Annotated in this window: 50 protein-coding genes, 1 pseudogene and 1 riboswitch (1 of these 52 running past the window's edge); of the genes and pseudogenes, 20 read left to right on the top strand and 31 right to left on the bottom strand. The window is 62.4% G+C overall.

The window, feature by feature from the left end; all coding sequences use genetic code 11:
* Both VIE67_RS14105 and VIE67_RS14100 read right to left on the bottom strand, forming a co-directional pair.
* Positions 1-253 carry the start of a response regulator gene (locus VIE67_RS14105; RefSeq protein WP_332027085.1) on the bottom strand. Its footprint begins 389 nt before the window's first position, so 253 of the gene's 642 nt are visible here — the first part of the coding sequence; its start codon is at positions 251-253; its stop codon lies beyond the left edge, outside the window.
* On the bottom strand, positions 250-1,680 hold the full coding sequence (locus VIE67_RS14100; protein WP_332027084.1) for an ATP-binding protein: 1,431 nt from the start codon (positions 1,678-1,680) through the stop codon (positions 250-252). Before VIE67_RS14100 ends, VIE67_RS14105 begins: the two co-directional genes overlap by 4 nt.
* Before the next feature lie 208 nt (positions 1,681-1,888).
* On the opposite strand from VIE67_RS14100, the gene VIE67_RS14095 reads away from it, so the two are divergent.
* The 6 genes from VIE67_RS14095 to VIE67_RS14070 all read left to right on the top strand — a co-directional run bounded on the left by VIE67_RS14095 (position 1,889) and on the right by VIE67_RS14070 (position 12,386).
* Entirely contained in the window at positions 1,889-2,872 is a 984-nt protein-coding gene (locus tag VIE67_RS14095; protein WP_332027083.1) for a beta-propeller fold lactonase family protein, read from the top strand.
* A gap of 505 nt (positions 2,873-3,377) precedes the next feature.
* Complete coding sequence (locus VIE67_RS14090) at positions 3,378-5,264, top strand: PQQ-dependent dehydrogenase, methanol/ethanol family (RefSeq protein WP_332027082.1); 1,887 nt, start codon at positions 3,378-3,380, stop codon at positions 5,262-5,264.
* A 192-nt stretch (positions 5,265-5,456) separates the two neighbouring features.
* Positions 5,457-7,118 (top strand): quinoprotein dehydrogenase-associated putative ABC transporter substrate-binding protein, encoded by a 1,662-nt coding sequence (locus tag VIE67_RS14085; RefSeq protein ID WP_332027081.1) that lies wholly within the window; start codon positions 5,457-5,459, stop codon positions 7,116-7,118.
* 177 nt (positions 7,119-7,295) lie between these two features.
* Entirely contained in the window at positions 7,296-7,826 is a 531-nt protein-coding gene (locus tag VIE67_RS14080) for a c-type cytochrome (RefSeq protein WP_332027080.1), read from the top strand.
* Between the two features lie 238 nt (positions 7,827-8,064).
* The gene (locus tag VIE67_RS14075) at positions 8,065-10,056 is read left to right on the top strand and encodes a sigma-54-dependent Fis family transcriptional regulator (protein WP_332027079.1); all 1,992 of its coding nucleotides are present in this window, start codon (positions 8,065-8,067) and stop codon (positions 10,054-10,056) included.
* A 200-nt stretch (positions 10,057-10,256) separates the two neighbouring features.
* Positions 10,257-12,386, top strand: coding sequence for a TonB-dependent receptor family protein (locus tag VIE67_RS14070; protein ID WP_414707376.1), 2,130 nt, complete (start codon positions 10,257-10,259; stop codon positions 12,384-12,386).
* 119 nt (positions 12,387-12,505) lie between these two features.
* Here VIE67_RS14070 and gfa read toward each other — a convergent pair whose 3' ends face one another.
* The 9 genes from gfa to rfbB form a co-directional block, all read right to left on the bottom strand.
* The gene (gene gfa, locus VIE67_RS14065; protein ID WP_332027077.1) at positions 12,506-13,078 is read right to left on the bottom strand and encodes an S-(hydroxymethyl)glutathione synthase; all 573 of its coding nucleotides are present in this window, start codon (positions 13,076-13,078) and stop codon (positions 12,506-12,508) included.
* 68 nt (positions 13,079-13,146) lie between these two features.
* Positions 13,147-14,256 (bottom strand): S-(hydroxymethyl)glutathione dehydrogenase/class III alcohol dehydrogenase, encoded by a 1,110-nt coding sequence (locus VIE67_RS14060; protein ID WP_332027075.1) that lies wholly within the window; start codon positions 14,254-14,256, stop codon positions 13,147-13,149.
* 222 nt (positions 14,257-14,478) lie between these two features.
* On the bottom strand, positions 14,479-15,324 hold the full coding sequence (gene fghA, locus VIE67_RS14055; protein ID WP_332027074.1) for an S-formylglutathione hydrolase: 846 nt from the start codon (positions 15,322-15,324) through the stop codon (positions 14,479-14,481).
* A gap of 165 nt (positions 15,325-15,489) precedes the next feature.
* Positions 15,490-17,556, bottom strand: a complete 2,067-nt coding sequence (locus VIE67_RS14050) for a S9 family peptidase (RefSeq protein ID WP_332027073.1) — start codon at positions 17,554-17,556, stop codon at positions 15,490-15,492.
* Between the two features lie 127 nt (positions 17,557-17,683).
* Positions 17,684-19,198 carry a mannose-1-phosphate guanylyltransferase/mannose-6-phosphate isomerase gene (locus VIE67_RS14045; protein WP_332027072.1) on the bottom strand — a complete coding sequence of 505 codons (1,515 nt, stop codon included), beginning with the start codon at positions 19,196-19,198 and terminating at the stop codon, positions 17,684-17,686.
* Complete coding sequence (gene rfbD / locus VIE67_RS14040) at positions 19,192-20,181, bottom strand: dTDP-4-dehydrorhamnose reductase (RefSeq protein ID WP_332027071.1); 990 nt, start codon at positions 20,179-20,181, stop codon at positions 19,192-19,194. Before rfbD ends, VIE67_RS14045 begins: the two co-directional genes overlap by 7 nt.
* A 6-nt stretch (positions 20,182-20,187) precedes the next feature.
* Complete coding sequence (gene rfbC, locus VIE67_RS14035; protein ID WP_332027069.1) at positions 20,188-20,742, bottom strand: dTDP-4-dehydrorhamnose 3,5-epimerase; 555 nt, start codon at positions 20,740-20,742, stop codon at positions 20,188-20,190.
* The gene (rfbA, locus tag VIE67_RS14030) at positions 20,729-21,625 is read right to left on the bottom strand and encodes a glucose-1-phosphate thymidylyltransferase RfbA (protein WP_332027068.1); all 897 of its coding nucleotides are present in this window, start codon (positions 21,623-21,625) and stop codon (positions 20,729-20,731) included. The genes rfbC and rfbA overlap by 14 nt, the downstream gene beginning before the upstream one ends.
* 14 nt (positions 21,626-21,639) lie before the next feature.
* Positions 21,640-22,698, bottom strand: coding sequence for a dTDP-glucose 4,6-dehydratase (gene rfbB, locus VIE67_RS14025; protein ID WP_332027067.1), 1,059 nt, complete (start codon positions 22,696-22,698; stop codon positions 21,640-21,642).
* A gap of 211 nt (positions 22,699-22,909) precedes the next feature.
* On the opposite strand from rfbB, the gene VIE67_RS14020 reads away from it, so the two are divergent.
* Entirely contained in the window at positions 22,910-24,247 is a 1,338-nt protein-coding gene (locus tag VIE67_RS14020) for a hemolysin family protein (protein WP_332027065.1), read from the top strand.
* 159 nt (positions 24,248-24,406) lie between these two features.
* Here VIE67_RS14020 and VIE67_RS14015 read toward each other — a convergent pair whose 3' ends face one another.
* The gene (locus VIE67_RS14015) at positions 24,407-25,186 is read right to left on the bottom strand and encodes an RNA methyltransferase (RefSeq protein ID WP_332027064.1); all 780 of its coding nucleotides are present in this window, start codon (positions 25,184-25,186) and stop codon (positions 24,407-24,409) included.
* Positions 25,187-25,351: 165 nt separating this feature from the next.
* Here VIE67_RS14015 and VIE67_RS14010 point away from each other — a divergent pair, with 165 nt between their 5' ends.
* Positions 25,352-26,155: an inositol monophosphatase family protein gene (locus VIE67_RS14010; protein WP_332027063.1), complete on the top strand. Its 804-nt coding sequence runs from the start codon at positions 25,352-25,354 to the stop codon at positions 26,153-26,155.
* 92 nt (positions 26,156-26,247) lie between these two features.
* Here VIE67_RS14010 and metB read toward each other — a convergent pair whose 3' ends face one another.
* The 5 genes from metB to VIE67_RS13985 form a co-directional block, all read right to left on the bottom strand.
* Positions 26,248-27,450, bottom strand: coding sequence for a cystathionine gamma-synthase (metB, locus tag VIE67_RS14005; protein ID WP_332027062.1), 1,203 nt, complete (start codon positions 27,448-27,450; stop codon positions 26,248-26,250).
* Positions 27,447-28,622, bottom strand: coding sequence for an alpha/beta fold hydrolase (locus VIE67_RS14000; RefSeq protein WP_332027061.1), 1,176 nt, complete (start codon positions 28,620-28,622; stop codon positions 27,447-27,449). Before VIE67_RS14000 ends, metB begins: the two co-directional genes overlap by 4 nt.
* Positions 28,623-28,661: 39 nt before the next feature.
* Positions 28,662-28,806, bottom strand: a riboswitch (SAM riboswitch).
* A gap of 95 nt (positions 28,807-28,901) precedes the next feature.
* Positions 28,902-29,801: a DMT family transporter gene (locus VIE67_RS13995; protein ID WP_332027087.1), complete on the bottom strand. Its 900-nt coding sequence runs from the start codon at positions 29,799-29,801 to the stop codon at positions 28,902-28,904.
* Positions 29,798-30,457, bottom strand: a complete 660-nt coding sequence (locus VIE67_RS13990; protein ID WP_414707374.1) for a glutathione S-transferase family protein — start codon at positions 30,455-30,457, stop codon at positions 29,798-29,800. Before VIE67_RS13990 ends, VIE67_RS13995 begins: the two co-directional genes overlap by 4 nt.
* A gap of 53 nt (positions 30,458-30,510) precedes the next feature.
* A complete protein-coding gene (locus VIE67_RS13985; RefSeq protein ID WP_332027060.1) occupies positions 30,511-30,792 on the bottom strand; it encodes a putative signal transducing protein in 282 nt (93 codons plus the stop codon).
* A gap of 147 nt (positions 30,793-30,939) precedes the next feature.
* On the opposite strand from VIE67_RS13985, the gene VIE67_RS13980 reads away from it, so the two are divergent.
* From VIE67_RS13980 to VIE67_RS13960, 5 genes are all read left to right on the top strand, one after another.
* A complete protein-coding gene (locus VIE67_RS13980; protein ID WP_332027059.1) occupies positions 30,940-32,667 on the top strand; it encodes a glutamine--tRNA ligase/YqeY domain fusion protein in 1,728 nt (575 codons plus the stop codon).
* 139 nt (positions 32,668-32,806) lie between these two features.
* Positions 32,807-33,373, top strand: a complete 567-nt coding sequence (locus VIE67_RS13975; protein WP_332027058.1) for a nucleoside deaminase — start codon at positions 32,807-32,809, stop codon at positions 33,371-33,373.
* 28 nt (positions 33,374-33,401) lie between these two features.
* The gene (gene rlmM / locus VIE67_RS13970) at positions 33,402-34,526 is read left to right on the top strand and encodes a 23S rRNA (cytidine(2498)-2'-O)-methyltransferase RlmM (protein ID WP_332027057.1); all 1,125 of its coding nucleotides are present in this window, start codon (positions 33,402-33,404) and stop codon (positions 34,524-34,526) included.
* 316 nt (positions 34,527-34,842) lie between these two features.
* Entirely contained in the window at positions 34,843-35,541 is a 699-nt protein-coding gene (locus VIE67_RS13965) for a TVP38/TMEM64 family protein (RefSeq protein ID WP_332027056.1), read from the top strand.
* Positions 35,542-35,659: 118 nt separating this feature from the next.
* Positions 35,660-38,305 (top strand): glycosyltransferase, encoded by a 2,646-nt coding sequence (locus VIE67_RS13960; protein WP_332027055.1) that lies wholly within the window; start codon positions 35,660-35,662, stop codon positions 38,303-38,305.
* A 3-nt stretch (positions 38,306-38,308) separates the two neighbouring features.
* Here the strand turns inward: VIE67_RS13960 and tgt are convergent, their stop codons facing one another.
* The 7 genes from tgt to VIE67_RS13925 all read right to left on the bottom strand — a co-directional run bounded on the left by tgt (position 38,309) and on the right by VIE67_RS13925 (position 44,468).
* On the bottom strand, positions 38,309-39,454 hold the full coding sequence (gene tgt / locus VIE67_RS13955) for a tRNA guanosine(34) transglycosylase Tgt (RefSeq protein WP_332027054.1): 1,146 nt from the start codon (positions 39,452-39,454) through the stop codon (positions 38,309-38,311).
* Complete coding sequence (gene queA / locus VIE67_RS13950) at positions 39,451-40,491, bottom strand: tRNA preQ1(34) S-adenosylmethionine ribosyltransferase-isomerase QueA (RefSeq protein ID WP_332027053.1); 1,041 nt, start codon at positions 40,489-40,491, stop codon at positions 39,451-39,453. Before queA ends, tgt begins: the two co-directional genes overlap by 4 nt.
* A 223-nt stretch (positions 40,492-40,714) precedes the next feature.
* A complete protein-coding gene (locus VIE67_RS13945; RefSeq protein ID WP_332027052.1) occupies positions 40,715-41,332 on the bottom strand; it encodes a response regulator transcription factor in 618 nt (205 codons plus the stop codon).
* 104 nt (positions 41,333-41,436) lie between these two features.
* Entirely contained in the window at positions 41,437-42,615 is a 1,179-nt protein-coding gene (locus VIE67_RS13940; protein ID WP_332027051.1) for a sensor histidine kinase, read from the bottom strand.
* Between the two features lie 15 nt (positions 42,616-42,630).
* Positions 42,631-42,765, bottom strand: a complete 135-nt coding sequence (locus VIE67_RS13935) for a hypothetical protein (protein ID WP_332027050.1) — start codon at positions 42,763-42,765, stop codon at positions 42,631-42,633.
* 15 nt (positions 42,766-42,780) lie between these two features.
* Positions 42,781-43,572: an ABC transporter permease gene (locus tag VIE67_RS13930; RefSeq protein WP_332027049.1), complete on the bottom strand. Its 792-nt coding sequence runs from the start codon at positions 43,570-43,572 to the stop codon at positions 42,781-42,783.
* A complete protein-coding gene (locus VIE67_RS13925; protein WP_332027048.1) occupies positions 43,572-44,468 on the bottom strand; it encodes an ABC transporter ATP-binding protein in 897 nt (298 codons plus the stop codon). The genes VIE67_RS13930 and VIE67_RS13925 overlap by 1 nt, the downstream gene beginning before the upstream one ends.
* A gap of 234 nt (positions 44,469-44,702) precedes the next feature.
* On the opposite strand from VIE67_RS13925, the gene VIE67_RS13920 reads away from it, so the two are divergent.
* Positions 44,703-46,214: an aminotransferase class III-fold pyridoxal phosphate-dependent enzyme gene (locus tag VIE67_RS13920; protein WP_332027047.1), complete on the top strand. Its 1,512-nt coding sequence runs from the start codon at positions 44,703-44,705 to the stop codon at positions 46,212-46,214.
* Between the two features lie 198 nt (positions 46,215-46,412).
* Positions 46,413-46,790: a PsiF family protein gene (locus tag VIE67_RS13915; protein WP_332027046.1), complete on the top strand. Its 378-nt coding sequence runs from the start codon at positions 46,413-46,415 to the stop codon at positions 46,788-46,790.
* Positions 46,791-46,851: 61 nt separating this feature from the next.
* On the opposite strand, the gene pip is transcribed toward VIE67_RS13915, so the two are convergent.
* Both pip and VIE67_RS13905 read right to left on the bottom strand, forming a co-directional pair.
* Positions 46,852-47,811 carry a prolyl aminopeptidase gene (pip, locus tag VIE67_RS13910; protein ID WP_332027045.1) on the bottom strand — a complete coding sequence of 320 codons (960 nt, stop codon included), beginning with the start codon at positions 47,809-47,811 and terminating at the stop codon, positions 46,852-46,854.
* 45 nt (positions 47,812-47,856) lie between these two features.
* Positions 47,857-50,136 carry a GH92 family glycosyl hydrolase gene (locus VIE67_RS13905; protein WP_332027044.1) on the bottom strand — a complete coding sequence of 760 codons (2,280 nt, stop codon included), beginning with the start codon at positions 50,134-50,136 and terminating at the stop codon, positions 47,857-47,859.
* Between the two features lie 228 nt (positions 50,137-50,364).
* On the opposite strand from VIE67_RS13905, the gene VIE67_RS13900 reads away from it, so the two are divergent.
* Positions 50,365-51,369, top strand: a complete 1,005-nt coding sequence (locus tag VIE67_RS13900; RefSeq protein ID WP_332027043.1) for a cupin-like domain-containing protein — start codon at positions 50,365-50,367, stop codon at positions 51,367-51,369.
* Positions 51,370-51,445: 76 nt separating this feature from the next.
* Entirely contained in the window at positions 51,446-51,940 is a 495-nt protein-coding gene (locus VIE67_RS13895) for a hypothetical protein (RefSeq protein ID WP_332027042.1), read from the top strand.
* A 21-nt stretch (positions 51,941-51,961) separates the two neighbouring features.
* Here the strand turns inward: VIE67_RS13895 and VIE67_RS13890 are convergent, their stop codons facing one another.
* From VIE67_RS13890 to VIE67_RS13875, 4 genes are read right to left on the bottom strand one after another with little or no spacing between them, the layout of a single operon-like run.
* Positions 51,962-53,347 (bottom strand): D-2-hydroxyglutarate dehydrogenase, encoded by a 1,386-nt coding sequence (locus VIE67_RS13890; RefSeq protein WP_332027041.1) that lies wholly within the window; start codon positions 53,345-53,347, stop codon positions 51,962-51,964.
* Positions 53,348-53,365: 18 nt separating this feature from the next.
* Entirely contained in the window at positions 53,366-53,698 is a 333-nt protein-coding gene (locus VIE67_RS13885) for a hypothetical protein (RefSeq protein WP_332027040.1), read from the bottom strand.
* A complete protein-coding gene (locus VIE67_RS13880) occupies positions 53,685-53,978 on the bottom strand; it encodes a BrnT family toxin (RefSeq protein ID WP_332027039.1) in 294 nt (97 codons plus the stop codon). The genes VIE67_RS13885 and VIE67_RS13880 overlap by 14 nt, the downstream gene beginning before the upstream one ends.
* A 54-nt stretch (positions 53,979-54,032) precedes the next feature.
* Positions 54,033-54,515, bottom strand: a complete 483-nt coding sequence (locus VIE67_RS13875; RefSeq protein WP_332027038.1) for a DUF2306 domain-containing protein — start codon at positions 54,513-54,515, stop codon at positions 54,033-54,035.
* A gap of 132 nt (positions 54,516-54,647) precedes the next feature.
* On the opposite strand from VIE67_RS13875, the gene serA reads away from it, so the two are divergent.
* From serA to VIE67_RS13860, 3 genes and pseudogenes are all read left to right on the top strand, one after another.
* Entirely contained in the window at positions 54,648-55,883 is a 1,236-nt protein-coding gene (serA, locus tag VIE67_RS13870) for a phosphoglycerate dehydrogenase (RefSeq protein WP_332027037.1), read from the top strand.
* A 71-nt stretch (positions 55,884-55,954) separates the two neighbouring features.
* Positions 55,955-56,524, top strand: coding sequence for a hypothetical protein (locus VIE67_RS13865; protein ID WP_332027036.1), 570 nt, complete (start codon positions 55,955-55,957; stop codon positions 56,522-56,524).
* Positions 56,525-56,558: 34 nt separating this feature from the next.
* Positions 56,559-56,881: pseudogene (locus tag VIE67_RS13860) on the top strand (phosphoglycerate dehydrogenase); the annotation flags it as partial.
* 34 nt (positions 56,882-56,915) lie between these two features.
* Here the strand turns inward: VIE67_RS13860 and VIE67_RS13855 are convergent.
* A partial coding sequence (locus VIE67_RS13855) for a DUF2971 domain-containing protein (RefSeq protein WP_332027035.1) occupies positions 56,916-57,671 on the bottom strand: 756 nt, incomplete at its 5' end.

The raw sequence follows: 57,671 nt of genomic DNA, 5'->3' as shown, positions 1-57,671 counted from the left end.
ACACGATCACCTTGGCCGCCGCTTCGCGCGCGAGCAGCCGGCGCAGGATTTCCAGCCCGCCGGTGTCCGGCATCGACAGGTCGAGCACGGTCACATCGGGCGCGTGCTCGACGAAGCGGCGATAGGCCCCCTCGCCCGTATCCGCCTCGGCAACGATCTCGATCGTCGGATAACGTTCGAGCAGGCGGCGAAATCCCGAGCGCACGATCGCGTGATCGTCGACCAGCATCACGCGCAGACGTGCGCTAGTCATTCTCTTTCTGCCCCATCTGCGCGGAACGGCAGCTTTGCGACGATGCGCGTGCCCGCGCCGGGTCGGCTGTCGATGCGCAGTTCACCGCCGAGCGCCTGCACGCGCTCGCGCATGCCGAGCAGGCCAAAACCCGAGGTTTGCACCCCAGAATCGAAACCAGCGCCATCGTCCGTAAGCGTAACCCTGAGCGCTTGCGCAGTATCCACTTTTCCACTTTGTGTCATAGCGGCCGCGCGCACATCGATGCCAACGTTTTTCGCCCGCGCATGACGGGTGATATTGGTCAGACCTTCCTGGATAAGGCGATAGACCGTTTTGGCAACATCGCCGTCGAGGCCTTCGACCTCGCTGCCGATATGAAACTGACAGGCGGCATCGGCGTTACGCTGGCGAAAGCTGCCAACGAGTTCGGTCAAGGCCGCGCCGAGGCCCAGTTCGCCCAGCGCCGCGGGACGCAAGCGCTGCAGCATGCTGCGCAGCAGGTTCTTGATCTGCGTGGCCGCCTCGACGATCGCAGCCGCACTCTCTCGCGCGGCATCGGGACCAACGTCGTTCCTGTCGGCGACCGCATCGGATCCGGGAGCAGCGCGCTGGATCGCCGCCGCATCGGCGTGGATCGCCGTGATGCACTGGCCAATTTCATCGTGCAACTCGTGCGCGATGCGCGCGCGTTCGTCTTCCTGGGTCTGGATCAGGCGCTGGTTGAGGCGCAGGTTTTCCGCCGTGCTGTGTTCGAGTCTGTCGGCCATGCGATTGAATTCATTGCTCACGCCGGCCAGCTCGGGCAGATCAAACGGCGGCAGACGCATATGCAGATTGCCGCTGCCGAGCTGCTGCAGCGCGTCGCGCACGCGCTCGATCGGACGCATCGCGCGCACGACGGCCCACCAGATCAGCGCATTGGCAAGCACGAAGAACACCAGCAGCAGGCCGAGCAGGCCGCGCGTGACGTTCCAGATTTCGTCCATCTCGTAGGTCGGGTCGGGATGGATGACGATGTCACCGATGCGCACGCCGTCGAACGCAACCGCCTGCGTCGAATCGGGAATCGGCACGAAGGAACGCTGCACCAGCCAGGCGAACCAGCGCGGTGCGCGCAGCTTCTTCGCGCGCGGATCGACGCTGGTTTCCGCCAAGGCACCGGCGTTCGTATAAAAAGATACCTGGACATGATGTACATCGCGCAGTTGCGCCAGCTCGAGCCGCGGCAGGAGATCGTTGTTCTGCCGCCACGCCACTTCGGACACGGCCAGTTGCGCGCCCAGATAGCGCTCGATCAGGTCCGTAGCCGAGTGCATTTCACCGCGGATATCGTTCTGCGCACGGGCGACGATATATACGCCGCCGGCCACGCAGAGCAGCGCCATCAGGACGGTGATCAGCAGCAACAGGCGCTGCTTCAGGCTCAGGCGCCAGCGCCGCATCATCGCCCGAGCCTGCGCTGCAGGGTGCGCGGGCGCATGCACGCAATAGCCGGATCGCGGCGCGATGGCTGCGCCGCCAATGCGATATTTCGGGAAATTCTCCCGCCAGGAGCGCAAGCACTCGATGAAGTGATTGAGGACAGGAAGCCAAGCATGTTAGAACTTTCGCGACTCGCAACGATCCCATACACGTACCCAACAGGATATTCGCATGCCGATGCCCGCAACACACTCCCCCGCCCGCCGGCAAAGTGCCGCAACCGCAGTTCTGGCGCTGCTGGTCGGCATGCCCGCATTCGCCGCCGAGTTCGCCTATGTGCCGAATCAGGCCAGCGGCACGATTTCGGTCATCGACACGGCACGCGACGAGGTCGTGCGCACGCTGCATGGCGAGGGCAAGCTCGGCACGCGCGTGCGCGGCGTGGTCGTGGATCGCGGCGACAAGAACCTGTTCGTCATCGACGCCGAAGGCGGCAAGGTCAATGTGATCGATCCTGCTACGGACAAATTGAAGAAGCAGATCGCGGTCGGCCACGGACCCGAAGGCATCGGCATCTCGCCGTCCGGCGATCAGGTCGCCGCCTGCGTCGAGGACGACAATTGGGTCACCCTCATCGACACCAGATCGCTGGAAGTGGTCAAGCACATTCCGGTCAAGGGCAAGAACCCCGAGCACTGCGTGTTCAGCCCCGACGGCCGCTGGCTGCTCGCGAGCAACGAAAATTCCAACGACGTCGACGTGATTGATCTCAAGGCCGGCGCCTCGCTCGGCACGGTGAAAAGCAGCGGCCATCCGCGCGGCATGGCCTTCCTGCCCGGAACGACCACGGCTTATGTCGCCGCCGAAACGGCGAACGCGGCCGATGTGCTCGATGTGATCGCGCGCAAAATGGTGCACAGCATCCCGACCGCACTGCGTGCCGCCGGCGCCACGGCAAGCCCCGACGGCAAATTTGTATACATCGCCAACGGCGGGGCGGGCAGCGTGTCGGTGATCGACGTCGCGACGAACAAATCGGTCGCGGAAATTCCGGTCGGCAAGCGACCGTGGAACATGGCCGTGACCCACGATGGCAAGAAGCTCTATGTCGCCAACGGGCGCTCGAACAGCGTCAGCGTGATCGACACGGCGACAAGAAAAGTCGTCAAGGAAATTCCGGTCGGCGAATTGCCTTGGGGCGTCGACATCCCGTAATCGCGCCGTTCGCGCCGGCGGTTCCACCCGAATCGGGCGTCGCGGATTGCGCATGCGCGCCATGCTCACGGCAATGGCGCGACGCACGCGCTGCACAGATGGCGCAATCGCCTTCATGCGACTGTAACGGACAGGGCACACTTTCTGTCGCGTCGCAGCATTATTTTTCCGTGCCTTGCTCCGCAAGCATATGATTTACAAACGTATTTACGTACAGAAACAATTCTTCAGCCCTCCCTCTCACATGGCATAGCCATTGCTTTCAATAGCGCCGTGATGCAAGGCGGATGAACTCTCGCTACGTTTGCATTCCATTGTCCGGCCCGGGCTGCGGGTTTGCGCACGCGGCTACGCCACAATACACGTCACGAAGGAGGGTGGTTCATCGGAGTGAACACAAAAGATCATCACGCGTTTTGCATGGCACCCAGGGTAACGACTGTGTGCCCATTGTTCCCCGCAATCGCGGGGCGTAACACAGATCCCTGGTGGGAGGAGACCTAAGATGAGATGGTTCACATTGAAACAGCAATTGAAATTGTCAGTTGCCGTCACCGCGATGATTGCGGTCAGCGGTTTAGCAACAGCCAATTCGGACAGCGAGCAGTTCGCACGTTTCAAGGATGCCAATCAATGGGGCGCGCCCGCGGGTAATCTGAATCAGACCCGCTTCAGCGAGCTCAAAGGCATCAACACCAACAACGTGAAGGATTTGCAGTACGTCTGGTCGCAATCCAGCGGCACGCTGCGCGGCCATGAAGGTCAACCGCTGGTGATCAGCGATGTCGGCGGCAAGCCGATGATGTTCATCGAAAGCGGCTGGCCGAATATCGTGCAGGCGCTCGATGTTTCCGATCCGGATCACCCGGTGCAGGTGTGGAACTACACCAAGACCAGCGGTCGCGACGAATCCGCCGTACCGCGCGCCTGCTGCGACACGGTGAATCGCGGCATGTCGTATGCCGAAGGCAAACTCGTGTTCGGCACACTCGACGGCTACGTCATCGCGCTCGATGCGGCGACCGGCAAGGAAGTGTGGGTGGTCAAGCACGCGCATCCGGACAAGGGCGAGACGATTACGCCCGCGCCGATCATCGCCAACGACAAGGTGTTCATCGGCTTCGGCGGCGACGAATTCGCCGCGCGCGGTCGTGTCACCGCCTATGCATTGGCCGATGGCAAAAAAGTGTGGGAGTTCTACAGCAACGGTACCGACAAGGACATCGGCATGACCGCGGCAACCAACAAGGCGCATCCCGAGTACGGCACTGCCGGCAAGGAACTGGGCACCAAGACCTATCCCGGTGACGAGTGGCAACGTGGCGGCGGCGCGGCTTGGGGCTGGTATGCCTACGATCCGGAACTGCACAACATCTACTATGGAACCGGCAACCCCGGCCTGTGGAGCCCATCCTTCCGCTGCGGTGCCAAGCCGCAGTCGCAGGCAGCCTGCAACGACGGCTCGTGGGACAACAAGTGGTCGATGTCGATCTTCGCACGCAATGTCGATACCGGCGAAGTCCAGTGGGTCTACCAGAAAACGCCGTTCGACCAATGGGACTATGACGGCATCAACGAAGTCATCCTCGTGGATATTCCGATCGACGGCAAGACGCGCAAGTCGCTCGTCGAATTCGACCGCAACGGCTTTGCCTATGTGCTCGATCGCGTCGATGGCACGCTGCTGCGCGCGCATAAGTACGTGACCACGAACTGGGCCGAAAAGGTCGACATGAAGACCGGTCGCCCGATCAAGGTCGCCGAGCACTCGCCGCTGGAGCCACAGAAGAATGTCCAGGCCTGCCCGTCCGCGATGGGCGGCAAGGATCAGCAACCCGCTTCGGTCGATCCGAGCGATCCGGCCAACTTCTACGTGCCGACCAACAACTGGTGCATGGAGTTGAATCCGCAGGAACGCTCGCACACCCAGCAGGGCACGGTATACGTGTTCGCCAACGTCTACATGTACCCGGAAAAACAGGGCGTGACCGGCAAGCTGAAGAAGTTCAACGTCGTCACCGGCAAGACCGAGTGGGAAATCCCCGACCCGTATCCGAATTGGGGCGGCACGCTGACCACGGCAGGCGGCCTTGTGTTCTACGGCAGCCTCGGCGGCGACTTCCGCGCGGTCGATCGCAATACCGGCAAGGTGCTGTGGTCGCGCAAACTCGGCTCGGGCATCATCGGCAATCCGATCGCATGGTCCGTCGGCGGCAAGGAATACATCTCGGTATGGTCAGGTATCGGCGGCTGGATCGGCCTGCCGGTCACCGCGGGTCTGGATCTCGGCGACAAGTTCGGCGCGATCGGTGCAACTGCAATGGCCAAGGCTGCGGGCCTGAATCACATCCCGCAAGGCGGCACGTTGTATACCTTCCGCATCGGCGGCTGAGTATCCACTGCTGTACGTAAGTCTCAAGCGCCCGACGCGAATCGCGCCGGGCGCTTTCCGGCAACAAGCCACCGCAACATGCAACCCAGAGGACTCGTGTTTCGCTTTCCTGGTCAACTGCTCTACCCTCGCGGGGCCGGATTTTTGGCGTACGTCGCCCGCTGTACAAGTTACACCCCCGGAGGAAGCAAGATGAATTACCGCATCAACAAGCAACTGCTGGGCATCGCGCTGTTCGCTGCCGCGTTTGCCAGCCCGCCCGCAGCACTCGCAACCGAAGCTGCGCAGCAAACCCTCAAGTCGCTCACGATATGCGCCGACCCCGGCAACATGCCGCTGTCGAACCAGAAGGGCGAAGGGTTTGAAAACAAGATTGCGCAGGTGCTCGGACAGGAACTCGGCATCGGCGTGCACTACTACTGGCGGCCGTCGATCGAGCGCGGCTTGATGCGCACGACGCTCGCCGAAGGCAATTGCGATGTCTGGATGGACATGGCCTCCGATACCGAAGGCGCGATCACCACCGCGCCGCTTTATCGCTCGACCTTCGTCTTCGCCTATCGCAAGGACAAGGGCTACGGCAGCTTCAAGACGCTTAACGATCCGCGTCTGCAGAAACTGCGCATCGGCGTGTTTCAGGTTTCCGCGATCCGTCAGGCGCTTGCCGCACACGGCGTGATGGCGAATACCGTCATTCATTATTTGAGTCACAACGGCGATCTCGTCGAACAGAACCAGCCCTCCTGGCAGGTTCAGCAGGTGATCGACGGCCAGCTCGATATCGCTGCGGCCTGGGGGCCGATGGCCGGCTACTACAAGTCGATGAAACATGCGCCCCTGGTCATCCAGCCGGTCAATTTGATCGACGATACCGTGCCGCTGGAATTCGACATGTCGCTCGCGGTGCCGCGCGGCCGGCCCGAGATCAAGGCTGCTGTCGAACGCGCCCTAGGCGCGCGCAAAGCCGAGATCCACAAAATACTCGACGACTTCGGCGTCCCGCTGGTGCGCTGCGCTGAGTGCATCATTTCCGGCGACCTGCCTTCGCACGGAGAATACAAACCGCAGTTGCCGGCGCAGCAGGTGGCGGACAGCGGCAAGTCGAGCTCGGGCGCAACCCTCGCCCAGCTCAAGGAGTGGCTCGCAAACGGCGCCAATCCCGACGACGAACTGGGCAATGCGATAGTCGCCGCCGATCTGCAACGGGTGAGCTATCTGCTCGATCACGGCGCCAACCCGAACGTGCGCTTCGGCGACGGCTATACAGCACTCGGCAACGCGACGCGCTTCGGCTTCGACGATATCGCAGCCTATCTCGTCGAGCACAAGGCCGACCCGAATCTGGCCGACCTGAGCCATTGGACGCCCTTGATGTACGCAGCGTGGGCCGACGACCCCGCCGAAGTGCGCATGCTGGTCGCGCACGGTGCGAAACATGCGGCGTCCGCGGACCAGGACCTGACGCCGCTCGCCGTCGCCACGGAGAATCACAAGTTCAAGGCAGCCGCCGCGCTGATCGAAAACGGCGCCGACGTGAACCTGCCGATCGGCAAGGGTGGCTACACGCCGCTCATGCTCGCGTCGATGTCCGGCTCGCTGGAGACCGTCGACCTGCTGCTCAAGCGCGGCGCCCAGGTGAATGCGAAAAATCCAGGCGGCGTGACCGCATTGATGATCGTTGCTGCGAACAACCAGTCGAAAATCGGCGCGCGTCTCATCGACGCCGGCGCCGACTTGAACGCACGCAGCGAGGATGGCCGCACTGCGCTGACCATCGCGCAGTCGAACAACAGCGATGCCGTGCTCAAGCTGCTGAAGGAAGCCGCCGGACATGGCAGCGCCAAGTCCGGCTGATGCTGCGTCGCAATGCGTCGCTGTCATCGTCGATTCAGATGCAAGCGGCGATGATGCAGGCAGCGATTCTGCGCACGACTGGAATATAGAAATTTAAATGTATACACGCTGCCGCATGGCGTCGCAAAAGTCTTCATCAAGACCGCAATCGTTATCGCAATGAGGAGGAATTGGATCGTGATCAAGAAAGCTCTGGGTGGAATGGCATTCGCGCTCGCCGTTGCCGCGGCCGGCTACACACTGGACACGGCGATCGCCGCTGATGCTGCCAAGCCGGTCGATTACACGACGATCAAACCCCCCGATCTCGTGGCGAGTACCCCCAAGGGCAAGCTGCAGAACCCGTACAAGGACACCCAAGCCGATGTCGTCGCACAGGGCGAGCACCTGTTCCTCAGCTACGGCTGCAATGGTTGCCACGGCGGCGGTGGCGGCGGTGGCATGTGTCCTCCGCTGACCAACGACACCTGGGTCTACGGCGGCGACGACGACACGATTTTCCGCTTGGTCACGCTTGGCAGCGACGAACTGCAGAAGGCCGGTTATACGCGCAAGGGGCGTGAAAACGTGGTTGGCCCGATGCCGCCGTTTGGCGGCATCGTCAAGAGTGCCGACGATCTGTGGAAGATGTTCGCCTTCGTGCGCTCCAAGTACTCGAGCAGCGCCGATCCGCTCTACAAATACGGCGCACCTCCCGACCAACAGTGAGTTGAAACATCGTCTGCAAAAGCGGCGCCATTGATGCCTGGCAGCTGGCCCGCGGCGTTGTACTGTCCCGGAATCGGCACAATTTCCCCGTAATTGTTGCAGTGCAGTTTGCGCCAGCCTTGGATTGGGGCGAGGCTTGCTCCCTCCCTGCATGGACGCCTGCGCACCAGGGGCAAGGCGCAATGCCTTGTCGTGCGGCGATCAGCGCAGGATCCGTTCCCAGCCTTCAGGCGGTCGCATGAGCAACCTCAATATCGCATCGAGCCACGCTTCGCGCATCATCCACGTGGTGCAGAGCGGGCTCAAACCGGCCGGCATCGAACCGCATGTCACGCGTTCCTGGTACCGCTGCGTGAAGGAATACGGCATCGAACCGACCGCTGCGCGCCAGGTCGCCGTGCTCGATCCGCTGTCGGTGAAGGAATTGCAGCAGCGCATGGGCGAACTGCTGCGCGTCGCGCGTGCCGAGATGGAGAGTCTGTACGAGCAGATCGCCGGCTCCGGCTTTGCAGTGATTCTGTCCGACTCGCAGGGCGCGGTGCTCAATACGATTACCGATCCGACCTTGCAGCGCGAATTCCGCCAGGCCGGTTTGTGGCTCGGCGCACTTTGGGACGAACGCCACGAAGGCACCAATGGCATTGGCACCTGTCTGGCCGAGTGCGGACCGGTGACCGTGCATCGCGAAGAGCACTTCCGTGGTTACAACATGAGCCTGTCCTGCTCCGGCGCGCCGATTCTCGATCCGCACGGCGAGCTGATGGCCGTGCTCGACGCCTCGACGGTGAACTCGAACGACAGCCGCCTGATCCAACGACACACGATGGCGCTGGTGAACATGTCGGCGAACTTGATCTCGCGCTGGAATTTCCTGCGCGAATATGCCCACGCCTGGGTGCTGCGTTTCCATAGCCGTCCCGAGTTCGTCGGTCTGCTGCACGAAGCGCTGGTCGCAGTGGATGCGAACGGCATGATCGTCGCGATCAACGAAAGCGCGTTGCTGCAACTGGGTTGTTCCAATCGCAAGGTGCTGATCGGCAAGCCGGTGTCCAATTTCTTCCAGTTCGATTTCGAAACGCTCGAACAGCGCGCGCGCAGTGAGCCGAGTACGATCTGGCCCGTGCGCGATGTCGGACTCGGGCGGCGCTTCTTCGCCCTGGTGCGAGCGCCCTCGAACCAAGGCACACGCTTGCCGGCAGTCAACGCCATATCCATCGCGCAAGCGCGCGCGAGCGACGCCGCCAAACCCGCCGAGCGGGGCCAGAAACACGTCAGCGACGATTCGCAGATGCGCAAGAACCTCGCCTGCGGCCGCCAGTTGTTCGCCAAGCAGGTGCCGATTCTGTTGCAGGGCGCAACTGGTACCGGCAAGGAGGCATTCGCCAAGGCGCTGCATCGTGACGGCCTCTGGTTCGACAAGCCGTTCGTCACAGTCAATTGCGCGGCGATTCCGGAGAGCCTGATCGAAAGCGAGCTGTTCGGCTATGCGCGCGGCGCATTCACCGGCGCGTCCAAGGACGGCCGTCAGGGCAAGATCCTGCAATCCAGCGGCGGCACTTTGTTCCTCGACGAAATCGGCGACATGCCGCTACTCCTGCAAACCCGGCTGTTGCGCGTGATCGAGGAACGCGAAGTCGTTCCGCTCGGCAGCGAGCAGGCGATTCCGGTCGATCTGCACGTGATCAGCGCGACCCACCACGACATCCGCCAGATGATCGCCAACGGCGAATTCCGCGAGGACTTGTACTATCGCCTCAACGGCATTTCCCTGCATCTGCCGCTGCTGCGCGAGCGCAGCGACAAGGCCGAATTGATTCAGACCCTGCTGCACGACGAAGCGCCCGATGCGTCGATCGAGATCGCACGCGACGCATTCCAGCGCCTGCTCGATTACGCTTGGCCTGGCAATGTCCGCCAGTTGCGCAACGTGTTGCGCACGGCCTCGGTGCTTTGCCGCGACGGCGTCATCCGCCTGTCGAATCTGCCACAGGAAATCCTCGATACGGAAATCGCACCGCTGACGCCGAGTGGCGTGGCGCACATCGAACAACCATCAACCGCAGCCGGCGACGTGCCTTCGACCGCTCTGCGCGAGGCCGAGCGCGGAGCACTGCTGCGCGAACTCGAACGCATGCGCTGGAACGTGAGTCGCACCGCCCACGCGCTCAATATCAGCCGCAATACGCTGTATCGGAAGATGCACAAGCACGGCATCGTGCTGTCGCAGTAACTCTCGTTCTTCGCCTGATGCGTCGCGCCGTACATCGGTGCGGCGCGCGTTGTCGTGCGCCGTATTTTCCGCCGCGTCGAATCGCCGCACGAGATTCATGAATTTCGTGAGGTGCACGCGTGCATCCATCGCTAGCATGGGTCAAGGCTGCAGGTGCGGTATCCGGTCGGATGCCGGGCAGCAGCGACATAGCCGGGGAAATGGTGCGTAAAAATACAGGTTTTCCGTACTGCCTGGCCTGCTTGCCGTTCCTGCTGCCCGTCTGTGCCGGTGCGGCAGATCCGGCGGCCGGACAGACCTTGCCGCCGATCGTCGTCACCGCGACGCGCAGCGAGCAATCGTCGTTCGACGTGCCAGGCTCGATCGACGCGGTCGGTGTCGACGCGAGCGATACGCTCGGCATCAACCCTTCCGAATATCTCCAGGGCGTTCCCGGTCTGCTCACACGCGATCGCCAGAACTACGCGCAGGACGAACAGATTTCGATCCGTGGCTTCGGCGCGCGCTCCACGTTCGGCGTGCGCGGCGTGCGTCTGTACACCGATGGCATCCCGGCGACGATGCCCGACGGCCAGGGCCAGGTGTCGAACTTCGGCCTCGGCTCGGCCGACCGCATCGAGGTGCTGCGCGGGCCGTTCTCGGCGCTGTACGGCAACTCCTCGGGCGGAGTCATTCAGATCTTCACCGCCGACGGCAAGGATCCGCCCGAACTGCGTTTCGGTCTCGATGGCGGCAGCTACGGCACATACCGCATCGACGCGAACGCGCGCGGACGCGCAGGTATACTCGGATACAATGTGGATTTGTCGCAATTCTATACCGATGGCTACCGCGGTCACAGTCGCGCCGAGCGCGAAAACGGCAACGCCAAGTTCAACCTCGATCTCGGCGACGGACGCAGGCTCACCCTGATCGCAAATACTGTTGCCTTGCCGAATGCGGACGACCCGCTCGGCCAGACGCGCGCGCAATTCGAAACCGACCCGCGCCTGCCGACGCCGGTCGCGCTGCAGTTCGACACGCGCAAGAGCGTGCATCAACAACAGGGCGGCGCAATCTACGAGCAAAGCCTGAGCGACAGTCAGGGCATCCGCGTCCTCGGCTACTACGGCCAGCGCGATGTGCAGCAATTCCAGTCGATTCCGGTGGCGACCCAGCTGAAGGCGTCTAGCCCCGGCGGTGTGATCGATCTCGACGGCGGCTACGGCGGCACAGACGCACGCTGGACCTATCGCGGCGCGCTGGCCGACAAGCCCTTCGATCTCGCTGCCGGAGTCAGCTACGACCGCCAGGATCAGCACCGGCTCGGCTACAACAATTTCGTCGGCAGCGTGGTCGGTGTGCAGGGCGCGCTGCGCCGCGACGAGCAGGACGACGAATACAACTTCGACGAATACGTGCAGGCAACCTGGAGTTTCGCGGAGCGCTGGCTGCTCAGTGCCGGTGCACGTCACAGCGACGTCAAGTTCTCCGCTGACGACAACTATATCGTGCTTGGCAATCCAGACGACAGCGGCCGGGTCGACTATTCCGCTACGACGCCCGTCGCTGGCCTCATGTATCGCGCCAGCGAACGCTGGCATCTGTACGCGTCTTATGGCAACGGCTTCGAGACGCCGACGTTCAACGAACTCGGCTACCGCCCCGACGGCAGCGCCGGCATCAATTTCGGCCTGGTGCCCGCGCGCAGCCGCAACGGCGAGATCGGTTCGAAGCTGTTGATCGGCGACGGCGGCGAATTCAACGTCGCCTTGTTCCAGGCCAACACGCGTCACGAGCTTGCGGTCGACAATTCGAGCGGTGGACGCACGACCTATCAGAACGTCGATCGTGCGCAGCGGCGCGGCGCCGAAATGAAATTCGATTATCCGATCGCGCAACATTGGCGCGCGCAGCTCGCATACACATTTTTGGACGCGAGATTTCTCTCTTCATTTCTCACCTGCCCGGCCGCGTCGGCCTGCACGGCGCCGAATACGCGGGTCGCGGCGGGCGCGCGCATTCCGGGCGTGCCGCGCTCGGATTTCTACGCCGCGCTGCGCTACGGCGAAAAGCTCGGCTGGAACGCTGCCGTCGAAGCGACTGCGGCAAGCAATGTGGCGACCAACGACCTCAATACGCAATACGCACCTGGCTATGGCGTGATCAATCTGAGCGGCGGCTACGCGTTCAAGCTGCATGATGCGAAAATTTCCACATTTCTGCGTTTGAACAATGTCTTCGACAAGAGCTACATCGGCTCGGTCATCGTCAACGATAGCAACGGCCGCTATTACGAACCCGCACCGGGGCGCACGATTTTCGGCGGCGTGCAGATCGCCTTGAAGTAAGTGATAGCGGTTTGCGAACACAAAAAAAGGCCGGCAAAGAAAGGCCGGCCTTGTGAAGTCGCCAACCCTGGGGGAGATCGGGTCGGCTTACGGGATTTTTTTAGGTCTATTACGCAGCCTCAGGATTTCAACACGCCCGAAAGTTTCGCGGCGTGGGTCGCCAGAGCATCCATCAGCGGCGGATTGAGGCAGTCGTAGGGTTCGAGTCCGATTTCCTTGAGCCGGCTGCGCACCGCGCCCATATTCGCCGGATCGGCGCCCGCCTCGATGATCGAGGAGACGAACGCGGCAAAGCCCGGTGCCGCCCAGCCCGACTGCGACGACAGCTCGGTGTGGACGAAGTCGAGTCCGTAGAAAGCATGCTTGGTGTTCTCGATGCGGCCGTACAGATGCACGCCACAACCCTTGCACGCATGGCGCTGGATAGTCTTGGACGGATCAACGACGGCGAGCTTGTCGCCGTTTTCAACGACGGTTACCTTGTCCTTCGACACAACCGCGACCTGCGAAAACAGGATCCCTTTGGGCCGCCAGCACTGGGTGCAGCCGCAGATATGGTTATGCGCGGTCTGCGCATCGATCTTGACCTTGACCGGTCTGTCGCTGCAATGGCAAACCAAGGTGCCGCCCGCGAAACCAGCTGCTGCCGGTTTGATGCCGTTATCGACGGCCGGATGAATTGCTACTGTCATGACTTTCCTCCCGATGATTTTTCTAACCGCCGTTCAATACGGCACGACTCGCACTTCGACTCTTACACTCAGTACTTGATGACCGAGCGAACCACCTTGCCCTCGTGCATCAGATCGAACGCATGGTTGATCTGATCCAGCGGCAGGGTTTCTGTTACAAACTCGTCGACCTTCAACTCGCCGGCGAGATAGCGATCGACGTAACCCGGCAATTGCGAGCGACCCTTGACGCCGCCGAACGCCGAACCACGCCAGACGCGTCCGGTAACCAGCTGGAACGGGCGCGTGGAAATCTCCTGGCCCGCACCGGCGACGCCGATGATGATGGACTCGCCCCAGCCCTTATGACAGCACTCAAGCGCCGAGCGCATCACATTGACATTGCCGATGCATTCGAACGAAAAATCCACGCCACCGTTGGTCAGATCGACGATCACCTGCTGGATCGGTTTGTCGTAGTCCTTGGGATTGACGAAATCGGTCGCACCCATCGCCTTGGCCATTTCCCACTTCGACGGATTCAAGTCCACCGCGAGGATGCGCGCAGCTTTCGCCATCACCGCTCCCTGCACTACCGCAAGACCGATGCCGCCGAGGCCGAACACCGCCACGGTCGCACCCGGCCAGACCTTCGCCGTGTTGAGCACAGCGCCAATACCCGTGGTGATGCCGCAACCGAGCAGACAGACCTTGTCGAGCGGCGCCTTCGGATTGATCTTCGCCAGCGAAATTTCCGGCAACACGGTGTGCTCGGAAAACGTACTGGTGCCCATGTAGTGCAGCACCGGCTTGCCCTTGAACGAAAAACGCGAGGTGCCGTCCGGCATCAGACCTTTGCCCTGCGTTATGCGAATTTTCTGGCACAGGTTGGTGCGACCGGACTTGCAGTATTCGCACTCGCCGCATTCGGGTGTGTACAACGGAATCACATGATCGCCGGGCTTGACCGAGGTCACGCCGGAGCCGATTTCTTCGACGATGCCGCCGCCTTCATGACCGAGGATGACCGGAAAGAGTCCCTCCGGATCGGCGCCCGACAGCGTGAACGCATCGGTGTGGCATACGCCGGTGGCGACGATGCGCACCAGCACTTCGCCGGCCTTGGGTCCGGCCAGGTCGACTTCCTCAATGCTCAACGGTTTACCGGCTTCCCAGGCGACTGCAGCTCTGGTTTTCATAGTCGTCGTGCTCCTATCCAACGTTGGCTTGATGGTTGCGCGGCATACCTGTTCCCATAGCTTGCAAGCAGTATGCATGCCAGTGCAGTCGACGCGATCTATATGCATCTATATCAATGACTTGTGTGCTCCCGACGCCGTCGCGCCCAGGCCGCGCAAGAGCGTTGTGCCTGTTCCGCAACACTTGCTGCGACAAAAGCGAAGCAGGACGTGCACGCGTTCTCATAGCCGCAACGCCGCCGCGTGGTGGCGCAGATGATCTTCCATGAACGTGCTGATGAAATAGTAACTGTGATCGTAGCCGGGCTGCAGGCGCAGGCTCAGCGGCTGGCCGACCTTCTTGCACGCATCGGCGAAGATATCCGGACGCAAGGTGTCGTTGAGAAACTGATCGGCATCGCCCTGGTCGATCAGGATAGTGCCCGGGAAACGCTGGCGCTGGACCAGCTCGGTCGCGTCGTACTGCTTCCAGGTTTCGCGGTCGTTGCCGAGGAAGCGCGGAAACGCGGTCTCACCCCAGCGCACCTGCATCGGCGCTGCGATTGGCGCAAACGCCGATACCGAGCGATAACGGTCGCTGTGCTTGAGTGCGATCGTCAATGCACCGTGACCACCCATCGAGTGGCCGAAGATGCTCTGCCGCCGCGCATCAATCGGGAAGTGTTCGGCGATCAGCGCCGGCAATTCGGCGCTGCAATAAGTATACATATTGAAGAATTTCGACCATGGCGCTTCGGTGGCATCGAGATAGAAGCCGGCGCCGGCGCCGAACTGCCAATCGTCCGCCTCACCCGGAATGCCGGTGTTGCGCGGGCTGGTGTCCGGCGCAACCACAATCAATCCCAGATCGGACGCGATGCGCTGCGCGCCACCCTTGATCGTGAAATTTTCCTCGGTGCAGGTCAGGCCCGAAAGGTAGTAGACGACGGGTGTCTTGCCGAGCTTCGCCTGCGGCGGCTGGTAAACCGAAAAACGCATCGGCCCATTGCAGGCCGTCGACGCGTGCCGATAGAAACCCTGCACGCCACCGAAACTGCACTGTTCGGAAATTTTCTCGATCGTCGCCATCGCCGGTTCCCTGCAATCCGTACAGGTCTCGCCGCGCGACCACAGTCGTCACGACGATTCCTTGCTGGATTGTAGGTCAGCCGGCGTTACGCGAAAGCGCTTTTCTGCGCGCCGAAGGCTTTCCGCACAGACTGTCACGGAACCGGGACAGTGAGCGGAATCCGCTCATGGCGACGTCCATTTCTTCAGCCACGCATTGACCGTGTCATGCCACAACACGCTGTTCTGCGGCTTGAGCACCCAGTGGTTTTCGTCGGGAAAGGTCAGGAACTCGCTCGGAATCCCGCGGCGCTGCAGCGCGGTGAACGCGGCGATGCCCTGCTCAACCGGAATGCGGAAGTCCTTCTCGCTGTGCACGACCAGCATTGGCACGGTCCATTTCGCGACGTAGTTCACCGGATTGAATTTTTCGTACGCTTCAGGCTTTTCCCACTGCGTGCCGTGATGCTCCCATTCGTCGAACCACAGCTCTTCGGTCGAGTAGGCCATCATGCGCGAGTCGAACACGCCGTCGTGATCGACCAGGCATTTCCACGGCTGCGGCCAGTTGCCCGCGATCCAGTAGATCATGTAGCCGCCATAGCTCGCACCGAGTGCGCAGGCGCGGTTGCCGTCGAGAAAATCGTACTTCTGCAGCGCCGCGGCCCAGCCCTTTTGCAGATCATCGAGCGGCGCGCCGCCCCAGTCGCCGGAAATCGCGTCGGTGAATTTCTGCCCATAGCCGGTGGAGCCGTGGAAATTGACGGTCACCACGGCGAAGCCCTGGCCCGCGTAGGTCTGCGGGTTCCAGCGGTAATGAAATTCGTTAGTCCACGCACCTTGCGGACCGCCATGAATGATGAAGGCGACCGGATACTTCTTGCCCTTCTCGAAATTCGCCGGCTTGACGACGTAACCCTGCACCGTCTCGTCTCCGGCGCCCTTGAAGGTGTAGAACTCGTAGTCGCCCATCGCCACGCCGGCAAGACGCGTGGTGTTCAAATGGGTGAGCGGCGCCAGAGCGGCGTCCTTCGCGTTCAGGCGGAACAGATCCGCCGGCGTCTTCAGCGTGCTGCGCGCGATCACAATGGAATTGCCGGCCACGCTGAAACCCTCGACTTGTCCTGCGCCACTCAATTTCGTCGCCTTGCCGGTCTTGGTGTCGACCGCGAACAGTGGGTGATCGCCGTTGTCGTCCACCGTCGTATACAGGGTCTTGCCGTCCTTCGACAATTGCAGGCCGCCGGGCGAGCGATCCCATTGCGGATCGATTTCGTGCGTCTGCCCCGAGGCAAGGTCGAGCGCCATGATGCCGAATCGGTCGGCCTCGAAGGTCGGGCGTTTCATCGCCAGGTAATACAGAGTCTTGCCGTCTGCGCCAGGCAGCGGATATGCGTCCCAAGCCGCATTCGCCGCGGTCAGATTCTTCGGCGCCGACGAACCATCGGCCGGCACGGAATAGATATCGAAGTTGGTCGACCAGGGCTCGCTGCGACCGGCGATGCGCACGTCGAAGTAAACCGTACGGCCATTCGGCGAAAACGCGAACTCGCTGTCGTCGCCAAATGGCTTGGACGGCACATCGCCGTCGATGCCCTGCGACAACAGTTTCGGCACACCAGCGATTTTTCCATCGGTGCCAATTGCTGCAATGTATAATTGTGAACGACGGCCGTCGGCCCAGGTATCCCAGTGGCGGATGAACAGCTTGTCGAACAGCTTGCCCGTGGCCTTGTTCGCCGCCGTGTCGTCGAGATGTTTTTTCGTGCAGGCGAAGGCATCCGCTTCTTTCGCGCACTCGGCAAATGTGTCGATCGACAGCAAAACCTGCCTGCCATCCGGCGACAGTTTGTAGTTGTTGACGTCGAGCGAAAGCCCGGTTACCTGCACGGCGGCATTCTTGCCGTCCGCCTTGCGGCTCCACACCTGCATCGCGTCACCACCCTTGGCCTGGAAATAGACCGTGGCGCCATCCGGCGACCAGCGTGGACTCGTGGCGTTCACGCCATCGTCGGTGAGCCGCAGCGGCTTGGCGTTGCGCTCCTTCAGATCGAGCACCCAGATGCTGTTCTTGCCCTTGTTCGCGGCGTAGTCCGTCTCGCGCAACTGGTAGGCGACGCGGGTGGCGTCCGCCGAAAGCTGCGGGTCGCTGACGCGGTCGAGCATGACCAGGTCGTGCACGTCGAACGCATGCGGCGCGGCCGCGGCACTGGCACACCACAGCACCGCACTCACGGCAAGAAACGTCTTCATTGGCTTTCCCTTGGACACGAAAACGGCAATGTTACGCGTAGCGGGATCGCGGCGGAAGCAGGTCACGTATCGCGGCGGACCGAAGATCGGCTTTCTCGCGAATCAGCGAGCCAATTGACCGTGCCGCTCAAGGAGTTTTGGCAGGCACCCGCCCGTAACGGTCTTCCAGGCGCACGATATCGTCCTCGCCGAAATAATCGCCGCATTGCACTTCGATCAGATGAATATCAGTCGTCGTGGGATTTTCCAGCCGATGCAGGGTTTCGGCCGGAATATAGGTCGCTTCGTTGCGCTGAAGCAGGAACTCGCGATCGCCGACCCTGACCTTGGCCGTACCCTGCACCACCGTCCAATGCTCGCTGCGGCGGTGATGCAGTTGCAGGCTCAACACCTGGCCGGGCTTCACCGTGAGCCGCTTGACCTTGCAGTCTGCCGCGTCCTCAAGCACGGTGTAGCTGCCCCACGGACGTTGCACGGTCTGGTGGAAGCGCACGCTGTCGTCGTTGTCTGCGCGCAGACGCTCGACGACCTGCTTGACCTGCTGGGTGTGATCGCGATCGGACACCAGCACCGCATCGCCGGTATCGACGATGACCAGATCCTTGACCCCGACCGCCGCGACTATGCGCTTGTCGCTCTGGATATAACAATTCTCGCTCTCGATGACGACGGCTTTGCCGTGCACGCGGTTGCCGGCCGCATCAGGCTGGGCGCCGGATTGGATCTCGCTGACCGCTTTCCACGAACCGATGTCGCTCCAGTCGAAACCGGCCGCAATCACCGCGCGCCGATGCGCGCGCTCCATGATCGCGTAGTCGATCGAAATATCGGGCATCGCCAGAAACGTATCCCTGGCAAACTCGATCGGGCTTTCGTGGCCGATCGCTGTGGCATGGCAGGCCTGCGCCGCGGCGAGCACATCCGGGCAGGCCTCCTGCGCCGCGGCCAGCAACGCGTCGACGCGGAAGCAGAACATGCCGGAATTCCACAGGTAATCGCCGCTGGCGAGATAGGCGCGTGCCGTGTCGAGATCGGGTTTCTCCACGAATGCCGCAATTTCGGCTCCTATCGAATGAACCTCGGCCGCAGGCCGGCCCGACGCCCCTTCCCCTGCTTGCGGGGGAAGGATGGGATGAGGGCCGAGGATCGCATTGCCCCGACGGATATAGCCGAAGCTGGTATCGGGTTGCGTCGGCGCAATACCGAAGGTGACCAGCCAGCCATCCTGCGCCAGTGCCTCGGCCCTGCCGACGTCGGCAGCGAACGCATCAATGTCCTGGATCAGGTGATCCGCCGCGAGGACCAGCAAGGTCGCATCCGCACCGAACTGTTCGCGCGCATGCAGCGCAGCGAGCACGATCGCCGGCGCGGTATTGCGCCCGGCCGGTTCGAGCAGGAAATCCAGCTTGTCCAGATCGGCGCCCGAATGACGCGCATATTCGTCGCGATTGAGAAAATAGTGATCGCGCCCGGTGACCGTGAGCACGTTGCCGCCGCTGGCGACGCGCAGCGCGCGCGTCAGGGTCTTGTACAACAGCGATTCGCCGTCGCGCATGCGCATGAAAGGCTTGGGATAAGCGCTGCGCGAAACCGGCCACAAGCGAGTACCGGCGCCGCCGGAAAGGATTACGGGTATCAACATGGAGTCATGGCGTCTTGCACACCCTCTTTTCCTCTCTCGGCCAGCTCGCCGATCGTGGCGTCCAATCCTTCCTGCCAAGGCGGCATGATCAGACCGAAACGTTCGCGCAACTTGGTCGTATCGAGTACGGAATAGGCCGGCCGCTGCGCCTTGGTCGGAAAGTCAGCGGAGCGTATCGCCGCGACCTCGGGCACGCGCTCAAGAATACCCGCTTGCCCGGCACGTTCGACGATCGCGCGAGCAAAACCGCACCATGTCGTTTCACCCGCGGCGGCGAGGTGATAGATGCCATTGTAACCCGCGCGCTGCGCGCTATCACCGGCCATCCAGCGCATCAGAACGGCGCTGGTGGTCGCCGCGATCAGCCTGCTTGAGGTCGGCGCGCCGTGCTGGCCATCGACCACGGTCAACCGGTCGCGCGCGCGCGCGATACGCAGCATCGTGCGCAGAAAATTGCCGCCGCGCGCGCCGTAAACCCACGCGCTGCGCAGGATCAGGCAGTCGCAACCGGATTCGTACAGCGCGATTTCACCGGCCAGTTTGCTGCGACCATAAGCGCTGAGGGGCGCTGTCTCGTCGTTCTCGCGATACGGCCGCCGACCCGACCCGTCGAACACGTAGTCGGTCGAGTAGTGCAACACCAGGGAGTTTCGGCGCGCCGCCCACTCGCCGATCTGCGCCAATGCCGCGCTGTTGATGCGTGCGGCCAGATCAGGTTCGTCTTCGGCCCTGTCAACCGCGGTATACGCTGCTGCATTTACCACAATGTCGCATTGTGCGGAATCGAGCGCTCGCGCGAGCGAGTCCGCATCGGCAAGATCGGCGCGCAGACAGCCGATACCGCCCGGCAATTTGCCGCTGCGCGTCGCAACGATCAATTCGCCGAGCGGTGCCAGTGAGCGCTGCAACTCGAAGCCGACCTGGCCGTTCGCGCCGAGCAGCAGGACTCTCACGCCAAGCCCGCAGCTTTCGCAATCGCGCATAGCCGATCAGACATATTCCGGCAGCCTGTCGTGTGGCACATCGCGCAGAAACGGCGTGCGCTGATCCTTCTCGGAGAGCAGCGGCGCGCTGATCGGCCAGTCCACGGCGATATCCGCGTCGTTCCAGCGCACGCCCGCATCGGCGGCGTGATCGTAGAGTGCGGTGCACTGGTAGACGAAGGTGGCGTGGTCCGAAAGCACGGCAAAGCCGTGGGCGAAGCCTTCCGGTATCCAGAAATGGCGCTTGTTGTCGGCGGACAGCACGGCCGCGGTCCAACGCGCGAACGTTGGCGAACCGCGGCGGATATCCACTGCAACGTCGTAGACCTCGCCTTCGAGCACGCTGACCAGCTTGCCCTGCGGATTCGGCCATTGGTAGTGCAGGCCGCGCAGCACGCCGCGCGCCGAGCGCGAGACATTGGTTTGCACAAAGCGCAGATCGAGCCCGGCCTTTTTATACTTTTCCGCGTGGTAGCTTTCGTAAAAAAACCCGCGCGCATCGCCGATCGTCTGCGGTTCGATGACAAGGCAACCGGGCAGATCGGTTTCAATCAGCTTCATGCGCGCGTCCCTGCTTCACCAGCTGCTGCAGATACTGGCCATAGGCGTTCCTGGCCAGCGGCGCGGCCAAGCGCTGCACCTGCTCGGCATCGATCCAGCCGCTGAGATAGGCGATCTCCTCGGGACAGCAGACTTTCAGACCCTGGCGGTTTTCGATCGTCTCGATGTAATTCGACGCTTCAGTCAGCGACTCATGCGTGCCGGTATCGAGCCAGGCGAAACCGCGACCGAGTTTTTCCAGCATCAGGGACGCATCGTCGAGGTAGCAGCGGTTCAGATCGGTGATTTCGAGCTCACCGCGCGGCGAAGGCTTGAGCCCCGCAGCGAAATCGCAGGCGCGGCGATCATAGAAATACAGGCCGGTCACTGCATAGTTCGACTTCGGTTGTCGTGGCTTTTCTTCGAGGCCGGAAACTTTGCCGCCGCTGTCGAATTCGGCGACGCCATAACGCTCCGGATCGCGTACCCAGTAGCCGAAGACCGTGGCGCCCTGCGTGCGCGCTGCGGCGCGGCGCAATACCTCGGTCAGCCCGTGGCCGTAAAAAATATTGTCGCCAAGAATCAGGCAGCTTGGATCGCCGCCAACGAACTCGCGCCCAATAACGAACGCTTGCGCCAGTCCGTCCGGCGACGGCTGCGCCGCGTAGCGGATATCGATTCCCCACTGCGAACCGTCGCCGAGCAGTTTCTGGAACAGGGCCTGTTCGTGCGGCGTATTGATGATCAGCACCTCGCGGATGCCGGCCAGCATCAGCGTCGACAGCGGGTAATAGATCATCGGTTTGTCGTAGACCGGCAGCAACTGCTTGCTGATCACCTGGGTCAGCGGATACAGCCGCGTACCGGAACCGCCGGCGAGAATGATGCCTTTTTGTGTGCTCATTTACGCATCTCGCCTCAAATCCCGCCTTGCCCCAAACGCTCGCCGCGATAGCTGCCGTCGAGCACGCGTGCGCTCCAGCTCTCGTTCGCAAGATACCAGTCCACGGTCTTCGCGATTCCCGATTCGAAACTCTCGCTCTGACTCCAGCCCAGCTCGCGCTTGAGCTTGCCCGCGTCGATCGCATAGCGCCGGTCGTGACCGGGACGATCCTTGACGAAGGCGATCAGGGCCTCGCGCGTGGCGCCATTGGCCAGCGGCCGACGCTCGTCGAGCAGCGCGCAGATCGTCTTCACGACATGGATATTCTCGCGCTCGGCATCGCCACCAACATTGTAGACTTCGCCCGGTTTGCCGGCCTCGAGCACGCAGCGGATCGCGCTGCAATGATCGCCGACGAACAGCCAGTCGCGCACATTGCGGCCGTCGCCGTAGACCGGCAGCTTCTCGCCGATCAGCGCCTTGTGGATCATCAGCGGAATCAATTTCTCCGGAAACTGGTATGGCCCATAGTTGTTGGAACAATTGGTGGTCAAGGTCGGCAGGCCGTAGGTGTGGTGGAAAGCGCGCACCAGATGATCGGACGAGGCCTTGGATGCCGAATACGGCGAATTGGGTGCGTACGCTGTCTGTTCAGTGAACTTGCCACTCTCGCCGAGCGAGCCATAGACCTCGTCGGTCGACACATGCAGAAAACGGAAGTTCGTTTGTTCGCTCGGCGGCAGCGCGCGCCAGTGCGCAACCGCGCTTTCGAGCAGGCCCAGGGTGCCGACGACATTCGTGTGCACGAACTCGGCCGGCCCGTCGATCGAGCGATCCACATGCGATTCGGCAGCGAAGTTGACGATCGCATCGATGCGCTGCTCGACCAGCAGTTTGCCGACCAGCGCACGGTCGCCGATATCGCCCTGCACGAACACATGCCCCGGATTGCCGCGCAAGGTCGCGAGCGTATCGAGATTGCCGGCGTAGGTGAGCTTGTCGAGATTGACAACGCGATGGCCCTGCGCAACCGCGGACAGCACGAAGTTACCGCCAATAAAGCCGGCGCCACCGGTAACCAGAAGATTCTTCATCAGCACAAGGTTTTCATCAAAGTAGGATTTCCAAGGCCTCAAAGCGCCCGGTCGGACCCGGGGCACCGCAAGGCCGCGCATTTTAGCGCAGATGGACCGCATGCCCGGAAAATCGGCCGGTTTCAAGCCAAATCCATCGTCGATTCACGACGAAAAACAGGCTGCGCAAGGCCCTGCTACACTCCACGCCAGACCGCTTTCACCCGACAGGATGATCAAAGAAGTCGCACTGGTTGTTTTTCTCGCCCTGCTCAACGGGTTTTTCGCGCTCAGCGAAATGGCGCTGATGACCTCGCGCAAGCTGCGTCTCAAGCGGCTCGCGCAGACCAGCCGGCGTGCGCAGATCGCACTGGATCTGGCGCAACGGCCCGAGCAGTTTCTTTCGACGGTCCAGGTTTTCATCACCCTGCTCAGCATCGGTACCGGCACCGCACTCGGCGCGCGCATTGGCAACGAAATCGCACATCTGCTCGACGATCTGCACCTGCCCTGGATCGCCGAATACGCCGCGCCTATCGGTATCGCGCTGAGCGTTTCCGGCATCACCTTCGCCAATATGCTGCTCGGCGAGTTGCTGCCGAAGCGGCTGGCCTTGGTGCACCCGGAAAAGTTTGCCGTCGCCACCGCGATTCCGATGCGCGTGATGACCTGGATCGCGCTGCCGTTCGCCATCGTGCTGATCTGGATCACCCGCTTCCTGCTGCGCCTGTTCAAGTTCGACCAGGTCAGCGACGAGCGCGTCAGTGAGGAGGAAATCCGCCTGCTCGTTTCCGAAGGTGCCGAACAGGGCGTCATCGATTCGGACGAACGCAATATGGTCAATCGCGTGCTGCGCCTCGGCGACCGCAGCGTCGACAGCCTGATGACGCCGCGTCCGCGCATCGCCTGGCTCGATATTTCCGCGCCACTCAGCGAAAACCTGGCCACGATGCGCGAATCGTCGCACTCGCGCTATCCGGTCTATCGCGGCAGCGACAAGGACGTAGTCGGCGTGCTGCAGGTCAAAAACCTGATCGATGTCCTCGAAAATCCAAAAACTGAACTGTTCCGCACCTTGGCCAAACCAGTCTATGTACCCGGCACCGCGCGCGCACTCGATCTGCTCGAGGAGTTGCGCGAAGCAGAAACGCCGCTGGCTCTGGTCGTCGACGAGTACGGCGACATCGACGGTCTGGTCACCCTCAACGATCTGCTCGGCGCCGTCGTCGGCAAGGCCGCGACACCCGCGATCGAAACGGGTCTGGCCGGATCGGGCGATGCGCCGATCGTGCGTCGCGAGGACGGCAGCTGGCTGATCGATGGCGCGCTCGGCGTCGACGACCTGCGCGAACTCACCGGCTTCGCGCAGCTGCCGCACGAAGCGGAGGACGACTACCGCACCGCGGCCGGCATGGTGATCGCGCAATTCGGCCGCATTCCGCAAGTCGGCGAACACTTCGACTGGAGCGGCTATCGCTTCGAAGTCGTCGATCTCGACGGCGCGCGCATCGACAAGATTTTGATCGTCAGGACCGGTGAGACGACTGCTGTCGAGGACGATAGTGGCTGAGTCGGGAGTCGGGAGTCGGGAGTCGGGAGTCGGGAAAAGAATAAAAGTCTCGTCATTCCGGCGAAAGCCGGAATCCAGTGTCTTTGCTCCTCGATTTAAATGTTCGAAAAGCGAAGTCGCTGGATTCCGGCTTCCGCCGGGATGACGAGCAAGAAGCCCTCAGCCCTCAGCCCTGCCCTTCGCCAACCTCGCCATACGCTGCGCATCATCGAAAATACCACGCAGGATGCGCAACTCGCGCTGATCCAGACCCGCTTTGTTGAATAACCGGTGCAGTCGGCGCTCGATCGTGACCGGCGATCGCCCTTTGTGGAAATCTATATCTTTGAGCATTTGCGACAAATGCGTAAAGAAGTACTCCATCTGCTCGGCGGTCGCCGGTGGATCGGATTTTGCCGCAGCTTGCGTTCCGGATAGCGCATTTAGCTGAGTCAGGCGCAGTTCGTAGGCCAGCACCTGCACGGCCTGGGCGAGATTGAGCGAGGAATAGGTCGGATCGCTCGGGATATGCACGGCAACCTGGCAGCGCATCAACTCGTCGTTCTCCAGGCCGGTGCGCTCGTTGCCAAATACCACAGCCACTTCACCGCCCGCAGCAGCGGCCTGCATTGCCTGCGTGGCAGCTTCGCGTGGTGCGAGTTCCGGCAGCGGCACGCCGCGCCGGCGCGCACTGCAACCGAGCGCGAAGGTGCAATCGGCAATCGCCTCAACCAGAGTCGGCACGACGACGATGCGCTCGAGCACATCGTCGGCCCCGGCGGCCATCGCCGTCGCATCCGCATGCGGATACTTGTGCGGCGCGACCAGCACCAGGCGCGCGAATCCCATCGTGCGGATCGCGCGCGCCGCGGCGCCGATATTGCCCGGATGCGAGGGGCGCACGAGGACGAAGCGCAAGGATTGAGGGCTGAGGGCTGAGGGCTGAGGGCTGTCAGACATGAGGTGATTGTTGTCTTCTCCGGGCCCAATTATGCGCAATCCAACGTCTCGTCGCGCTTTTCGGCCCTCAGACCTCAGCCCTCAGCCCTGCCTTTATGCTAACCTGCGCGCCCGCCGGCCAGCCCGGACGGCGTTCTTTATCAAGCGATCGATTCGGAGTCATTCATGGCACGTCCCGCCATCAACGTCGCGGTGAAAGCCGCGCGCGCCGCCGGCAATATCATCCTGCGCTATCTGAGTCGCGTGGAGCATCTGGCCGTCGAGGAGAAGGCGCGCCACGACTATGTGAGCGAGGTCGATCGCCTGGCCGAAGCCGAAATCATCCGCGAACTGCGCCGCGCCTACCCCAATCACGCCGTGCTCGGCGAGGAATCCGGCTTGACCGGCAAGTCCAGCAAGGTGTGGATCATCGATCCACTCGATGGCACGCACAACTATCTGCGCGGCTTTCCGCATTTCTCGGTATCGATCGGCTTCCGCGATCACGGCGATCTGATCTACGGCGTGGTCTACGATCCGCTGCGCGACGAAATCTTCACCGCGAGCAAGGGCGACGGCGCGTTTCTCAACGACCGCCGCATCCGCGTGGCCAAGCGTGAAAACCTGCAGGGCGCCCTGCTCGGCACCGGCTTCCCGTTTCGTCAGCGCGAACACCTGAATGCACAGCTCGACATGACCCGCGCCTTGCTCGGCGAAGCCGAGGATATCCGCCGCACCGGTTCGGCCGCACTCGATCTGGCCTATGTCGCCGCCGGACGTCTGGACGGCTTTTTCGAAATCGGCCTGAACCCTTGGGACATGGCCGCAGGCGTGCTGCTCGTGCGCGAGGCCGCCGGTCACACCTGCGATTTCGCCGGCCGCAACGGCATGCCGGACAGCGGCAATATCATCGCCGGCAATCACTTCGTGGCAGCTGCCATGGCCAAGGTGATTTCAGCGCATTCGCCGCCGGCGTTGTTGAAAGCGTAAAAAAAGCAAATTGGCCGCAAAGAGCGCGAAGGGCGCAAAGTAAAAATTTTGTCTCTTTGCGTCTTTTGCGCTCTTTGCGGCTAAACCATTCTCTATCGCACGCTGGCGACGCGGCGATCGACGAAGGCGGCGGCGCGATCCAGCGCCGCATCAAGATCCACACTCAAATCCTCGATCGCTTCGATACCCACGGACAGGCGCAGCAGGCCGTCGCCGATACCGGCGACGCGGCGCGCCTCGGCATCCATCGCCGCATGCGTCATCGTGGCCGGATGCGCGACCAGGCTTTCGACGCCGCCAAGCGATTCGGCCAACGTGAAATTCTGCAGACCATCGACAAAGGCTTCGACCGCCGCGATGCCGCCGGCGAGGTCGAAGCTGAGCATGCCGCCGAAGCCGCGCTGCTGGCGCGCGGCTAGCGCATGGCCCGGATGCGTCGCCAGACCGGGGAAATATACTTTTTCCACGCTTGGATGCGCCGCGAGTTGATCCGCGAGCGCGGTGGCGTTTTCCTGATGCGCGCGCAGCCGCGGCTGCAGGGTGCGCAGGCCGCGCAGGGTCAGATAACTGTCGAACGGCGCGCCGGAGAGACCCAGGCAGTTGCACCACCAGGCGAGTTGCTCGCCGACTGCCGCATCCTTCCACACCACCGCGCCGCCGACCACGTCGGAATGGCCGTTGAGGTACTTCGTCGTCGAATGCACGACGATATCCGCGCCGAGCGCGATTGGCTGCTGCAGAGCCGGTGACAGGAACGTGTTGTCGACCACGACCAGCGCATCGACCGCATGCGCGAGCCGCGTCACCGCGGCGATATCGACGATGCGCAGCAGCGGATTGCTCGGCGTTTCGATCCACACCAGTTTCGGTTTGCGCGCGAGCGTCGCTGCCAGCGACGCCTTGTCGGAGAAATCCACTATTTCAATTTTATACAGCTCGCGCGCTGCCTGCGCCTTGAACAAGCGATAGCTGCCGCCGTAGCAGTCGTGCGGCACGACCAGTAGATCGTCCGGGCCGAACTGCGCGGTAATCAGGGTGATCGCGGACATGCCGGACGAGGTGACCACGCCGCCGACGCCACCTTCGAGTTCGGCCAAGGCACCGGCGAGCACGTCGCGCGTGGGATTGCCCGAGCGCGTGTAGTCGTAAGCGCGTTTCTTGGCGAAGCCGGCGAAGCTGAAATTCGTGGACAGGCAAATCGGCGGCATTACCGCGCCATGCGCGGCATCGCAATCGACACCCGCACGCGCGGCGATCGTGGCGGACTGGCGCGCCTTCGGCGTGGACAAGCTCATGGCGTGGTCTCCAGCGCTCTGGCGAACAGGGCACCGACCACGGCCTCCTCCTTGAGGAAGGCATCGTGGCCGTAGTTGGAGGAAATCTCGACGAGTTCGCAGCGCTCGCCGGCGCGCTGCGCGTATTCGTGCAGCAGCGACAGCGACACGGTCAGATCCTCGCGCACGGCGAACAGTGTGGTCGGCACGCGCACGCTGGCTGGATCGATTTCATGCGTATCCAGCGAACGTCCGAGGCAGCGGTAAGCGTCGGCATCGAAACGCTGGACGAACTTCTTGCCGTGATGATCGATCCAGCCGGTCACGCTGTCGGCAGGATCGTCCTGCTGCGTCGAGTCGGTGTTGAAGCGCTGTTCGACGCCTTCGGCCGTGCGGTAGCCAAGGACGGCCAGCGAACGAGCGAGAGCGAGCGCTTGCGTCGATCCGGTATCGCCGCCGAGATCGAGAATCGCGCGCTGCACATGGCGCAGGGCGATACCGAATTGCGCCGGTCGGTGCGCGGCGCTGAGCAGCACGAGACGGCGCAGGCGATCGCCGAGCAGCGCGGCAAGCTGCTGCGCGACATTGCCGCCGTACGAAGCGCCGACCAGCAGATGCACGCGGCGCACGCCGAGACGGTTCAACAGCAGCAGCAGTGCGCGCGCCTGGTCCGAGGTGGAAATCGCGGGGAAGTCGTCGTGCGGCGTTCCCCCCCACCCCGTGCCCTCCCCCGCTTCGCGGGAGAGGGGGAGTGATTTTCGCGCTGCGCGCGACGGATTTATTTCATGCCGTCCATGGCGCGGGCCGGTCGAGGCATCGCAGCCGCCGAGCCAGTCGATGCCGAGCAGACGATAACGGTTCGTGTCCAGCGCTTTGCCGGCGCCGCATTGGCTTTCCCACCAGCCGCGGCGCGCGCCTTGATCGGTATTTTCGGCACACAGGCGGCGGTGCGCGGAAATACCGCCGAGCACCACGATCAGTGGCGCATCGGCCGGACCGACACATTGCCAGGCGAGCTTTGCATTGCGCAATGCGGCGCCGGATTCGAGTACGAAAGGTTCGGGGAGCGCGAGTTCGCCCTGCTGCGATTGCACGGTCGCAGGAGTCGGCGAGGTCGCAGACTGCAGCGCAGCGCGACGCGGTTGCAGTGGCAGGGAAAGCTCGGCGCTCATTTCATCGGTCTCGTTGTTCACTCTTGCCCTCAACGAGACGGTGCGCGGTTCCAAGCGCTCGCCTCATCTTTCGGGGTCCACCGCAGCCACAAGGACTGCGGACCTCGCAGGAATTGGCACCAATCGCGCAATGGGGTTTTAACCGCATCTTGCAAAGGTTGCCCCGGCGTCGCTGGGCCCGCCCCTCAGCCGGTCTTGATGAGTACACGAGTGATTCTATCCAATAAAATATGGATGTCAAGACGTTTAGACGTCTATTTCATTCAGTATCGACAGCGGGCGCAGGGCGCGCCAAATCGCCTACGCAGTCTTGCGCTGGCTGGCGACGAAAATACCGAGCAGGGACAAGGCCAGACCGAACCAGGCCAGCGCCGTCGTCGCGCGCGCGAACAGCAGCACGTCGAGCACGAAGGACAGTGCCGGCTGCAACAACAGCAACAGGCCGACCAGGGACGCCGGCAGCTGCGGCATCGCCTGCGCGATCAGCACCCAGCCCAGCACTTGGCCGATGAAGGCCAGGGCCAGCAACGCCAACCAGGATTGCGTATCGGGGATCGCGAAGCTCTCGCCTTCCGCGACCACGGCGAGTGCAAGCATCAGCGCACACAGCAAACTGAGCAGGCACAGGGCGCGCTCCGGCGTCAGTTGTGCGCGGCGCAACTGAGCCTGGCGCAGGCTCAGCATGTAGACCGCATAGGCGATGCCGGTCAACACACCCAGTACGATACCGAAACGATAACCAGCATCCAGTCCATGCCAGTCGAACCCGACCAGCAACCACAATCCGAACATCGCCATCGCCACGCCGGCGAAAAATCGCCAGTCGAGCCGCTCGTGATAGAACACGACACCGGCCAGGGCCATCACGAACACCTGGAAATTGCCGATCAGGGTCGCGAGCCCCGGACCGATCAACTGGATACTGCGATGCCACATCATCAGATCCACCGCGAACGCGAGTGCTGGCACGAGCAGCCAGATCGCATCGCGCCAGCCGACGCCGCGCCATCGCCGGAGCGCGGTGAGCAGCACGACCAGCATGGCGCCGCCGAACGCCACGCGATAGAAAGCGGACACGGTCGGCGCGACATGCGCGTAACGCACGAAGATGCTCGTCGTGGAGATCAGCGCGGCGCCAGCGAGCAGGCGCCAGAACGCGCCACGCGGAACCGTACCGGCGGATGGGCGCGCCGCGCTCATACGCTGCGTTCGTGCAGCACCGCGAGCGGCTCGGTCACCGTCTCGGCCAGCCAGTCGCACAACGCGGGCAACGCAGCGATCGTCTCAACATAGGCGCGTGCCGACGCATCGAGTTCGATCGCATAGCTGATGAAGCGCAGCACCACGGGCGCATACATCGCATCGGCGATACTGAACTTGCCGAACAGGAACGGACCCTCGCCTGCGTGCCGTTCACGTGCTTCGCGCCAAATCGCGGCGACGCGTTCGACATCGCGCTGCGCCTCGACGCTGAGCGGCGGCGTGGCCACGCGCTTGCGGCAATTCATCGGCAGCGCCGCGCGCAGCGCCGTGAAACCGGAATGCATCTCCGCGCTGATCGCGCGCGCCCAGGCGCGCGTTGTGCGGTCGGCGGGCCAGGCGCGGCCGTCGAGAAAGCATTCGTTGGCGTATTCGCAAATCGCCAGCGAATCCCAGACGCGCACCTCGCCGTCGATCAATACCGGCACGCGGCCGGCCGGCGAATAGTCGCCGATGCGCGCGTAGAACTCCGGCGTGTCCAGCGGCAGCTTGATCTCGGTAAAGGCGACGTCGAACTGGCGCAACAGCAGCCAGGCACGCAGCGACCAGGAGGAATAGTTCTTGCTGCCGATCACCAGGGTCGGGGACGAGGTCATATGGGTTGTCGTTTAAAGAGGTGTGCGGCGCACTGGCCGCAGGAGAGCATGAGCTAAATCGATTCGCCGCCCCAGCCATCGTCGAAATCGGCATCGCTCAGTGCGGGGCCCGATCGTCGCTCGCACAGGGCCGCATCGATGCGTTCGGCAATCGGCCGCGCGTTCGGCCAGTCGACCTGCGCCACCATCACGTTGACCAGCGCATTTAGCGGCAATTCGCCGGCCGCGCCGGTGAGATATTGCCCACTGACGAAGGCAACGATGCCGGCTGCTTCAAGCGCGTTCTTGACCAGATTCGCATCGATGATGTTTTCCGCCTGATAAACGATTTTCATGCGCAGCCTTGGGTGCCTTCGCCCCCACGCTAGCGCATTCCGCACGCGCAGGCAAAGCGCTGCCCCATTCGTTTTCCGGCGGCTTATCCGTATACTCCTGTACTTTGGCCACAAACGGCCGCAGAGCCGCGGAAAAACCCCAGAAGAATGAGCAGCGACACCCCCGTCAGCAGCAATTTTATCCGCCAGATCGTGACCGCCGATCAGGCCGCCGGCAAGCACAATGGCCGTGTGGTCACGCGCTTTCCGCCCGAGCCGAACGGCTATCTGCATCTTGGCCATGCCAAGTCGATCTGCCTCAATTTCGGCGTCGCCGCGGATTACGGCGGCGTCTGCCATCTGCGCCTGGACGATACCAATCCGATCCGCGAAGACCCGGAATTCGTCGAAGCGATCAAGGCCGACGTGCGCTGGCTCGGCTTCGACTGGGACGCGCTGCGTCACGCTTCGGATTACTTCGAGGTCATTTATCTGTGCGCGCTGAAGCTGATCCGCGACGGCGTGGCCTTCGTCTGCGACCTTTCTGCCGACGAGGTGCGCTCGTACCGCGGCACGCTGACCGAGCCGGGTCGCAATTCGCCGTATCGCGAGCGCAGCGTCGAGGAAAATCTCGACCTGTTCACGCGCATGCGCGCGGGCGAGTTCGACGACGGAGCCAAGACCCTGCGCGCAAAAATCGACATGGCTTCGGGCAATATCAACCTGCGCGACCCGACCCTGTACCGCATCCGCAAGATAGCGCATCAGAACACCGGCACTGCCTGGCCGATCTACCCGATGTACGACTACGCGCATTGCATTTCCGATGCGGTCGAAGGCATCACGCACTCCTTGTGCACGCTGGAATTCGAAGATCACCGCCCGCTCTACGACTGGTGCCTCGCGCAGATCGATCTGCCGCATCATCCCGAACTCGTCGCGCCACTGATCGCTGCGGGCCTGCAGATGCCGGTGTCGACGCCGCAGCAGATCGAATTCGCGCGCGGCAATCTCGATTACACCGTGATGAGCAAGCGCAAGCTCGCGGCCATGGTCGAGGACAAACTGGTCGACGGCTGGGACGATCCGCGCATGCCGACGCTGTCGGGTGCACGCCGGCGTGGATATCCGCCCGCAGCGATCCGTGCGTTCTGGGAGCGCGCCGGGGTGTCCAAGCAGAATTCAGTGATCGAATATTCAGTGCTCGAGGGCTGTGTGCGCGAGGAACTCGATGCGAGCACGCCGCGCCGCCTCGCGGTGATCGACCCGCTGCGCGTGACGCTCACCAACCTGGCCGCCGATCACCTCGAAACACTGGCGTTCCCGAACCATCCGAAAAACGAGAGCTTCGGCACGCGCGCCGTGCCGTTCGCGCGTGAACTCCTGATCGAGCGCGAGGATTTCATGGAAACGCCGGTGAAAGGCTTCCATCGCCTCGTGCCCGGCGGCGAAGTTCGCCTGCGTGGCGTTGGCATCGCCCGGTGCGATGAAGTTGCGAAAGACGCCGATGGAAATATCGTCGAGCTGCGCTGCACGCTCGACACGGGCACGCGCGCAGGCCAGCCCGGCGCGGATCGCAAGGTTAAGGGCACGATCCACTGGGTCAGCGCGCGGCACGCGTTGCCTGCCGAGATTCGGCTGTACGAGCGTCTGTTCGATGCGCCGAATCCCGACGACGACAGCGACGGCAAAACCTATCGCGACCATCTGAATGCCAATTCGCGGCGCGTCGTGCGCGGCTACGTCGAAGCTTCGCTCGCCGACGTTCACGCCGAGCAGGCATTCCAGTTCGAGCGCCTCGGCTATTTCGTCACCGACCGCCGCGATCACACGCCCGGCAAACCCGTGTTCAACCGCAGCGTAACCTTGCGCGATTCGTTCACCAAAACGAAGTAAGAAAAGATCAAGATCGATTCAGCCGCAAAGAGCGCAAAACGCGCAAAGGAGAACAGAAAATTTTTGCTGGTCCTTTGCGTCCTTCGCGCTCTTTGCGGCCAATCGCTCCTGAAACGGTCTTCTGAAAAGGGAACTCCGAATGCACACCCTGCCGTCGCTGGTGAACCTGTCGCTGCCCGACTGGGTCGAGCGCGAAGTCGACGCTACGCGCATCTATGCCGACGACGAATCGCGCGTCGCCCTGGCCATCCAGCTTGCGCAGCGCAATGTCGAACTCGCCACCGGCGGCCCATTCGGCGCGGCCGTGTTCACGGCTGAAGGCAAGCTGGTGTCGGTCGGCGTCAATCGGGTCGTGCCGCAGAGTTGCTCGGTCGCGCACGCGGAAATGATGGCCTACATGCTCGCGCAGACGAAGCTGCAGCGCTTTCGCCTGAACGACCCCGACGGCGAATTCGTGCTCGCCACGAGCGCGCAGCCATGCTGCCAGTGCTATGGCGCGACCGTGTGGGCCGGCATCGACGAACTGCTGATCGGTGCGCGCGCCGAGGACGTCGAGGAGCTCACCGAATTCGACGAGGGCCCGCTGCCCGCCGACTGGGTCGGCGATCTCGAACGCCGCGGAGTGCGCGTCAAGCAGGACATCCTGCGCACGCAGGCGCGCGAAGTATTTGTGCGCTATCGCCAGCTCGGCGGCGCGAATTACTGAAAACCGCCGTTTGGCGGATAACGACGCAATGACCGACGAGCGCACATCTGCGCAACGCCTGATTCTCTATTGCCGGGCCGGCTTCGAGGGCGAATGCGCGCAGGAAATCGCCGCGCTGGCCGCGGCGGCGGGCATCCATGGCCATGTGCGCGCGCAGCGCGACAGCGCGTTTGCGGAATTCGTCGCGCCGGCCGGGTGCGACGAAGCCGATCTGCGCCGCCTCGCCGATGTACGCGCGCTGATCTTCGCGCGCCAGTGCGGCGTGGTTTTCGCCCAGCTCGACGATCTGCCCGCGCACGACCGCCTCACGCCGCTCATGACCGCACTGCGCGTACGCGGCGAGCGCTATGCCGAGGTTTTCATCGAAGCGCCGGACACCAACGAAGGCAAGGCTCTGGCAACGTTCTGCCGCAGCTTCGGCAATGCGCTGGTCGGAGCGATGAAAAACGCGCGTCTGCTCGATGCGGGCCTCTCCCGGCCATCCATGGCCTCCGAGGCACTTGGGCTCCTGCCCGGCGCCACCCGGCGCCTGCACGCCTTTTTTCCACAAAGCGCTAAAGTGTACTTGTGCAGCAATGATATCGCGCGCAGTTCGGCGTGGCCGCAGGGCATTCCGCGCCTGAAGTTTCCGCGCGAGGCGCCGAGCCGCTCGACGCTGAAACTCGACGAGGCACTGCTCGTGCTGCTCGACGAAGGCGAGCGCGAGCGCTGGCTCAAGCCCGGCATGAGCGCAGTCGATCTGGGCGCGGCGCCCGGCGGCTGGACTTGGCAGCTCGTGCGTCGCTCGTTGCGCGTGACCGCGATCGACAACGGCCCGATGGATGCGGCGCTGCTGCAATCCGGCCTCGTCACCCACGTGCGCGAGGACGGTTTCCGCTACCGGCCGAAGAAGCCGGTCGACTGGCTGGTCTGCGATATGGTCGAACAGCCTCGACGCGTGGCTGCGCTGATCGCGCAATGGCTGGCCGAAGGCTGGTGCCGGCACGCGATCTTCAATCTCAAGCTGCCGATGAAAAAGCGCTACGAGGAAACGCGGTTGTGCCTGGATTCATTGCGCAGTGAGCTGGCCGCGCACGGCCGCGGCGCCGATATCCGCGCCAAGCAGCTGTATCACGACCGCGAGGAAATCACGGTGTTTGCGCAGAGTAAATAGCAAACCAATCGTCATTCCGGCAGGGCTCGCCGGACTGCGCAGGCAGGATGCCGGAGCGAACGGCGAAGCCGACGCAAAGGGGGCGACAGGAGCTGCGCGCAATCCAGACTGCATGGATGCGACCTACGTGTACTTGCCTTGCATGCTTGCCATCCGTGGCCTCGATCCCGGCAATCCCTGCCGGGATGACGGCCTCTCATCATAGAGTAGTGCATCGTTTGTTTTACAAACGATTACATGCGGCGCGGCATCCACGCTATCCTTGCGCCCCTTTGCCGAGTTGGCCGCCAGGCGCCAGTTGAAAACCATTGACTGAATGAAACGCTTCCGCTCCCTGCTTCCCTTGATCGTGCTTATCGCGCTCGGTATCGCCCTGCTCTCGTCGGGCGTGCTCAATCGCCTGCGCCCGGAAACGCTTGCACTGGAACAGGCGAGCCTGCAGGCGCAGATCGCCCTGCATCCGCTGCTCGCTTCGCTCGCGCAAATCGCCGCGATGACCCTGGCGATCGCGACCGGGCTTCCGGGCATGATCGTGGTCGTGCTCGCCGGCGGCATGCTGTTCGGGACCGTGGCGGGAACGTTCCTGACGATGATCGGCGTGACCCTGGGCGCGCTGGTCCTGTTCCTCGCCAGCCGCTCCGCGTTCGGCGATCACAGCGGCGCCGACGCGCCCGGGCTGGTGACGCGCCTGCGCGGCGGCTATCTCGCCCACCCTGTCAGCTACACGTTTTTCCTGCGTCTGGTGCCGTTCTTTCCGTTCGGCGGCGTTACCGTCGCCCTGGCCTGGCTGCGCTGCCCGCTATGGCTGTTCGTCACCGCAACCGCGATCGGCGGCACCGTGATGATCGGCGTCGAGACCGCACTCGGCGCCGCACTGGCGCGCAATATCGGCGAGCAACAGTCGATCAATTCGAGCCTGCTGCACGACCCGGCGGTGCTGCTGCCGCTGGCGGGCATGGGCCTGCTCGCCTTGATCCCGGTCCTGATCAACAAACTGCGTGGCGGCGGCGGCTGAGCACGGCTGCGCGCATTGCGGCGGAATTTGAGCCCCGCGCCGCGCATGGGCTATCCTGCAGCGTTACGACAGGCGGCTGGCTGAGCAACGCCAGCCGTCGAGTTTCCGAGGCCGAGTTTTGACCCCCATCGTACGCACTTCCCCCCCGACTTCGTTCTGGCGCGCGTTGAGCCTCGCCGTTCTGGTCGCGTTGGCGAATATTGCGTTGTGGACGGCCGTGAACCAGCCCAAACAGGTGCCCGACTGGGACGGCAAGATCGGCGGCTTCGCCTATTCGCCGTACCAGCGCTTCCAGAATCCGCTCAAGCTGATCTTTCCGACCAGCGACGAGATCGACGCCGATCTGAAACTGCTGGCGACGCGCAGCGAGCGCATCCGCACCTATTCGTCGCTGGAAAACCCGGCAATTCCGGCGATCGCGAAAAAGTACGGGCTGAAAGTACTCGCCGGCACCTATCTGGACCATCGCATCCAGCGCAACGAGGATGAAATCGCCGCGCTGATCGATTCGACGCGACGCAACGACAATATCGATCGCGTCATGGTCGGCAACGAAACTCTGTTGCGCGGCGACATGAGCATCGATGCACTGATCGGCTATATCGACCGCGTGCGCGCCCAGGTCAAGGTGCCGGTGTCGACCGCCGAGCCCTATTGGGTGTGGATGAAATATCCGCAGCTGGCCAAGCACGTCGATTTCATCACCATCCATTTGTTGCCGTACTGGGAAAAAATTCCGCGCAAGGACGCGGTCGGCATCGGCGTGCTCAAGCGCTACAGCGAAATGCAAAGCGCGTTTCCTGGCATGCATATCCTGATCGGCGAAGTGGGCTGGCCTTCGGCCGGCGACCGCATCAGCGTGGCGACGCCCTCGGTCGAGGACGAGGCGCAGTTCATCCGCCAGTGGGTGAAGGAAGCCGCGTCGCGCAAGATCGACTATTACCTGATGGAAGCCTTCGATCAGCCGTGGAAGGAGGGCATCGAGGGCCGCGTCGGCGCCTACTGGGGAACCTATGGCGCCGACCGCCAGCAGAAGTTCGGCTTCACCGGCACCGTGGTCGAGGACCCGTCCTGGCCGCTCAAGGCCGCCGTAGCCTGCCTGCTGGCGCTGCTGCCGATGTTCTTCTTCGCCCGCCACTTCATCCGCTTTCGCTGGCCCGGACTGCTGTTCTTTTGTATACTTATCCAGATTTCCGCATCGCTGCTGGTCTGGTCGGTGACCTTGCCGCTGGCGTTCTACCTGGGACCGTTCGACTGGACCATGCTGGTGGTCCTGTTCCCGGCGCAACTCGCCATCATCCTGATCCTGCTGATCAACGGTTTCGAGTTCACCGAAGTGCTCTGGCGCAAATACTGGCTGCGCGGCTTCGGTCTGCTCACGCCCGAAGCCGGCGAGGTACAGCCCTTCGTCTCGATTCATCTGGCGAGCTGCAACGAGCCGCCGGAGATGGTGATCCTGACCCTGGATTCGCTGGCCGCGCTCGACTACGAGAACTACGAAGTCCTCGTGATCGACAACAATACGAAGAACGAGGATGTATGGAAGCCGGTCGAGGAGCATTGCGCCAAGCTTGGTGCGCGGTTCCGTTTCTTCCATTTGAATCCGTGGCCGGGCTTCAAGGCCGGTGCGCTGAACTTCGGTCTCAAGGAAACCGATGCGCGCGCGGAGGTCGTCGCCGTGATCGATGCCGACTACGCCGTGCGCGCGGACTGGCTGCGCGCGCTTACCGGCTATTTCCACGATCCGAAAGTCGCCGTCGTGCAATGTCCGCAGGCGCATCGCGATTGGGAACACAACGCATTCCGGCGCATGACCAACTGGGAATACGACGGCTTCTTCCGCATCGGCATGCATCACCGCAACGAGCGCAACGCGATCATCCAGCACGGCACGATGACCATGGTGCGCAGGGACCTGCTGCAGAACACCGGCGAATGGTCGGAGTGGACGATCTGCGAGGACGCCGAGCTCGGCCTGCGCCTGATGCACGCGGGTTACGACCTGGTCTATGTCGACGAGGTGATGGGCCGCGGTCTCACGCCGGCGGATTTCACCGCCTACAAATCGCAGCGCTATCGCTGGGCGTTCGGTGCAATGCAGATCCTCAAGGGCCGCTGGGGCTGGATGACGCGCAAAGGTCCGCTCACGGGCGGCCAGCGTTTCCATTTTCTCACCGGCTGGTTCTCGTGGTTCGCCGATGCGCTGCATCTGGCGTTCACCCTGCTCGCGCTCACATGGACCGCCGGCATGCTCGCCCTGCCCGAGTATTTTACCTTGCCGCTGGACCTGTTTATTTATCCGATCCTGGGTTTCTTCGTGTTCAAGGCCGTGATCGGTATAGTTCTATACCGCGTGCGCGTGCCCTGCTCGTGGAAGGACACCCTGATGGCTTCGATCGCGAGCATGGGACTGAGCCACGCGATCGCGCGCGGCATTTATCTCGGTCTGTGGAAGAAGAAAGGCGAATTCGTGCGCACAGCGAAGAGCCGGCGCCTGTCCAAGCGTCCGAATCCGCTCGCGGCCGTGCAGGAAGAGCTGCTGATGTTCATCGCGATCATCCTCGCGATCCTCGGCGTACTCGGCCTCCCCGGCGCGCTGAACAGCTGGCTCAGCGGCGTGCATGAACTGCCGGGCACGCGCCATCTCACCGATTACTCCGAAGGCAAGCTGTGGGTCGCGATCCTCGCCGCACAGGCGATACCGTATCTTTCCGCACTGATCGGCGCGACGGTCGCCGGGCGCGCCGGAGAAAAGAGCGGTTAGCTCCTATCCGGATTTGGCGGACAAACCGCGCGCCGCATAAAACTCCGCAGCGAATTCGCTCAGCCGTTGCGCGGCGATCGCCTCGCGCAAGCCGCGCATCAGATCCTGGTAATAATGCAGGTTGTGAATCGTCGCAAGCATCGGACCGAGCATCTCGCCGCACTTGTCCAGATGGCGCAGATACGCGCGCGAAAAACCGCTGCGGCAGGTGTAGCAGGCACAGGTTTCATCGAGCGGGCGCGTATCGCGCTCGTACTGCGCGTTGCGGATGCGCAGCACACCGCTGCGCGTGAAGATATGTGCGTTGCGCGCGTTACGCGTCGGCATCACACAATCGAACATGTCGATACCCCGCGTTACCGCCTCGACAATATCCTCGGGGCGGCCCACGCCCATCAGATAGCGCGGACTATGGGTCGGCAGCAGCGGTATCGTGTCTTCGAGCGTGCGATTGCGTTCGACTTCCGGCTCGCCGACCGCAAGGCCGCCGATTGCGTAGCCGTCGAAACCGATATCGATCAGCCGCTGCGCGGATACTTTGCGCAAATCCGCAAAAGTACCGCCCTGCACGATGCCGAACAGTGCATTCGGATTTGCCAGATCGTCGAACGCGCGGCGCGAGCGCTCGGCCCAGCGCAGACTGAGTTCCATCGAATCGCGCGCCTGCTTCTCCGTCGCCGGCTCGTTACCTATCAAATAAGGCGTGCATTCGTCGAAAATCATCGCGATATCCGAATCGAGAGCGCGCTGGATGCGCATCGACTCCTCGGGCGAGAGAAACACCTGCGCCCCGTCTACCGGCGAAGCGAAACGCACGCCCTCCTCGCTGATCTTGCGGCGCTCGGCCAGCGAGAACACCTGAAAGCCGCCCGAGTCGGTCAGGATCGGCTTGTCCCAGCCGATGAAGCGATGCAGGCCGCCGAACGACTCAATCACCGCCAGTCCGGGCCGCAGGTACAGATGAAACGTATTGCCCAAAATAATTTCCGCGCCGGTGTCGACGATCGACTGCGGCGTCATCGCCTTGACCGAGCCATAGGTGCCGACGGGCATGAATGCCGGCGTCTCGATCGCGCCGCGCGCCAACGTGATGCGCCCGCGGCGCGCGGCGTGGTCGGTGGAAAGCAGCTGAAATTGCATGGAAGTCATTGGTGAATTTCTTTGGCGGGCAAAATCAACATCGCATCGCCATAGGAAAAGAACCGGTAGCGCTGCGCAACGGCATGCCGATAGGCATCGAGAATCAACTCGCGCCCGACATAGGCCGACACCAGCATCAGCAAGGTCGATTCGGGCAAATGAAAATTCGTGATCAGCGCGTCCACGCTGGTGATGCGATAACCGGGGAAAATGAATATCTGCGTTTCGCCGGCGAAGGGTTCGACGATGCCGTCGCGCAGCGCGGATTCGAGCGCGCGCACCACCGTGGTGCCGACCGCGATCACGCGCCCGCCGCGCGCACGCGCCCGGCGCATCTTCTCGATCAGTTCGGCGCCGACATTGAGCCATTCGCGATGCATGACATGCTCTTCGAGCCGATCCTTGCGCACCGGTTGAAACGTGCCCGCACCGACATGCAGGGTGACGTAGCCGAAATCGACACCGCGTGCGCGCAGCGCCTCCAGCAACGGCGCATCGAAATGCAGTCCGGCGGTCGGCGCGGCGACTGCGCCGGGCTTGCGCGCATACACGGTCTGGTAGCGCGCCTCGTCCTCCGCGTCCGCGGTACGCGCGATATACGGTGGCAGCGGCATGCGGCCTAGTCTGGCCAGGAGTTTTTCCAGCGGCTCGGCGGCCTCGAAACGCAAGGTATAAAATTCGCCCTCGCGCCCGAGCACGGATATCGCGCTGCCGTCTTCGAGCAGAATGCGCGACCCGGCGCGCGGCTTTTTGCTCACGCCAAGCTGGGCCAGTGCGTCGTGTGTGCCAAGCACGCGCTCGATCAGAATCTCGACCGCGCCGCCGGTTTCCTTGTGCCCGAACAGGCGTGCCTGCAGCACGCGTGTGTCGTTGAACACGAGCAAGTCGCCCGCGCGCAGGTACTCGGTCAGATCGGTGAAATGCCGATCGTCGAACCTGCGCGCCGCGACATCGATCGCGAGCAGGCGGCTGGCCGAACGTACGGCCAGCGGCGCCTGCGCGATCAGTTCGCGCGGCAGATCGAAGTGGAAGTCGGTTTTTTTCACCGCGTAATTGTACGCGGTGGCAAGTTACACAGCAGATCATTCGCAAGCAGCCGTCCATGGATCTCCTCCGTTCGGCATCCTGCCTCACCTGTAATCCGCGGCGCGCGATACGGTTGGACAGCATTCCAAGTAGCCTTCCCTGGCGCGTCTCCGTTCGGCATCCTGCCTCACCTGTAGCCGAGCGCACGCGATGCGCTTCAACGCATCGCGTCAGCGCGCTTGGCTACAACCAGCCCTTCTGCCGCGCCAACCGATACGCCTCGATGCGATTGCCGACACCGAGTTTGCCGATCGCTTCGGACAGATAATTGCGCACCGTACCCTGCGACAAATGCAGTTGCTCGGCAATATCGCCCGCGGACATGCCCTCGCCCGCGAGACGCAGCACTTGACGCTCGCGATCGTTGAGCGGATCGGCCTCGCTCCAGGCTTCGAGCGCGAGTTGCGGATCGATTGCGCGCCCGCCGCGATGCACTTTGCGCAAGGCCTCGGCAAGCTGATCGGCCGGCGCGTCCTTCAACAAATAACCGCTGACGCCCGCATCCAGCGCACGGCGCAGAAATCCCGGCCGCGCGAACGTGGTCAGGATCACCACCTTGCATTCGAGGCCGCGTTCGCGGATGCGTAGTGCGAGTTCCAGGCCGGTCAGGCGCGGCATTTCGATATCGGTGACGACGACATCGGGCCCGCGGTTTTCCGATAGCGCGCGTTGCACCAGGGCCCAGGCCTCCTCGCCGTCGGCCGCGCTGCCGATCACCTCGAGGTCGGACTCGAGCCCGAGCAGTGCGGACAAGGCGCCGCGCACCATGGCCTGGTCTTCGGCGAGAAGGACGCGGATCATGATCGAAGAATCGGGAGCGGCATGCGCGTCATTGTAGGGCCGCAATGCGAACGCGGCCATTCCGGGCAATCGTGCCAGCCCGGGCGACCGCATGCGCCTGCATGCTACGCGCGCCGCAATGCCGCCGCAGGTGCGTCCACCGCGTGTTGGCCTTGCGGTATCGGCAAGCTCACGCTCAGTCGCGTGCCGCTTCCGCGCTGCGACTGGATACTGAGCTGCGCACCGACCGTCGCCAGGCGCTCGCGCATGCCGGTCAAGCCGTTGCCAGGCACGATCGCGCCGCCACGGCCGTTGTCCTCGATGCGCAGGACCACTTTGTTCTGCGCGCATTCGAGTGCGATGTGCGCCTGCGTCGCCTGCGCGTGGCGCTGGATGTTCGTCACCGCTTCGCGCACGGTCATCGCGAGTACGGTTTCGACGTCGACCGGCAACGCGATGTCGGCCAGCGCATAGTCGAGGCGCACGCTGTTGGACTCAAGCAGCAGCTTCGCCGACGCCAGTTCGGCGGCGAACCCCGCCGCGCGGATGCCGGTCACCGCACGCCGCACTTGTGCCAGCGCATCGCGGGCGACGCGCTCGACATCGGCCATTTCGCGCCTGGCGGCCGTCGCATCGCGACCGAACAATTTGTTGGCGAGTTCGGACTTGAGCGTGATCAGCGACAAGGTATGCCCAAGCAGATCATGCAGGTCGCGGCCGATGCGCTCGCGCTCGGCCACGGCGGCGAGGCGGCGCACTTCCTCGTGGCTGAGCCGCAGTTCCGCATCGCGCTCCTGCTTGCGCAGGAAATTGATGTTCATGAAACCGACTGCGAGGCTGACCAGCACACCATTGATCAGATACATCCAGGCGAAGCCGAGCAGCAGCAGCCATTGCGCGCTGTACAGTACAAGCAGCACGAATATATTGCGCAACGCGACGCGCGTGGGGCCGCTGAGCGCCAGATACGCGCAGGCGTAGATCACGTAGCACTGCGCGCCAGGGTTGAACGGCGTGACCGCGAAACCGAGCGCGGCCATTGCCGACGCACACCAGACCACCTGCGCGCGATCGCGATAGTAGATGCGATAAAACAGTCCGAGGAATACGACGAAGCTGCTCAGCGTCGGCCAGAGCCAGTGCGGGAATGCATTGCCGGTCTCGTACAGCGGCGTGAAGAACAGCCAGAACGTCCATACCAGCATCAAGGCCGGCAGCCAGTGCGTCGAGCGCTTCGCTCCCGTGTGATCCGCGTAGCCACGCAGCACCGAATTGGCGGACGGCGTGAAAATTCTGCTGAGCATGCCTGACATCCGGACTTATCGCGTAGCGGCCATCGCGGAAGGATACGCCATGGCGCCGCGCGCGACGACGTGGGTTGCCGCCGAGAACAACGCGAGCAGCGCCACGGCCATCAGAAGCAGTGCAGCCCTGTAGTAAAGATATCGCATCATTGCACTCCGAAACGGTCAGGCCGCACGCGCCAGCCAGCGCCGCGCGATGGCGAAGCAGATCGCGGTGAACGCGGCCAGAAACACCAGATGGCCGAATGCACCGCCCATGTACTCGCGTCCGCTGGCGGCCAGCGCCAGCTGGGCCAGGTGATGCGGCGGCCAGAGCACGGCGATGTTGCGGATGAATTCCGGCAGCATCGACAGCGGCATCCACAAGCCCGAAAGAAACGCCATCGGCAGATAGATGAAATTGACGATGGCCGGCGCGGCCGCGGCATTCACGCGGCTGCCGATCAGCAGGCCGAGCGCGCAGAACGGCAACACACCGAACGTCGTGATCAAGCCGAGCAGCAGCCATTGCGCGAGCTGCAGACGCACGCCACCGAGCGTGTACGCCATCGCCGCCAATATCACGTAGATAATCAGTGCGAACAGCATTGCCATGATCATTTTCGCCAGCAGATAGGCTCCGGGCGGCATCGGCGCAACGCGCTTGAGTGCGAGCCAGCCCCGTTCGCGTTCGATCGCGACGCCAACGCCGAAGCCGAACAGGCCCGGCGCCATCACGCCGAACACGCTGTAAGTCGCGAACAGATAATGCGCCGCGGCCGCGCTGTTGCGATTGAGCAGCACGCCGAACAACAGATAGAACAGCGGCGGAAACATCAGCGACGGAATCGCGAACGCCGGCGTGCGCAGCACGCGCAGGAATTCGTATTTCGCTTCGAATGCGTAAGCGGGCAACGAGCGACTTACGGGATAAGTCGTGGCTATGGGGTTCAGTGTGGCGGCGGTAATCGTATTCATCACGCAGCTTCCTTGGTTATTTCGACGAAGGCTTCTGCAAGCCCCGCGCGCCTGACTTCCAGCTCGCTCAAACCCGCGTCCTCGAACAGCAATTGCCGCACCACGGTTTCGGCAGCGTCAGTCACGATCTCGATGCGCTCACCGTCGTGCGCGACGCTGCGCACTTCGGGCCAGCGCGCGATCGTGTCGGCTGTGAGCGCCGACACGCAACGGATGCGCCGCTGCGCCACACGCGCGCGAATCGCGCCGACGCTGCCTTCGGCGACAATGCGGCCTTTGGCGAGCACGGCCACGCGATCGGCCAGCGCCTCGGCCTCTTCCAGATAGTGCGTGGTCAGCGCCACGGCACAGCCTTCGCCGACGAGCTGGCGGATCGTCTTCCACATCGTCTCGCGCGCTTCGATATCCAGGCCGGTGGTCGGCTCGTCGAGGAACAGGATTTCCGCATGCCCGCAGATGGCGAGTGCGAATTGCGCGCGGCGCTGCTGACCGCCGGACAATTTTCCATAGCGGCGTTTGAGCAGGTCCTCGACACCCGCCAACGCAACGATATCGGCAACCGTGCGCGGCCCCGTGTAGTAGCTGCGAAACAGGGTGATCAGTTCGCCGATCGTCAGCGTTTCCGGCACGCCCGTGGTTTGCAGCATCGCGCCGATGCGCCGGCGCGCGGGCAGCGACTTTGGCGCTTGGTCGAACAGGGTCACGCTGCCGCCGTCCGCCTGCAGCAGGCCAAGCAGCAGCGAGACCGCGGTGGTCTTGCCCGCGCCATTCGGGCCAAGCAGGGCGAGCACTTCGCCGCGGCGCACATCCAGATTCACGCCATCGAGCGCAAGCATTTGGCCATAGCGTTTGCTGGCGGCTTCGAGCCTGGCGATGACTTCGGTTTGCGGGCTCATGCCTGGGTCTCCTGACGGTGAGGCAATTCTGCCGCCGGCGCCGCAGCGACGGCAGTCGCGGCCGTCACGACTTTGAGGTGACGAGTGTCAGGCGCAAATTGGCCCCATTAAATTCTCGCATAACTGGCACTTCGGCATACCAAAGACCGATGCTAACATCGGTTCCAGAGTCGACAATTGTTTGCCAAGAATCCTTGGTGCCGCCTTGTCGCAACAGATTTGGAGAGTATTTTCATGACGCTGATCGCCAAACTCGATGAACTGCGCAGCTGCGGCGGTACCGCACGCACGACGGGACTTTCCGATGCGACGATCGAGCGTTTCGTGCGCGACGATTCCACTCTTGTTGCCGCGATCGACGAGGCGCACGCGCTGTTGCAGAAGCTGCGCAGCGAAATGCCGGAACTGCTCAAGCTCGACGAAGCCGCGCAGCTTGCGTATGTGCAGGCCGACTACATCAATTTCTATGCCGATGACGCGATCAACCCGTATGTCGCGCTGGCCGCGCGTGGTCCATGGGTCGTCACCCTGAAAGGCGCGGTGATTCACGACGTCGGCGGATACGGCATGCTCGGCCTCGGCCACGCGCCGCAGGCGGTGATCGATGCGCTCGCCGGACATCAGGTGATGGCGAATGTGATGACGCCGAACCTGTCGCAGTTGCGCTTCGCTGACGCGCTCAAGCGCGAGATTGGGCAGAACCGCGGTGGCTCGCCCTACAGCAAATTTCTCTGTCTGAACTCGGGCTCCGAGGCGGTCACTCTCGCCTGCCGCTTCGCCGACGTGAATTCCAAGCTGCTCACCGATCCGGGCGCACGCTATGCCGGGCGCACGATCAAGCGCCTCGCGGTCAAGGGCGCGTTCCATGGTCGCACCGAGAAGCCTGCGATCTATTCGGATTCCTCGCGCAAAGCCTATGTGCAGAACCTGGCGAGCTTCCGCGACGAGCGCAGCCTGCTCACGATCGAACCGTACAACGTCGACCAGTTGCGCCAGGTATTCGCCGATGCGGACCGCAACGGCTGGTTTATCGAGGCGATGTTTCTGGAACCGGTCATGGGCGAAGGCGATCCGGGCCGCGCGGTGACGCCGGAGTTCTACGCCGCCGCGCGCGAACTTACGTGCGCACACGGCGCGCTGTTCCTGGTCGATTCGATCCAGGCCGGCCTGCGCGCGCACGGCGTGCTTTCCATAGTCGACTACCCGGGCTTCGAGAAGCTCGATGCGCCCGATATGGAAACCTATTCCAAGGCGCTGAGCGCGGGTCAGTATCCGCTATCCGTGCTCGCGGTAAGCGAACGCACGGCGGCCTTGTATAAAAAGGGAATCTACGGCAACACGATGACGACCAATCCGCGTGCGCTCGACGCGGCTTGCGCGGTGCTCGGGCAAATCACGCCGCAACTGCGCAGTAATATCCAGAGGCGCGGCGCGGAATTTCTCGAAAAACTGGGCAAGCTCAAGAACGAACTGCCGCAGCTGATCACCAAGGTCCAAGGTACCGGTTTGCTGTTTTCCTGCGAGCTTGCGCCGCAATTCAAATGCTTCGGCGCCGGCAGCACCGAGGAATGGATGCGCGAACGCGGCATCGCCGTGATCCACGGCGGCGCCAATTCGCTGCGCTTCACTCCGCATTTTGCGGTTACCGCCGACGAGGTCGATCTGATCGTTGATGGCGTGCGCCAGGCTTTGTTGCATGGCCCGCGGCAAAGCGTCGAAATGCCGAAAACTGCGGCAGCGGCCTAGGGGCTCAATCCGCGGCTCAATTCATCGAGCCCGGCCTCGGTCAACCGCAGAATGGGGCGATAAATCGCGCCCCCTGTGGACTCGCGCTGCAATCGACAAATTCCGACAATATTTTGCGCATTGCAACTACACGCTTTCATCGGGCTCGGCGTAAACTTAGCCATCCGGCCTGACGCCGGTCCACGACAGGAGACCCCGATGAAATCCACCGTACCCGTTTTCGCCGCGATCGCATTCGCCCTTGCCCTCTGTGCCGGTTCCGCAACTGGCGCCGACACCAAGGCCCCGACCGCCCAGCAGTCGAAGTTCGGCGCCTGCGCCAAAGATGCCCACGCGAAGGGTCTCAAAGGCGATGAGTACAAAAGCTACATGAGCACCTGTGCCAAGGCCGGCTCGGCCGCGCCCGCCGTAGCAGCGGCACCCGCAGCCGCTCCGGCGAAACCGATGACGCAGCAGGAAAAGATGAAATCCTGCAATGCCGATGCGGGCACGCAGCATCTCGCCGGCGATGCGCGCAAGACGTTCATGAGCGGCTGCCTGAAAGGCAGCGCAGCACCTGCAGCAGCCGCTCACTAAAAGCGAATCATTTTTGGGCGAACAAAGCCGGGCCGAACGGCCCGGCTTCTTTCTTCTGCACTCAGCGAAACCGATCTGTCGTGCTGATCAGCTCGTGCGTGATGCCGGGCTCGAAGGCCGAGTGGCCCGCATCGGAGACGATTTTTAAATCTGCTTGCGGCCACGCCCGATGCAGATCCCAGGCGCTGCGCAGCGGGCAGACGACGTCGTAGCGGCCCTGCACGATCACAACGGGTATATTTTTTAATTTGTGTGCATCGTGCAGAAGCTGATCGTCGCGCTCGAAGAATCCGCCGTTTACGAAGTAGTGGCATTCGATGCGCGCGAAGGCCAGCGCGAATTCATCCGTACCGGTTGAGGCGATGTAGTCCGCACTCTGGCTGAGGAAGCTCGTACTGCCCTCCCAGATCGACCAAGCCTTTGCTGCCGCGACGCGCGCGTTCGCGTCAGCGCCAGTCAGACGCCGGTAGTAGGCACCCATCAGATCGGCGCGCTCGACCGCAGGAATCGGCTTGAGATATTCCTCCCAGGCATCCGGATAGATCGCGTCGCAGCCTTTCTGGTAGAACCACTCCAACTCCCAGCGGCGCAGCATGAAGATGCCGCGCAGCGCCAGTTCGCTGACCCGCTCGGGGTGGGTTTCGGCATAAGCCAACGCCAGCGTCGAGCCCCAGGATCCGCCGAACACCTGCCAGCGCGCGATGCCCAGATGCTCGCGCAGCGTTTCGATATCCGCAACCAAGTGCCAGGTCGTGTTGTCGGTCAGTTCCGCATGCGGCGTCGAACGCCCGCAACCGCGCTGATCGAATAGCACGATGCGGTAATGCGCCGGATCGAAAAACCGCCGCGAACGTGCATTGCAGCCGGCGCCCGGTCCACCGTGCAGAAACACGACGGGCTTGCCCTGCGGATTGCCGCACTGCTCGAAGTAGATTTTGTGCAAGGGCGAGACTTGCAGAAAGCCGGAAGCGAACGGTTCGATCTCCGGGTACAGCGTGCGGCGCGGATCACTAGGGCTCATTGAAATTCCTGTTCCTGCTGATGATGAGATGCGCGCGTCTGCGGACTATTGCGCCAGCGGCCCAAGCTGCCAGTCCTCGGCCCATTTCGACGGCTGCGAGCCCATGACGAAGTCGAGTTTGCCGCCTGCCTCGATCTGCGCATAGGTGAGGACGGGTTTGTCCAGCACCTTGCCGTTGAGCGTCGCGGACTGGATATAGATATTGCTCGTCGAGTTATTCAGCGCCGACATCACGAAATGTTTTCCGTTCGGCAAATTCAGTTCGACGCGCGAGAACAACGGGCTGCCGATCAGGTATTCGGCGGATGCGGGATTGAGCGGATAAAAACCCATCGCGGTAAAAATATACCAAGCCGACATCTGCCCGCAGTCTTCGTTGCCGAGAATGCCGGTCGGCGTATTCGAATAGGCCTCGTTGGCGATCTGGCGCACGCGCGCCTGGGTCTTCCACGGCTGGCCGGTGTAATCGTATAGATAGCCGTAATGATGGCTCGGCTCGTTGTCGTGCTGGTTGTGGCCGCCGCGGAAATGCTCATCGAGTTTTGCGCTCGCCGCCTGCGGCCCGCCAAGCAGGGCTACCACGCCTGGAATGTCGTGCAAGGCGGCAAACAGATAGACCCATTGATCGCCCTCGGTCCAGCCATCCTCGGGCGATGCCCAGGAACCGTCCGAATTTTTCGCCTGCATGAATCCACGTGCAGGATTGAACAGGTTGCGGTAGTTGCGCGAGCGCTGCAGAAAAACCCGATAGTCGTGCTCGTTGTCGATCGCTTTAGCCACTTGGGCGACGGCAAAATCGTCGTACGCTTCCTCCTGCGTGCTCGATGCCGATTCGGAAACCTTGTCCGCCGGAATGTAGCCGAGCTTGTTCGCGTAGGTCAGGCCCGCGCGCGCCTCGTAGGGCGTGTACGGCTCGCGATCGAACCAGCGCCGCGTGGTGTCGCCGTCCGGCGGCGTCATCGCATCCTTGTATACGGCGGCATAGGCGAGCTTGTAGTCGAACCCCTTGAAGCCCTTGTTGATCGCCTCGGCGACCAGCGAATCGGCATGCGTGCCGATCATGATGTTCGTATACGACGGATTCGGCCACTTCGGCATCCAGCCGCCTTCGGTATAGTTTTGCAGCAGCGCTCGGACCATGTCGTCGATGCGTTCGGGCGCGAACAGCGTGAGCAGGCTGTTCTCGGCGCGAAACGTGTCCCAGATCGAGAACGCGGTATACGAAGTACCATTGTGTACTTTGTCGTCGAACGCGCTGTAGTAGCGGCCGTGCTCGGAGAACAGCTTCGGATACAGCAGCGCGTGATACATGCCGGTGTAGAAAATGCGGCGCTGGTCGTCGGACGCGCCCTCGATCACCGCGACACCGAGCTTCCGGTTCCAGGTCGCCTTCAGTGCATCGCGCGTGGCGTCGAAATTCCATGCGGGCAATTCCGCATCGAGGTTGGCCCGCGCCTGTTCGATGCTGATGAAGGAGGTGCCGACCTGCGCTTCGACCAACCCGCTCTCTTTGGTGTCGAACGAAACAAAGGCGCCGACATTCGTACCCTCGACATGGGTCTTGTCCGGCCACATCAGCACGCCTTCGTAGACGGTCTGCGCCGCAAACGCCTGCTTGAAGCGCACGACGAAATAGCCCTTGAAGTTGGGCAGGGTCAGCGGGCCGAGATTCGCGTCCATGCGATCGGGGTTGTAACCGGACACTTCGTGCTTGTCCTTGTCGATCTGCACGTAACCCTTGATTCCCAATCGCGTCGCTTCGACCAGAATGCTGGCGTTGGACTTTTGCGGAAACACGAAGCGCAGGTAGCCGCAGTGATCGGTGGACGTCATCTCGGTGCGAATCGTGCGCGACGCGTCCGCATCCATCTTCACCGAGTAGTAGTACGGCGTGGTGATTTCGTCGGCACGTGAAAACGGCAGCTGCCGGGCCTCGGGGCCGTACTTGATCGCATCGAGTTCAGGCACGAGGGTGACGTAACCGTAGTCGCCCATCCAGATCGCCGCCTGATGCGTGCCGATAAAGCCCTGGATATTCCTGTCGGCGTAGTTATACGAACTCACGCTGACCCGGTTCTGCCGCGTTTGCGCGGTCCAGTTGGTCATGCCGAATGGCGTCGTGACCAGCGGCATCGTGCCGCCATATTCCGATCCGCTGCCGGCCGTGCCGATGTAGGCATTGACCCAATCGACCGGCGTGGCGCGCGCCGTATCGTCCGCTGCCTGAACTATTCCGCAGGTAGCGGCAAGGCAAACCAGCGCGAGCGCCGCAAAGCCGTGACGTGCCCGGCAGGAGGTTTGACGGCGCGGATCGGCAAGGCTCATGGAGGCTCCATCCTGCATATCCTCCGAATTGTCCGTCGTGCGGACACAAATGTCACACACGAGCGCGATCAATGCCGCTTGCGAGCTTTTCCAACGCGCGACAGAATGCGCCATGGGCCGCACCGCGATCAGCCAGCACGACTCGCCGCTTGGGCGCTGGACACGCAGCTTGCTGCGCGACCGGATGCGCGATGCGGACAGCATCGTGGTCGCGTAGCGCAAAGCGCCATGTCCGCTGCGATCGAGGAAGTCCGGCTTGTCGGCCAAGCGATCACGCTGAAGGAGATCGTCGAGCGCGAACAGCCGCTGGTGCTGCGCGGCGTGTGCCGCGACTGGCCGATCGTCGCGCTGGCGCGGCAGTCGGACAGCGCATTCGCCAAAGGCATCGCCGAGTACGACAACGGCACGCCGGTCGATGCGCTGCTGATCGCGCCGGGCGCGCAGGGCGTGATCGGCTACAACGCGGCAATGGACGGTTTCAACTACGAACATTTCCGCGTATCCGTCACCGACGTGCTGCAGCGGCTGGCCACGTACAGTCGGCGCGACGACGTGCGCGGCCTGGCGATGCAGAGTGCGCTGATTTCGAGTTGCCTGCCCGGCCTGCTCGAGACCCATTCCGTGCCGTTTCTGGATTCGAGCGTGCAACCGCGATTGTGGATGGGCAATCGGGTGACGACGCCGGCGCACTTCGACAGCTACCACAACATCGCAGTGGTCGCCTGCGGGCGGCGGCGCTTCACTCTGTTTCCGCCCGGGCAGGTGAGCAACCTGTACGTCGGTCCGCTCGACTTCGCGCCGACCGCAGCGGCGATGAGCATGCCGCGGCTCGACGCAAGCGACGATCCACACTATCCGCGTCTGCAGGATGCTCTCGCTCACGCGCAAGTCGCCGAACTGGAACCCGGTGATGCGATCTATATTCCGCCCGTTTGGTGGCACCACGTGGCGTCGCTGGAACAACTCAATGCCTTGGTCAATTACTGGTGGCGGTCGGCGGCATTTCCCGGTCACGTCGCCGAACCGGGACTGAACGCGCTGATGCATTGCATCCTCGCGTTCAAGTCGCTGCCGCGAGCCGAGCGCAATGCGTGGAAGACGCTCTTGAACCACTACGTTTTCGCCAATGAGGATCCCGCGGCGCATATTCCCGAAGCTCGCCGCGGCGTGCTTGGGCCTTTGACGCCGGAAATCGTGGCCAAGCTGAAGCAATTATTGCGGCCGGGCCCATGATGCGCAAGGTCACTTATCCAAGCCGGACGCCACGCAAACCGCTAGGCTGGCCACACCTACCATGGAGATTCAGATCATGCTCGCATCCCTGATTCTACTCGGCGCCGTGTCGATGAACGCAGCCCCGGTCGAGACCACAAAAAATCCGCTGCAGCCGCTCGACTTCCTCGTCGGCCACTGCTGGGCCGGCGATTTTCCCAATGGCATGGGCAAGGACACGCATTGCTTCGAACCGATGTACGGCGGCAAGTTCGTGCGCGACAAGCATGTGCTGCACGGCAAGCAGGGCGACTATCTCGGCGAGACGATCTACGCGTTCGACCCCGCGAAAAAGCAAATTGTGTACTGGTATTTCAGCAGCGACGGCGACATGGATTCGAGCAGCATGATTCCGGTCGCGGACGGCTTCGATTTCCCCGAACGGCATCTGACCCAGCCGAGGGAGCTGACCATGCGCACGCACTGGAAACGCATCGGTGACGATCGTTATGTCGCCATCAACGAACGCAAGACCGGCGATGGCGCCTGGCAAACGGAATGGAAAGTCGAATATGCGCGCGTCGCGAAGTGATTGCCGCTGACACCGTCGACCTCAATCAAAAAGCTTGCCCGGATTCATCAATCCCTGCGGATCGAATACCGCGCGCAGGCTGCGCATCAGTGTGATTTCCGCAGCGCCGCGCGTGCTCGCGAGATAGGCTTTCTTGACCAGACCGATACCGTGCTCAGCGGAAATGCTGCCGCCATGTGTGGCTAGAACGTCGGCAAGGAGCTTGGTCACGCGCTCACACTGAGCGAGGAAATCGGCATCACCCAGTTCCACCGGCTTGAGCACATTGATATGCAAATTGCCGTCGCCGATATGCCCGAACCAGACCACGTCGAACTGTGGGTACTCACGCGACAGCAAGGCCTGCATCTCTCCCAGAAACTCGGGCACCGTAGAGACGCGCACCGAGACATCATTCTTGTACGGCCGATGCGCAGCGAGACTCTCGGTGATGCCGTCGCGCAGACGCCATAGCGCTGCGGCCTGCGCGTCGCTCTGGCTCATGACGCCGTCGCTGACCCAGCCTGCCTTGAGACATTGCTCGAACACGTCGAGCGCGGCCTGCTGCTGCACTTGATCGGCCGCGTCGAATTCGGTGACGACGTAATACGGCGATGTTTCCGCGAACGGTTTCTGCGCACCGTGCGCGAGCACGTGATGCAGGGCGCGGTCGGTGAAAAACTCGAATGCACTCAAGGTCAGGCGCGAGCGGCAGGCATCGAACACGCGCATCAGCGCAGCCATCGCCGGCACCGCGAACAGCATCACTTGCGAGGACGGCGGCGGATCGGTCAGGCGCAGCGTCGCTTCGACGACGAAGCCCAGCGTGCCCTCCGCGCCGATGACCAGATGACGCAAATCGTAGCCGCTGGAATTCTTGATCAGACCGCGATTCAGTTCGAGCAAATCGCCCTTCGCGGTGACGAGCTTCAAGCCCGCGATCCACTCGCGCGTGTTGCCGTAGCGAATCACCCGGATGCCGCCCGCGTTGGTCGCGATATTGCCGCCGATCGAGCACGAGCCGCGCGCGCCGAAATCGACCGGGTAGATCAGGCCGTGTTCCTGCGCCGCCTTGTGCACGGCTTCGAGTGCGATGCCTGGTTGCACGGTCAGCGTGCGATCAACCGCATTGAAATCGAGCATGCGATTCATGCGCTCGAAACTCACCACCAATTCGCTGTTCGCCGCGACCGCGCCGCCGGACAAGCCGGTGCGCCCGCCGGAAGGAACCAGAGCCACGTTGTATTCGCTCGCCCAGCGCGCGATGGCCTGCACCTCATCGATCGTCGCCGGCAGCGCGATCGCCAGCGGCGCGGGCGTCCAGCGCCGCGTCCAGTCGCGGCCGTAGTGTTCGAGATCGGCGGGCGCAGAGAGCAGGCGCAACGCGGGCGCGGTGCGCGCGAGATTGGAAATCAGGTCTTGCCTCATGAGCGGACCGCTTGCCAATCAGTTTGCGGCCGCACGGCGCCGCTTTGTCGCGCGCGCGCGCGGCCGTTCCTCCGCTACACGCCCCGGGTGCGCTGCTAGACGGCCCGTAACGTATTTGTGCAGCACACTGGCGATCAAGGTCTGGTATGGGACGCCTTCTTCCAGCGCCTTGACCTGGATATCGCTGAGGTCGCCGGATGACAAGCGGATATTGACGCGCCGGTCCTTGATCGCGGTGACACGGGCGGCCGCCTTGAACATGGCAAGCTCACTCTTCGTCGCTACGGACTTGAGCTTGCCCTTCTCGAAGGCCTGCAGAATTTCGCGTTCGTATTGGTCAATCTTCGGCATCGGTTTCACCCTGCTGCAAATAATCCCTCGTCGCCTTGCGACTCGGAATGATTGTCTTCAAGAAAAAATACTTTTCGTCTTCGACAAACGGCACCAGGTACGCATAGCCATCGCAGGCCAACACGAGTACCCGCTGTCCCGGGTATTTCTGCGGATTCGGGTGCATGACGACATCGAGCAGACCGCCGGTCTCGATCGCCACCACCATGCTCTCGAAGGAAATTCCGCGTTGCGCCATCAGCGCTTCGTTCTTGCGCGGGTTCCAGCGAAACGGTTTCATCGAGGCATTTTACGCCTCTGTGTGCCTTTTGTCATCAGGTAATACTTGCGCCGGCTATCCCGTAGCGCGCAATCGCCGCACCTGCAGGGTGGCGCCGATCAGAAAGAGTACGACCAAAACTCCGGTTGCCGCCTGCAAACCGGGTACATCGGCATTCGCGGCCAACGGTGCGCCGACCGGCAGACGCGTCGAGGTCTCGGTGATCGCGGGAATCCAGTGAAACAGGAAAGTCGCCGAATAACTGACCGTTTCGACATAGCGCGACAGACGTCCAAACACGTTCGTCGATCCCGCCAGATACGCAATGCCGAGCACGACGAGCGTGATGACGCCGAGCGCATGCGGTTTGCCGAAGCCGCCGTGCTGGAAGATGCCGAACCCGGTCACGCAGGTGATGATCGTCGTGATCACGTAGATCTGCCCGACACGATTCGTCGGCGTGATCCGTTTGTCGCGGATCAGCGCGACGAATCCGGCGCCGAGCGCGATCAAGCTGATCGCAGTGTGAAACGTGCCAAGCGGTGTCAAACCAAGCATATCGATCTCCGTGATCGTCAAACGAAGGCGCTGACCAGTATTGCATTTTCCCGGTCCTGCCGCAGTGCAACATAATGCGCGCAATTCTGGCATAGTAGTGTTCCGCCAACATCCCGTTTCGATGCCAGCCTTATGACGAAAACTTCTTTCCCCAAGCAGGATATCAAGGTGCTGTTGCTCGAGGGCGTCAGCAAGACCGCGCTGGAAACGCTGGCGGCGGCTGGGTATACAAATGTGGAATTCCACGAAAAATCGCTGCCCGATGACAAGTTGAAGCAGCGCATCGCGGATGCACATCTGGTCGGCATCCGCTCGCGCAGCCAACTCACTGCCGACGTGTTCGCACATGCAAAAAAACTCATCGCCGTCGGCTGCTATTGCATCGGCACCAATCAAGTCGACACCGTGGCGGCGGAAGCGCTCGGCATCCCGGTGTTCAATGCGCCCTATTCGAACACGCGCAGCGTGGCCGAGCTGGTCATTGCCGAAGCGATCCTGCTCGCGCGCGGAATCCCGCAGAAGAACGCGCAATGCCATCGCGGCGGCTGGTCGAAGTCGGCGGCGGGCAGCGTCGAAGTGCGCGGCAAGATACTCGGCGTGGTCGGCTACGGACATATCGGCACGCAGATCGGCGTGCTCGCGGAAAGCCTCGGCATGCAGGTGCTTTATCACGATATCGAACCCAAGCTCACCCTCGGCAATTCGCGCGCGGCGCAGAACCTCGACGAGCTGCTGGCGCGCGCCGATATCGTCACCCTGCACGTGCCGGAAACGCCGCAGACCAAATGGATGATCGGCGCGGCCGAGCTGGCGCGCATGAAACCCGGCGCGATGCTGATCAATGCCGCGCGCGGCACGGTGGTTGATATCGATGCGCTCGCCGCGGCACTCAAATCCGGTCATATCGCGGGCGCCGCGATCGATGTGTTCCCAATCGAACCCAAAGGCAACGACGATGCCTTCGTCTCGCCGCTGATCGGCATGGACAATGTGATTCTGACCCCGCATGTCGGCGGCAGCACGCTCGAAGCGCAGGACAATATCGGCATCGAAGTCGCCGCGAAGTTGGTGCGCTACAGCGACAATGGCAGCACCCTGTCGGCGGTGAATTTCCCCGAAGTCTCCCTGCCGGGGCATCCGCACAGCCAGCGCCTGCTGCATATCCACCAGAACGTGCCCGGCGTGCTCTCACGCATCAACGAAATCTTCTCGCGCGACAACATCAACATCGACGCGCAGTACCTGCAGACCGACGCACGCGTCGGCTATGTGGTCATCGATGTCTCGACTTCGGCCGAGCAGGCGACGATGCTCAAGGACGCGCTCGCGGCGATTCCGGGAACCTTGCGTACGCGCGTGCTGTATTGATCGCTCATTCGGGCGATAATGCCGCGTATTTCCGAGCATCGTGCTCTTGCGCCCAATTTCGAGATTGGACGATGAAGATCAGACCCTATCCGTTCGTCATCAAGAATGCCGTCACTGCGGATTTTCTGGCCCATGTTACCAAGCTGACATCGGAGAACGAGGAACGATTCGAGGAAAATGGAACCGACGGCGGCAGGAAGTTCCTCGTTATCGATTTCGTCACCCCGGCTGGCGACAGTTACCTGTTCGACGTAAAAGAGGATTTGGCCAAGCGCTTTCAGCTGGGGAATTACGTTGTTCCGCCAAAGCTGATGGATTTCATCAGCTACATAACGGAGGGCGGATTCATCCATCCGCACATGGATCCCGATCTGCGTGGCAAACGGCATGTGCGGATCAATGTTTTGGTCCGGCAAACCGATGGCTGCATACCGCTACTGGACGATATTCCAATCGCGGTCGCTGTAGGGGATGCATGGCTCAACCTCGCTTCGCGATGCAAGCATGCGACTACACCCGTGGAAGGTCCGGGATATCGAAGCGCGATCAGCTTCGGCTTTCAGATCGATGAAAAGCGGGGAGACGAGTTGTTCGAAGTCCACCAGCAGTGGCTGGCCGAGGTCCGCGAGACGTCGCGCTAAAGGGACCGCAAGACCTGCACTCATCCGATTCTGCATCGAAGTCGCGACGAAGATGGTGCGCTGCAGCGACAACGGCAGCACCCTGTCGGGCAGTGAATTTTCCCGAAGTCTCGTTGCCCGGCCCACCCGAACAGCCGACGCCTGCTGCATATCCACCAGAACGTACCCGGAGTGCTCTCACGCATCAACGAAATCTTTTCGCGCGACAACATCAATATCGACGCGCGGTACCTGCAAACCGATGCACACGTCGGTTACGTGGTGATTGACGTCTCGACCTCGGCCGAACAGGCGGCGATGCTCAAGGACGCGCTCGCGGCGATTCCGGGTACTTTGCGTACACGCGTTCTGTATTGAAGCCGGTTCAGTGGGTCAGCTAGAGCCAGGGATCTCAGCGCAGCTCACGATACGGAATGCTGGAAGGCAATAACTCAACGTTTCCTTCTGCATGCCCATAGAAATGATGGAAAGTCCGGAGAGGACTCTTAGCCAGAGCCAAGCGCAATGTGTTTATGGCGAGATTGCTAGAGCTCGGGCCGATAGCTATCCGCTGCAGCTGGAGTGGCCAGAAGGGAAGCTCATGTCTCGGCGTCCCCGATCGATCATAAATTTCATTCAATGAGACGTAGGGGACGACCATACTTCCGCGCGAATAGAATTTTTCCTCCGGCCCTCCAGTCTCCTGCGGCACAAATACAAACCGGATTTCGCGTTCCTCCGCAAATGCTTGGTGCTTCATCAGCGGAATGAACCGAGCCAACTCCAATGCAGTCGCGTCGATAGCCGCTTGCAAATTGGTGTTACTGCTTGCGAAACCTAGCTGCAAAACTTGAGTAACAAAGTGCCGCTTTGCTGTCTCGTCATACAAGACTTTTCCAAACGCCAAGCCGGGCGGCAAAGGCGGCCCCGCTCCAATGAATTGAAACGCTAGGGCGACCCCGCTACCATAATTTCCATAAGCTCGCCATTGGCTTAGATCATCCCAACCGTTGTCGATTTTGCGCTCTAAGGACGTGCTAAAGACGTATACATCTGGAATAACGTGGCTCGATAGCACTCGGTTTGCCACCGCACTGCCGAACTCGTGATTGGCCGCAAAACCCTTTGCTTCTTCCACGATAATTGTTCTTGCGTGATGTAGTTCTTG

It is taken from the genome of Rudaea sp., assembly GCF_036560865.1.
In the GTDB taxonomy this organism is placed as follows: Bacteria; Pseudomonadota; Gammaproteobacteria; order Xanthomonadales; family Rhodanobacteraceae; genus Rudaea.
This window is presented reverse-complemented; position numbering and strand designations above follow the sequence as displayed.

Coding starts and splice junctions, on each gene's coding strand:
- VIE67_RS14100 (WP_332027084.1), bottom strand. CDS start 1,680: ATGATGCGGCGCTGGCGCCTGAGCCTGAAGCAGCGCCTGTTGCTGCTG.
- VIE67_RS14095 (WP_332027083.1), top strand. CDS start 1,889: ATGCCGATGCCCGCAACACACTCCCCCGCCCGCCGGCAAAGTGCCGCA.
- VIE67_RS14090 (WP_332027082.1), top strand. CDS start 3,378: ATGAGATGGTTCACATTGAAACAGCAATTGAAATTGTCAGTTGCCGTC.
- VIE67_RS14085 (WP_332027081.1), top strand. CDS start 5,457: ATGAATTACCGCATCAACAAGCAACTGCTGGGCATCGCGCTGTTCGCT.
- VIE67_RS14075 (WP_332027079.1), top strand. CDS start 8,065: ATGAGCAACCTCAATATCGCATCGAGCCACGCTTCGCGCATCATCCAC.
- VIE67_RS14070 (WP_414707376.1), top strand. CDS start 10,257: ATGGTGCGTAAAAATACAGGTTTTCCGTACTGCCTGGCCTGCTTGCCG.
- gfa (WP_332027077.1), bottom strand. CDS start 13,078: ATGACAGTAGCAATTCATCCGGCCGTCGATAACGGCATCAAACCGGCA.
- VIE67_RS14060 (WP_332027075.1), bottom strand. CDS start 14,256: ATGAAAACCAGAGCTGCAGTCGCCTGGGAAGCCGGTAAACCGTTGAGC.
- fghA (WP_332027074.1), bottom strand. CDS start 15,324: ATGGCGACGATCGAGAAAATTTCCGAACAGTGCAGTTTCGGTGGCGTG.
- VIE67_RS14050 (WP_332027073.1), bottom strand. CDS start 17,556: ATGAAGACGTTTCTTGCCGTGAGTGCGGTGCTGTGGTGTGCCAGTGCC.
- VIE67_RS14045 (WP_332027072.1), bottom strand. CDS start 19,198: ATGTTGATACCCGTAATCCTTTCCGGCGGCGCCGGTACTCGCTTGTGG.
- rfbD (WP_332027071.1), bottom strand. CDS start 20,181: ATGCGCGATTGCGAAAGCTGCGGGCTTGGCGTGAGAGTCCTGCTGCTC.
- rfbC (WP_332027069.1), bottom strand. CDS start 20,742: ATGAAGCTGATTGAAACCGATCTGCCCGGTTGCCTTGTCATCGAACCG.
- rfbA (WP_332027068.1), bottom strand. CDS start 21,625: ATGAGCACACAAAAAGGCATCATTCTCGCCGGCGGTTCCGGTACGCGG.
- rfbB (WP_332027067.1), bottom strand. CDS start 22,698: ATGAAGAATCTTCTGGTTACCGGTGGCGCCGGCTTTATTGGCGGTAAC.
- VIE67_RS14020 (WP_332027065.1), top strand. CDS start 22,910: ATGATCAAAGAAGTCGCACTGGTTGTTTTTCTCGCCCTGCTCAACGGG.
- VIE67_RS14015 (WP_332027064.1), bottom strand. CDS start 25,186: ATGTCTGACAGCCCTCAGCCCTCAGCCCTCAGCCCTCAATCCTTGCGC.
- VIE67_RS14010 (WP_332027063.1), top strand. CDS start 25,352: ATGGCACGTCCCGCCATCAACGTCGCGGTGAAAGCCGCGCGCGCCGCC.
- metB (WP_332027062.1), bottom strand. CDS start 27,450: ATGAGCTTGTCCACGCCGAAGGCGCGCCAGTCCGCCACGATCGCCGCG.
- VIE67_RS13995 (WP_332027087.1), bottom strand. CDS start 29,801: ATGAGCGCGGCGCGCCCATCCGCCGGTACGGTTCCGCGTGGCGCGTTC.
- VIE67_RS13990 (WP_414707374.1), bottom strand. CDS start 30,457: ATGACCTCGTCCCCGACCCTGGTGATCGGCAGCAAGAACTATTCCTCC.
- VIE67_RS13985 (WP_332027060.1), bottom strand. CDS start 30,792: ATGAAAATCGTTTATCAGGCGGAAAACATCATCGATGCGAATCTGGTC.
- VIE67_RS13980 (WP_332027059.1), top strand. CDS start 30,940: ATGAGCAGCGACACCCCCGTCAGCAGCAATTTTATCCGCCAGATCGTG.
- VIE67_RS13975 (WP_332027058.1), top strand. CDS start 32,807: ATGCACACCCTGCCGTCGCTGGTGAACCTGTCGCTGCCCGACTGGGTC.
- rlmM (WP_332027057.1), top strand. CDS start 33,402: ATGACCGACGAGCGCACATCTGCGCAACGCCTGATTCTCTATTGCCGG.
- VIE67_RS13965 (WP_332027056.1), top strand. CDS start 34,843: ATGAAACGCTTCCGCTCCCTGCTTCCCTTGATCGTGCTTATCGCGCTC.
- tgt (WP_332027054.1), bottom strand. CDS start 39,454: ATGACTTCCATGCAATTTCAGCTGCTTTCCACCGACCACGCCGCGCGC.
- VIE67_RS13945 (WP_332027052.1), bottom strand. CDS start 41,332: ATGATCCGCGTCCTTCTCGCCGAAGACCAGGCCATGGTGCGCGGCGCC.
- VIE67_RS13940 (WP_332027051.1), bottom strand. CDS start 42,615: ATGCTCAGCAGAATTTTCACGCCGTCCGCCAATTCGGTGCTGCGTGGC.
- VIE67_RS13935 (WP_332027050.1), bottom strand. CDS start 42,765: ATGATGCGATATCTTTACTACAGGGCTGCACTGCTTCTGATGGCCGTG.
- VIE67_RS13930 (WP_332027049.1), bottom strand. CDS start 43,572: ATGAATACGATTACCGCCGCCACACTGAACCCCATAGCCACGACTTAT.
- VIE67_RS13925 (WP_332027048.1), bottom strand. CDS start 44,468: ATGAGCCCGCAAACCGAAGTCATCGCCAGGCTCGAAGCCGCCAGCAAA.
- VIE67_RS13920 (WP_332027047.1), top strand. CDS start 44,703: ATGACGCTGATCGCCAAACTCGATGAACTGCGCAGCTGCGGCGGTACC.
- VIE67_RS13915 (WP_332027046.1), top strand. CDS start 46,413: ATGAAATCCACCGTACCCGTTTTCGCCGCGATCGCATTCGCCCTTGCC.
- pip (WP_332027045.1), bottom strand. CDS start 47,811: ATGAGCCCTAGTGATCCGCGCCGCACGCTGTACCCGGAGATCGAACCG.
- VIE67_RS13905 (WP_332027044.1), bottom strand. CDS start 50,136: ATGAGCCTTGCCGATCCGCGCCGTCAAACCTCCTGCCGGGCACGTCAC.
- VIE67_RS13900 (WP_332027043.1), top strand. CDS start 50,365: ATGTCCGCTGCGATCGAGGAAGTCCGGCTTGTCGGCCAAGCGATCACG.
- VIE67_RS13895 (WP_332027042.1), top strand. CDS start 51,446: ATGCTCGCATCCCTGATTCTACTCGGCGCCGTGTCGATGAACGCAGCC.
- VIE67_RS13890 (WP_332027041.1), bottom strand. CDS start 53,347: ATGAGGCAAGACCTGATTTCCAATCTCGCGCGCACCGCGCCCGCGTTG.
- VIE67_RS13885 (WP_332027040.1), bottom strand. CDS start 53,698: ATGCCGAAGATTGACCAATACGAACGCGAAATTCTGCAGGCCTTCGAG.
- VIE67_RS13880 (WP_332027039.1), bottom strand. CDS start 53,978: ATGAAACCGTTTCGCTGGAACCCGCGCAAGAACGAAGCGCTGATGGCG.
- VIE67_RS13875 (WP_332027038.1), bottom strand. CDS start 54,515: ATGCTTGGTTTGACACCGCTTGGCACGTTTCACACTGCGATCAGCTTG.
- serA (WP_332027037.1), top strand. CDS start 54,648: ATGACGAAAACTTCTTTCCCCAAGCAGGATATCAAGGTGCTGTTGCTC.
- VIE67_RS13865 (WP_332027036.1), top strand. CDS start 55,955: ATGAAGATCAGACCCTATCCGTTCGTCATCAAGAATGCCGTCACTGCG.